The 57,324-nt window shown below is 67.7% G+C and carries 49 protein-coding genes, 2 tRNA genes and 2 pseudogenes (2 of these 53 only partly in view); 28 read left to right on the top strand and 25 right to left on the bottom strand.

Annotation, left to right across the window (positions count from 1 at the left end; all coding sequences use genetic code 11):
- Nucleotides 1-1,046: the 3' portion of a DHA2 family efflux MFS transporter permease subunit gene (locus tag BP05_RS00640; RefSeq protein WP_496359431.1), read on the top strand. 499 nt of this gene lie to the left of the window's left edge; 1,046 of the gene's 1,545 nt are visible here — the last part of the coding sequence; the start codon falls outside the window, past its left edge; its stop codon occupies nt 1,044-1,046.
- 79 nt (nt 1,047-1,125) lie between these two features.
- Nucleotides 1,126-1,974 (top strand): formyltetrahydrofolate deformylase, encoded by an 849-nt coding sequence (gene purU / locus BP05_RS00635; RefSeq protein ID WP_496359429.1) that lies wholly within the window; start codon nt 1,126-1,128, stop codon nt 1,972-1,974.
- Here the strand turns inward: purU and radA are convergent.
- The 7 genes from radA to murJ all read right to left on the bottom strand — a co-directional run bounded on the left by radA (nt 1,971) and on the right by murJ (nt 10,637).
- Nucleotides 1,971-3,362, bottom strand: coding sequence for a DNA repair protein RadA (gene radA, locus BP05_RS00630; protein ID WP_496359427.1), 1,392 nt, complete (start codon nt 3,360-3,362; stop codon nt 1,971-1,973). The genes purU and radA overlap by 4 nt on opposite strands.
- Before the next feature lie 116 nt (nt 3,363-3,478).
- Nucleotides 3,479-3,554: transfer RNA gene (locus BP05_RS00625), tRNA-Thr, on the bottom strand.
- A 38-nt stretch (nt 3,555-3,592) separates the two neighbouring features.
- Complete coding sequence (ispH, locus tag BP05_RS00620) at nt 3,593-4,543, bottom strand: 4-hydroxy-3-methylbut-2-enyl diphosphate reductase (protein WP_496359425.1); 951 nt, start codon at nt 4,541-4,543, stop codon at nt 3,593-3,595.
- Nucleotides 4,544-4,552: 9 nt separating this feature from the next.
- On the bottom strand, nt 4,553-5,068 hold the full coding sequence (gene lspA, locus BP05_RS00615) for a signal peptidase II (RefSeq protein ID WP_496359423.1): 516 nt from the start codon (nt 5,066-5,068) through the stop codon (nt 4,553-4,555).
- A gap of 38 nt (nt 5,069-5,106) precedes the next feature.
- Entirely contained in the window at nt 5,107-7,905 is a 2,799-nt protein-coding gene (gene ileS / locus BP05_RS00610; RefSeq protein WP_496360584.1) for an isoleucine--tRNA ligase, read from the bottom strand.
- A 73-nt stretch (nt 7,906-7,978) separates the two neighbouring features.
- A complete protein-coding gene (locus BP05_RS00605) occupies nt 7,979-8,935 on the bottom strand; it encodes a bifunctional riboflavin kinase/FAD synthetase (RefSeq protein ID WP_496359421.1) in 957 nt (318 codons plus the stop codon).
- Nucleotides 8,936-9,047: 112 nt separating this feature from the next.
- A complete protein-coding gene (gene murJ / locus BP05_RS00600) occupies nt 9,048-10,637 on the bottom strand; it encodes a murein biosynthesis integral membrane protein MurJ (RefSeq protein WP_496360582.1) in 1,590 nt (529 codons plus the stop codon).
- A gap of 152 nt (nt 10,638-10,789) precedes the next feature.
- Here murJ and rpsT point away from each other — a divergent pair, with 152 nt between their 5' ends.
- A complete protein-coding gene (gene rpsT, locus BP05_RS00595; protein WP_496359419.1) occupies nt 10,790-11,062 on the top strand; it encodes a 30S ribosomal protein S20 in 273 nt (90 codons plus the stop codon).
- Nucleotides 11,063-11,153: 91 nt separating this feature from the next.
- Here the strand turns inward: rpsT and cgtA are convergent, their stop codons facing one another.
- The 3 genes from cgtA to rplU all read right to left on the bottom strand — a co-directional run bounded on the left by cgtA (nt 11,154) and on the right by rplU (nt 12,953).
- The gene (gene cgtA / locus BP05_RS00590) at nt 11,154-12,251 is read right to left on the bottom strand and encodes an Obg family GTPase CgtA (RefSeq protein ID WP_496359417.1); all 1,098 of its coding nucleotides are present in this window, start codon (nt 12,249-12,251) and stop codon (nt 11,154-11,156) included.
- 114 nt (nt 12,252-12,365) lie between these two features.
- Nucleotides 12,366-12,626, bottom strand: a complete 261-nt coding sequence (gene rpmA / locus BP05_RS00585) for a 50S ribosomal protein L27 (protein ID WP_496359415.1) — start codon at nt 12,624-12,626, stop codon at nt 12,366-12,368.
- Nucleotides 12,627-12,641: 15 nt separating this feature from the next.
- Nucleotides 12,642-12,953, bottom strand: coding sequence for a 50S ribosomal protein L21 (gene rplU / locus BP05_RS00580; RefSeq protein WP_496359413.1), 312 nt, complete (start codon nt 12,951-12,953; stop codon nt 12,642-12,644).
- A 351-nt stretch (nt 12,954-13,304) separates the two neighbouring features.
- Here rplU and uvrA point away from each other — a divergent pair, with 351 nt between their 5' ends.
- Both uvrA and BP05_RS00570 read left to right on the top strand, forming a co-directional pair.
- Entirely contained in the window at nt 13,305-16,184 is a 2,880-nt protein-coding gene (uvrA, locus tag BP05_RS00575; protein ID WP_496359411.1) for an excinuclease ABC subunit UvrA, read from the top strand.
- Entirely contained in the window at nt 16,181-16,594 is a 414-nt protein-coding gene (locus BP05_RS00570; protein WP_496359409.1) for an acyl-CoA thioesterase, read from the top strand. Before uvrA ends, BP05_RS00570 begins: the two co-directional genes overlap by 4 nt.
- Before the next feature lie 36 nt (nt 16,595-16,630).
- Here the strand turns inward: BP05_RS00570 and BP05_RS00565 are convergent, their stop codons facing one another.
- A complete protein-coding gene (locus BP05_RS00565; protein WP_496359407.1) occupies nt 16,631-17,068 on the bottom strand; it encodes a copper chaperone PCu(A)C in 438 nt (145 codons plus the stop codon).
- 39 nt (nt 17,069-17,107) lie between these two features.
- Between BP05_RS00565 and BP05_RS00560 the strand changes: the two genes are divergently transcribed.
- A complete protein-coding gene (locus BP05_RS00560; RefSeq protein WP_496359405.1) occupies nt 17,108-17,881 on the top strand; it encodes an enoyl-CoA hydratase/isomerase family protein in 774 nt (257 codons plus the stop codon).
- A gap of 5 nt (nt 17,882-17,886) precedes the next feature.
- Here the strand turns inward: BP05_RS00560 and BP05_RS00555 are convergent, their stop codons facing one another.
- From BP05_RS00555 to BP05_RS00545, 3 genes and pseudogenes are all read right to left on the bottom strand, one after another.
- The gene (locus BP05_RS00555; protein WP_496359403.1) at nt 17,887-18,732 is read right to left on the bottom strand and encodes a sulfurtransferase; all 846 of its coding nucleotides are present in this window, start codon (nt 18,730-18,732) and stop codon (nt 17,887-17,889) included.
- A gap of 55 nt (nt 18,733-18,787) precedes the next feature.
- A pseudogene (locus BP05_RS00550) lies at nt 18,788-19,593 on the bottom strand (CoA pyrophosphatase).
- Nucleotides 19,594-19,684: 91 nt separating this feature from the next.
- Nucleotides 19,685-20,368: an FKBP-type peptidyl-prolyl cis-trans isomerase gene (locus BP05_RS00545; RefSeq protein ID WP_496359402.1), complete on the bottom strand. Its 684-nt coding sequence runs from the start codon at nt 20,366-20,368 to the stop codon at nt 19,685-19,687.
- Nucleotides 20,369-20,563: 195 nt separating this feature from the next.
- Between BP05_RS00545 and BP05_RS00540 the strand changes: the two genes are divergently transcribed.
- The 14 genes from BP05_RS00540 (at nt 20,564) to rnt (ending at nt 33,117) form a co-directional block, all read left to right on the top strand.
- Nucleotides 20,564-21,361: an enoyl-CoA hydratase/isomerase family protein gene (locus tag BP05_RS00540; RefSeq protein WP_496359400.1), complete on the top strand. Its 798-nt coding sequence runs from the start codon at nt 20,564-20,566 to the stop codon at nt 21,359-21,361.
- A 26-nt stretch (nt 21,362-21,387) separates the two neighbouring features.
- Nucleotides 21,388-21,765: a hypothetical protein gene (locus tag BP05_RS00535; RefSeq protein ID WP_496359398.1), complete on the top strand. Its 378-nt coding sequence runs from the start codon at nt 21,388-21,390 to the stop codon at nt 21,763-21,765.
- Nucleotides 21,762-22,502, top strand: coding sequence for an endonuclease III (nth, locus tag BP05_RS00530; RefSeq protein WP_496359396.1), 741 nt, complete (start codon nt 21,762-21,764; stop codon nt 22,500-22,502). The genes BP05_RS00535 and nth overlap by 4 nt, the downstream gene beginning before the upstream one ends.
- 139 nt (nt 22,503-22,641) lie before the next feature.
- A complete protein-coding gene (locus tag BP05_RS00525; RefSeq protein WP_496359395.1) occupies nt 22,642-23,940 on the top strand; it encodes an OprO/OprP family phosphate-selective porin in 1,299 nt (432 codons plus the stop codon).
- 169 nt (nt 23,941-24,109) lie between these two features.
- Complete coding sequence (gene pstS / locus BP05_RS00520; RefSeq protein WP_496359393.1) at nt 24,110-25,186, top strand: phosphate ABC transporter substrate-binding protein PstS; 1,077 nt, start codon at nt 24,110-24,112, stop codon at nt 25,184-25,186.
- A gap of 649 nt (nt 25,187-25,835) precedes the next feature.
- A complete protein-coding gene (gene pstC / locus BP05_RS00515; RefSeq protein ID WP_496359391.1) occupies nt 25,836-26,804 on the top strand; it encodes a phosphate ABC transporter permease subunit PstC in 969 nt (322 codons plus the stop codon).
- Nucleotides 26,804-27,667 carry a phosphate ABC transporter permease PstA gene (gene pstA / locus BP05_RS00510; protein ID WP_496359389.1) on the top strand — a complete coding sequence of 288 codons (864 nt, stop codon included), beginning with the start codon at nt 26,804-26,806 and terminating at the stop codon, nt 27,665-27,667. Before pstC ends, pstA begins: the two co-directional genes overlap by 1 nt.
- 76 nt (nt 27,668-27,743) lie before the next feature.
- Nucleotides 27,744-28,562, top strand: a complete 819-nt coding sequence (gene pstB / locus BP05_RS00505; RefSeq protein ID WP_496359387.1) for a phosphate ABC transporter ATP-binding protein PstB — start codon at nt 27,744-27,746, stop codon at nt 28,560-28,562.
- A gap of 162 nt (nt 28,563-28,724) precedes the next feature.
- Entirely contained in the window at nt 28,725-29,432 is a 708-nt protein-coding gene (phoU, locus tag BP05_RS00500) for a phosphate signaling complex protein PhoU (protein WP_496359385.1), read from the top strand.
- A 160-nt stretch (nt 29,433-29,592) separates the two neighbouring features.
- Nucleotides 29,593-30,108 (top strand): RNA polymerase sigma factor, encoded by a 516-nt coding sequence (locus BP05_RS00495; protein ID WP_496359383.1) that lies wholly within the window; start codon nt 29,593-29,595, stop codon nt 30,106-30,108.
- Nucleotides 30,109-30,200: 92 nt separating this feature from the next.
- Entirely contained in the window at nt 30,201-30,686 is a 486-nt protein-coding gene (locus BP05_RS00490) for an HvfA family oxazolone/thioamide-modified RiPP metallophore (RefSeq protein ID WP_496359381.1), read from the top strand.
- 58 nt (nt 30,687-30,744) lie between these two features.
- Complete coding sequence (locus BP05_RS00485) at nt 30,745-31,599, top strand: HvfB family MNIO-type RiPP peptide maturase (protein ID WP_496359379.1); 855 nt, start codon at nt 30,745-30,747, stop codon at nt 31,597-31,599.
- Nucleotides 31,586-32,377 (top strand): HvfC family RiPP maturation protein, encoded by a 792-nt coding sequence (locus tag BP05_RS00480; RefSeq protein ID WP_496359377.1) that lies wholly within the window; start codon nt 31,586-31,588, stop codon nt 32,375-32,377. Before BP05_RS00485 ends, BP05_RS00480 begins: the two co-directional genes overlap by 14 nt.
- A 62-nt stretch (nt 32,378-32,439) precedes the next feature.
- Nucleotides 32,440-33,117, top strand: a complete 678-nt coding sequence (gene rnt / locus BP05_RS00475; protein ID WP_496359375.1) for a ribonuclease T — start codon at nt 32,440-32,442, stop codon at nt 33,115-33,117.
- A 39-nt stretch (nt 33,118-33,156) separates the two neighbouring features.
- Here the strand turns inward: rnt and sugE are convergent, their stop codons facing one another.
- The 3 genes from sugE to rnr all read right to left on the bottom strand — a co-directional run bounded on the left by sugE (nt 33,157) and on the right by rnr (nt 36,924).
- Complete coding sequence (gene sugE, locus BP05_RS00470) at nt 33,157-33,474, bottom strand: quaternary ammonium compound efflux SMR transporter SugE (protein WP_496359373.1); 318 nt, start codon at nt 33,472-33,474, stop codon at nt 33,157-33,159.
- A 125-nt stretch (nt 33,475-33,599) separates the two neighbouring features.
- On the bottom strand, nt 33,600-34,358 hold the full coding sequence (gene rlmB, locus BP05_RS00465; protein ID WP_496359371.1) for a 23S rRNA (guanosine(2251)-2'-O)-methyltransferase RlmB: 759 nt from the start codon (nt 34,356-34,358) through the stop codon (nt 33,600-33,602).
- 88 nt (nt 34,359-34,446) lie between these two features.
- Nucleotides 34,447-36,924 (bottom strand): ribonuclease R, encoded by a 2,478-nt coding sequence (gene rnr, locus BP05_RS00460; protein WP_496359369.1) that lies wholly within the window; start codon nt 36,922-36,924, stop codon nt 34,447-34,449.
- Between the two features lie 147 nt (nt 36,925-37,071).
- Here rnr and BP05_RS00455 point away from each other — a divergent pair.
- From BP05_RS00455 to BP05_RS00440, 4 genes are all read left to right on the top strand, one after another.
- Nucleotides 37,072-37,156 (top strand) — tRNA-Leu (locus BP05_RS00455).
- A 199-nt stretch (nt 37,157-37,355) separates the two neighbouring features.
- A complete protein-coding gene (gene rnk, locus BP05_RS00450) occupies nt 37,356-37,781 on the top strand; it encodes a nucleoside diphosphate kinase regulator (protein ID WP_496359367.1) in 426 nt (141 codons plus the stop codon).
- A 79-nt stretch (nt 37,782-37,860) separates the two neighbouring features.
- Complete coding sequence (gene parC, locus BP05_RS00445) at nt 37,861-40,104, top strand: DNA topoisomerase IV subunit A (RefSeq protein ID WP_496359365.1); 2,244 nt, start codon at nt 37,861-37,863, stop codon at nt 40,102-40,104.
- A gap of 130 nt (nt 40,105-40,234) precedes the next feature.
- Nucleotides 40,235-40,891 (top strand): thiopurine S-methyltransferase, encoded by a 657-nt coding sequence (locus BP05_RS00440; protein ID WP_496359363.1) that lies wholly within the window; start codon nt 40,235-40,237, stop codon nt 40,889-40,891.
- A gap of 15 nt (nt 40,892-40,906) precedes the next feature.
- Here BP05_RS00440 and BP05_RS00435 read toward each other — a convergent pair whose 3' ends face one another.
- Both BP05_RS00435 and asnB read right to left on the bottom strand, forming a co-directional pair.
- A complete protein-coding gene (locus tag BP05_RS00435) occupies nt 40,907-43,885 on the bottom strand; it encodes an EAL domain-containing protein (protein ID WP_496359361.1) in 2,979 nt (992 codons plus the stop codon).
- A 59-nt stretch (nt 43,886-43,944) separates the two neighbouring features.
- Nucleotides 43,945-45,654 carry an asparagine synthase B gene (gene asnB / locus BP05_RS00430; RefSeq protein WP_496359359.1) on the bottom strand — a complete coding sequence of 570 codons (1,710 nt, stop codon included), beginning with the start codon at nt 45,652-45,654 and terminating at the stop codon, nt 43,945-43,947.
- A 362-nt stretch (nt 45,655-46,016) separates the two neighbouring features.
- Between asnB and BP05_RS00425 the strand changes: the two genes are divergently transcribed.
- The gene (locus BP05_RS00425) at nt 46,017-48,365 is read left to right on the top strand and encodes a penicillin acylase family protein (protein WP_496359357.1); all 2,349 of its coding nucleotides are present in this window, start codon (nt 46,017-46,019) and stop codon (nt 48,363-48,365) included.
- A gap of 93 nt (nt 48,366-48,458) precedes the next feature.
- Here BP05_RS00425 and dapE read toward each other — a convergent pair whose 3' ends face one another.
- From dapE to map, 5 genes are read right to left on the bottom strand one after another with little or no spacing between them, the layout of a single operon-like run.
- Nucleotides 48,459-49,586 carry a succinyl-diaminopimelate desuccinylase gene (dapE, locus tag BP05_RS00420; RefSeq protein ID WP_496359356.1) on the bottom strand — a complete coding sequence of 376 codons (1,128 nt, stop codon included), beginning with the start codon at nt 49,584-49,586 and terminating at the stop codon, nt 48,459-48,461.
- A gap of 8 nt (nt 49,587-49,594) precedes the next feature.
- Entirely contained in the window at nt 49,595-49,954 is a 360-nt protein-coding gene (locus tag BP05_RS00415; RefSeq protein WP_496359354.1) for a Spx/MgsR family RNA polymerase-binding regulatory protein, read from the bottom strand.
- A gap of 4 nt (nt 49,955-49,958) precedes the next feature.
- Nucleotides 49,959-50,849, bottom strand: a complete 891-nt coding sequence (gene dapD, locus BP05_RS00410; RefSeq protein ID WP_496359352.1) for a 2,3,4,5-tetrahydropyridine-2,6-dicarboxylate N-succinyltransferase — start codon at nt 50,847-50,849, stop codon at nt 49,959-49,961.
- The gene (gene glnD, locus BP05_RS00405; protein WP_496359350.1) at nt 50,846-53,461 is read right to left on the bottom strand and encodes a [protein-PII] uridylyltransferase; all 2,616 of its coding nucleotides are present in this window, start codon (nt 53,459-53,461) and stop codon (nt 50,846-50,848) included. The genes dapD and glnD overlap by 4 nt, the downstream gene beginning before the upstream one ends.
- Nucleotides 53,458-54,234 carry a type I methionyl aminopeptidase gene (gene map / locus BP05_RS00400; RefSeq protein WP_496359348.1) on the bottom strand — a complete coding sequence of 259 codons (777 nt, stop codon included), beginning with the start codon at nt 54,232-54,234 and terminating at the stop codon, nt 53,458-53,460. The genes glnD and map overlap by 4 nt, the downstream gene beginning before the upstream one ends.
- 377 nt (nt 54,235-54,611) lie before the next feature.
- Here map and rpsB point away from each other — a divergent pair, with 377 nt between their 5' ends.
- Both rpsB and tsf read left to right on the top strand, forming a co-directional pair.
- Nucleotides 54,612-55,421 (top strand): 30S ribosomal protein S2, encoded by an 810-nt coding sequence (gene rpsB / locus BP05_RS00395; RefSeq protein WP_496359346.1) that lies wholly within the window; start codon nt 54,612-54,614, stop codon nt 55,419-55,421.
- A gap of 122 nt (nt 55,422-55,543) precedes the next feature.
- Nucleotides 55,544-56,422, top strand: a complete 879-nt coding sequence (tsf, locus tag BP05_RS00390) for a translation elongation factor Ts (RefSeq protein WP_496359344.1) — start codon at nt 55,544-55,546, stop codon at nt 56,420-56,422.
- Nucleotides 56,423-56,501: 79 nt separating this feature from the next.
- Here tsf and BP05_RS00385 read toward each other — a convergent pair.
- Nucleotides 56,502-56,761 (bottom strand): annotated as a pseudogene (locus tag BP05_RS00385) (AIM24 family protein); the annotation flags it as partial.
- Nucleotides 56,762-56,952: 191 nt separating this feature from the next.
- Here BP05_RS00385 and pyrH point away from each other — a divergent pair.
- Nucleotides 56,953-57,324: the 5' portion of a UMP kinase gene (gene pyrH, locus BP05_RS00380; protein ID WP_496359342.1), read on the top strand. It continues 360 nt past the right edge of the window; only the first 372 of its 732 coding nucleotides appear in the window; its start codon is at nt 56,953-56,955; the stop codon falls past the right edge of the window.

Genomic DNA, 57,324 nt, shown 5'->3' with positions numbered 1-57,324 from the left:
ACTACAGCTGGGAATGGATCTTCTTCATCAACGTGCCGATCGGGCTGTTCGCCAGCTTCGTGGTCGGGCGGCAGCTGAAGGGGCGCCCGGAGCGGCTCGAGAAGCCGAAGATGGACTACGTCGGCCTGATCACTCTGGTGCTCGGCGTCGGCGCGCTGCAGGTCCTGCTGGATCTTGGCAATGACGAAGACTGGTTCCGCTCGCAGCTGATCGTGTGGCTGGCGATCATCTCGGCGATCTCGCTGGCGGTGTTCGTGATCTGGGAGATGACCGACAAGGACCCCATCGTCAACCTGCGCCTGTTCCGCCATCGCAATTTCAGCGCGGGCACCGCGGCGATGGTGGTCGCCTACGCCGCGTTCTTCAGCGTCGGCATCCTGGTGCCGCTGTGGCTGCAGCGCAACCTGGGCTTCACCCCGATCTGGGCCGGCTTCGCCACGGCGCCGATCGGCATCCTGCCGGTGATCCTGACCCCGTTCGTGGGCAAGTACGCGCACAAGTTCGACCTGCGCATGCTCGCGACGATCGCCTTCATCGCGATGTCGCTTACCAGCTTCGCGCGCTCGGGTTTCAACCTCGACGTCGACTTCCGCCACATCGCGCTGGTGCAGCTGTTCCAGGGCTTCGGCGTGGCGCTCTTCTTCATGCCGGTACTGCAGATCCTGCTATCCGACCTGCAACCGCACGAGATCGCCGCGGGTTCGGGCCTGGCCACGTTCATGCGAACGCTTGGCGGCAGCTTCGCCGCATCGCTCACCACCTATGCCTGGACCGAACGCGGCGCGGTGCACCACGCGCACCTGACCGAGAAGCTCGCGGCGACCGACCCGGGCGTGATCGACAGCGTCACCCAACTGGGCCGCGGCGACCTGCAACGCGGCGCGTTCGTGCTGGAACGGATGATCTCCAACCAGGCCGCGCAGATCGGCTTCAACGAGATCTTCCATCTGCTCGGCATCATCTTCCTGGTGGTGATCGCGTTCGTATGGGTCGCGAAGCCGCCGTTCGTGGCGAAGGCCGGGCCGGAGGCAGCGGGCGGGCACTGACCCGTCGACGGGCCGGGCGCTCCGGCCCCGTTTCGATGCAAATCGCGTTATATCCGGCGTGCTTCCCGGGAAGGTCGCGATGCCCGACTACGTAGTCACCTTGTCCTGCCCTGACCGTCCCGGGATCGTCAACGCCGTGAGCGGGCGCCTGCTGCACCACGGCGGCAACATCCTGGATTCGCAGCAGTACAACGACCTCGCCACCGATCGCTTCTTCATGCGCACCGTGTTCGCAGCGGATGCCGCACTTGCGGACCTGCAGGGAAGCTTCGGCGAACTGGCGTCCGGCTTCGGCATGGACTGGTCGCTGCGCGATCGCGCGCAGCCGCGCCGGGTGATGTTGCTGGCTTCGAAGTTCGACCACTGCCTGGCCGACCTGCTCTACCGCTGGCGGATCGGCGAGCTGCCGATGCAGGTCACCGCGGTGGTGTCGAATCACCCGCGCGACAGCTTCCGCCATCTCGCCCTGGAGGGCATCGACTTCCACCACCTGCCCGTCGCCGGGGACGGAAGGCACGAGCAGGAAGCGAAGCTCTGGTCGCTGATCGAAAGCACGCAAACCGAACTGGTCGTGCTCGCGCGCTACATGCAGGTCCTGTCGGATGACCTTGCCGCGAAACTGGCCGGACGCTGCATCAACATCCACCATTCGTTCCTGCCCGGGTTCAAGGGCGCGCGCCCCTACCACCAGGCCCACGAGCGTGGGGTCAAGCTGATCGGCGCCACCGCGCATTTCGTCACCGCCGAACTCGACGAGGGCCCGATCATCGATCAGGACACACAGCGCGTCGGCCACCACGACACGCCCGAGGACATGATCCGCATCGGCCGCGACATCGAACGCCGCGTGCTGGCGCAGGCGCTGCGCTACTGGCTGGACGACCGGATCCTGCTCAACGGCCGCCGCACGGTGGTGTTCGCGGTCTAGACGCCGGCGTCCAGGGCGTCGGCGAGGCGCTCGACGGCCACCACTTCCATGTCGCCGACGCGACCTCCTCGCGGCGCGTTGGCCTTGGGCACGATCGCCCGCTTGAATCCGTGGGTCGCCGCTTCCTTCAGGCGCTCCTCGCCGTTCGGTACCGGGCGGATCTCGCCCGACAGCCCCACTTCACCGAACGCGATCGTCTGCTCCGCCAACGGCCGATCGCGCAACGAGGACAGCACCGCCAGCAACACCGGCAGGTCGACCGCGGTCTCCTGCACGCGGATGCCGCCGACCACGTTCACGAACACGTCCTGGTCGCCCACCGCGATGCCGCCATGGCGATGCAGCACCGCCAGCAGCATCGCCATGCGATTGCCCTCCATGCCGACCGCGACGCGGCGCGGATTCGAGAGCGGCGAGGCATCCACCAGCGCCTGCACCTCGACCAGCAGCGGCCGGGTGCCCTCGCGCGTGACCATCACGCAACTGCCGGGCTGCGGCGTGCCGTTGCCGGACAGGAAGATCGCCGAAGGATTGGGCACCTCGCGCAGGCCCTTGTCACCCATCGCGAAGACGCCGAGTTCGTTGACCGCGCCGAAGCGGTTCTTGAAGGCGCGCAGCACGCGGAAACGGCTGCCGCTCTCGCCTTCGAAGTACAGCACCGCATCCACCATGTGTTCGAGCACGCGCGGACCGGCGATGCCGCCCTCCTTGGTGACGTGGCCGACGAGGAACACGGCGGTGCCGGTTTCCTTGGCGAAGCGCACCAGCCGCGCGGCCGATTCGCGCACCTGGCTCACCGAACCCGGCGCGGCGCTCAGCGATTCCGTCCACAGCGTCTGCACGGAGTCGGCGACGATGAGTTGCGGCCGCGTCGCGGTCGCATGCTCGAGGATGCGTTCGACGCAGGTTTCCGCCAGCGCATGCACGCCGTCCAGCGGCAGCCCCAGGCGCGCACCGCGCCCGGCCACCTGGGCCAGCGACTCCTCGCCCGTTACGTACAGCCCGGGCATGCTTGGTGCGAGTTTCGTCACCGCCTGCAGCAGCAGGGTCGACTTGCCGATGCCCGGATCGCCGCCGACCAGCACCACCGAGCCATGCACCAGGCCGCCACCGAGCACGCGGTCCAGCTCGCCGATGCCGGTGGAGGCGCGGGCGTCCTCGTGGTGGCGCACGTCCTTGAGCGCGGTGACCTTGGGCGCTTCGACGGCGCCGGCCCAGCCGCTGCGACGGCTGGCGGCAACCGCCTTGACCGCGCTCGCGGGTTCGAGCACGACCTCGCTCAACGTGTTCCACGCCCCGCATTCGCCGCACTGGCCCTGCCACTTGCTGAATTCGGCGCCACAGTCGTTGCAGACGTAGGCGGTCTTGCGGGTCGCGGTCTTGGCCATGTCGCCGGATGTTCTGATCGATGCGGCCACTCTACCCGGCGGCCGTCTCCGGGGGCGAGACGGAGCGCGGTCGAAAAACAAAAAGCCCGCGCGAGGCGGGCTTTTCGTCGAATCAATGGTGCCGGAAACAGGAGTCGAACCTGCGACCTACGCATTACGAATGCGCCGCTCTACCAACTGAGCTATTCCGGCGAAGGGGGCGCAATTGTAGGCGCCGGGCCGCGGCAGGGTCAATCGACCAGCTGGACCCGGAGCTCCTTGGGCAAGGCGAAAACCATGTCCTCGGGTTCGCCGGCGAGTTCGCCCACGTGTTCAGCGCCCAGCTCGCGCAGCCGGTCGATCACGCCACGCACCAGCACCTCGGGTGCCGATGCACCTGCGGTGATGCCCACGCGCTTGCGGCCCTGCACCCAGCGCGGGTCGATCTCGATCGCGCCGTCGATCAGGTAGGCCTGCACGCCCTCGCGCTCGGCCAATTCACGCAGGCGATTGGAATTGGAACTGTTGGGCGAACCGACCACCAGCACCAGGTCGCACTTGCCGGCCAGTTCGCGCACCGCATCCTGGCGGTTCTGGGTGGCGTAGCAGATGTCGTCGTTTTTGGGCCCCTGGATGGCCGGGAACCTGGCCTTCAGTGCCTCGATCACGGCGCGGGTGTCGTCGACCGACAGCGTGGTCTGCGTGGTGTAGGCGAGATTGTCCGGCTGGCCGACCTCCAGCGCCTCGACGTCCTCGATGTCCTCGACCAGGTAGATCTGGCCGGTGCCCGCTTCGCGCTTCCACTGGCCCATCGTGCCCTCGACTTCCGGGTGGCCGTCGTGGCCGATCAGCACGACATCGCGACCGGCGCGGCAATTGCGCGCGACTTCCAGGTGCACCTTGGTCACCAGCGGGCACGTGGCATCAAACACCTTGAGCCCGCGGCGCGCGGCTTCGTTGCGCACGGCCTGGGACACGCCGTGGGCGCTGAAGATGACCGTGGCGTTGTCGGGAACCTCGTCGAGTTCCTCGACGAAGATCGCGCCGCGGTGTTTCAGGTCATCGACGACGAAGCGGTTGTGCACGACTTCATGGCGCACGTAGATCGGCGCGCCCAGGGTTTCCAGGGCGCGCTTGACGATCTCGATGGCGCGGTCGACGCCGGCGCAGAAACCGCGGGGATTGGCGAGCAGGACATCCATTCGGCGATTTTACCCCCGTCGGCCGGCGTCGGCCTGGCGCTGCCGGCCACCGAGAAGGCCGAACAGCGCAATTCCGATGGCCCCGCCGACGATCGCCGAGTCGGCGACGTTGAAGGACGGCCAGTAGTGGTCGCGCCAGTACCACTGGATGAAGTCGATCACCTTGCCGTGGACGAGCCGGTCGATGACGTTGCCGAGCGCACCGCCGATCACCAGCGCATACGGCAGCGCCACGCGCCAGTCGCTGCGCGGGGTGCGGGCCAGCCAGACGCCGAGCATGGCGCTGATGCCGAAGGCGAGCACCGAGAACAGGTACTTCTGCCAGCCGCCAGCGTCGCTCAGGAAGCTGAAGGCCGCGCCCGTGTTGTAGGTGCGGTACCAGTTCCAGAAGCCGTCGATGACCGGCACGGCCTTGAACTCGGGCAGCGAGGTCAGCACCCAGTTCTTGCTCCACTGGTCGAGCGCGATTACGGCGACCGACAGGATCAGCCAGACGAGGGCATTGGGGCCTTTCAGTTTCTGCATTCTGTTTGCTCGTGATTGGGAAACGAAGGAACGCGCGGTCAGAACCAGCGTCGATCCTCGCCGGGGCCTTCCACGTTGTTGACGCAGCGGCCGCACAGCTCGGGGTGCCCGGCATTGGCGCCCACGTCGGCACGGCGGTGCCAGCAACGCACACACTTCTGCTTGGTGGTCGGCGTCGCCAGCACCGCGATGTCCTTGGCGGCATCGTCGGCCAGCACCTCCACGTCGCCACTGATGAACAGGAAGCGCAATTCATCGGCCATCGGCGCCAGCCAGTTCTGGTCGGCAACGCTGGCACGCAGGCCGATTTCAGCATCCAGCGCCGCGCCGATCTCGCCGGCGGCACGCATCGGCTCCAGGGTCTTGCTGACCTCCTCGCGCAGGGCCAGCAGCCGGTCGAAGTCGGCCGCCGACAGGGCGGCGTTTTCCGGCAGCGGCGCAAGGCCGTCGTACCAGGTGGTGAACAGGACGTTGTCATCCCGTTCGCCCGGCAGGTACCGCCACATCTCGTCAGCGGTAAAGCTCAGGATCGGAGCGATCCAGCGCACGAACGACTCGGCGATGCGGAACATCGCGCTCTGCGCCGAACGGCGTCCGCGCGAATCCTCGCGCATCGTATAGAGGCGGTCCTTGGTGACGTCGAGGTACAGCGAGCCGAGGTCGACGCTGCAGAAGTTGGACAGGGCCTGCACGATGGCGGCGAAATCGTAGTCCTCGTACGCCTGGGCAATCTGCTGCTGCAGCTCGAACGCGCGGTGCACGATCCAGCGATCGAGCGCGACCATCTCATCGAGCGGCAAAAGATGCTGCGCCGGCTCGAACCCATTGAGGTTCGCCAGCAGGAAGCGCGCGGTGTTGCGGATGCGGCGATAGGCATCGCCGCTGCGCTTGAGGATGTTGTCTGAAACCGACATCTCGTTGCGGTAGTCGGTCGAGGCGATCCACAGGCGCAGGACGTCGGCGCCCATGGCGTTGATCACCTTCTGCGGCTCCACCGTGTTGCCGATCGACTTGGACATCTTCTTGCCCTGCTCGTCGACGGTGAAGCCATGCGTCAGCACCTGGCGGTACGGCGCCACACCATCCATCGCCACCGCGGTCAGCAGCGAGCTGTGGAACCAGCCGCGATGCTGGTCCGAACCCTCCAGGTACAGCTCGGCCGGCTTGTGCAATCCGTCCTGCGGACGCTGCGCCAGCACGCATTCATGGGTCACGCCCGAATCAAACCAGACGTCGAGGATGTCGGTGACCTTGTCGTACCTGGCGGCCTCGTCGCCCAGCACCGCCGCAGGATCGAGCGAATACCACGCGTCGACGCCTTCGCGCTCGACCACGTCGGCAACCTGGCGCATCAATTCGGACGCGCGCGGGTGCGGCTCCTGGGTTTCGCGATCGACGAACAGCGCGATCGGCACGCCCCAGGTGCGCTGGCGGCTGATGCACCAGTCCGGGCGGCCTTCGATCATGCCGTAGATGCGGGCCTCGCCCCATTCGGGGATCCACTGCACCTTGCCGATCTCGCGCAGCGCGTCCTCGCGCAGGTGGGCCTGCTCCATCGAGATGAACCACTGCGGCGTGGCGCGGAACGCCACCGGCGTCTTGTGGCGCCAGCAGTGCGGATAGCTGTGCTCGAGCTTGAACTGCGCCAGCAGGTGGCCGCTGTTGCGCAGCACGTCGATGATGACGTCGTTCGCCTTCCAGATGTGCAGTCCGGCCAGCGTGACGCCGTCAGCCGGCGGGGTCGACAACAGGTAAAGGCCACGACCATCGACCGGATTCATCTGCGCCGCGGTGTACTTCTCCAGCAGGCCGTAGCGCTGGCCCACCACGAAGTCTTCCTGGCCGTGGCCGGGCGCGGTATGGACGACGCCGGTACCGTCGTCGGCGGTGACGTGTTCGCCCAGCAACACCGGGATGTCGCGGTCCGCGTAGAACGGATGCTGCAGCAGCTGGCCATCCAGATCGCTGCCGTTGACGTTGCCCAACACGACAACGTCGCTTACGCCGTAGCGCGCGAGCGCCTTGGTCGCCAGCGCTTCGGCAAGCACCAGCAGGCGCCTGCCGCCGTCCTTGCTCCTGGGGCCTTCGACCAGGACGTATTCGAGCTCCGGGCCGATACTCACGGCGAGGCTGGCGGGCAGCGTCCATGGCGTGGTGGTCCAGATCGGCATCGCGACATCGACGCCCTCTTCCACCGGCACACCGAACACAGCGGCCAGCCTGGAAGGGTTTCGCGCGCTGTAGGCGGCATCCACCGCCGGCGACACCTTGTCGGCGTATTCGATCTCGGCCTCGGCCAGCGCGGAACCGCAATCAAAGCACCAGTGGACGGGCTTCGCGCCGCGCACCAGATGGCCGCGCTCGATGATCTTCGCCAGCGAACGCATGATTCCCGCCTCGGTGGCGAAGTCCATGGTGCGGTACGGGTTCTCCCAGTCGCCGAGCACGCCCAGGCGCTTGAAGTCGCGGCGCTGCAGGTCGATCTGCTCGGCCGCGTATTCGCGGCACTTGGCGCGGAACGCGGCGGCGTCGAGCTTGTCGCCGACCTTGCCGAACTTCTTCTCCACCGCATGCTCGATCGGCAAACCATGGCAATCCCAGCCCGGCACGTATGGCGCATCGAAGCCGGCGAGCAGCTTCGACTTCACGATCACGTCCTTTAGCACCTTGTTGACGGCATGCCCGATATGGATCGCCCCGTTGGCGTAGGGCGGGCCATCGTGCAGGACGAAGCTCTTCTCGCGGCCGCCGGTCTTCGCGCGAATTCGCTGGTACAAGCCCTCGCCTTCCCAGCGCGCCAGCGTTTCCGGCTCGCGCTTGGGCAGGTCGCCGCGCATCGGGAACTCCGTGGCGGGCAGTTGCAGGGTGGACTTGTAGCGGCTGGCTTCTTGGTCGGTCACAGCGGGGTGCTCAGGCAAAGACTCGTTTGTTCGAAGTACCGGAAGACAGGATCGCGCGCGCCTGTTCGGCGTCGCGATGCATCTGCGCGGTGAGCGAGGAAAGATCCGGGAATTTCAATTCGTCGCGCAACTTGGCGACGAATTCGACTTCGATCCGGCAACCATAGATGTCGTCGGCGAAGTCGAACAGGTGGGCTTCCAGCAACGGCTCGATTCCGGCCACCGTCGGGCGCGTGCCCAGGCTGGAAACCGAGGCGCGCGGTGCGCTGCCGACGCCATGCACCCATGTGGCATAGATGCCCGACAGCGCCGGCGTTTTGCCGCCGAAGCGGAGGTTCGCGGTCGGGAAGCCCAGTTCCCGACCCAATTGCCTGCCGCGCACGACGTGCCCGGCGATGGCATATGCGCGCCCGAGCAACCGCGCGGCGGCGGCGAAATCGCCGGCCTGCAGCGCGTTGCGGATACGCGTGCTCGATACACGTTCGCCGTCCAACTCCACCGGAACAATCTCATGGGCGACAAACCCGAGGTCCGTGCCGACCTTGCGCAGCAGGGCAATATCACCCATGCGCGCCTTGCCGAAACGGAAGTCGGGTCCGACCCACACTTCGCGCGCCGAAAGACGTTGACCTAGCACGATCCGCGCGAACTCTTCGGCCGGCAGCCCGCTCAGCCGGCGGTCGAACCGCAACAGGCCAGCCTGGTCGACGCCGAGTTCCAGCAATCCTTCGACCTTGGCGCGCGGCAGCAGCAGGCGGGGCGGTGGTTCGCCCTGGGCGAAGAATTCGCGGGGCAGTGGCTCGAAGCTGAGCGCCACCGCAGGCACTCCCAGATCGCGCGCACGCTCAACGGTGCGGCGCACCAGCGCCTGATGCCCCAGATGCAGGCCGTCGAAGGCGCCAATGCAGACCACACTGCCGTGCGGGCACCGGGGCCCGCCTTCGACGTCGCGAAACAGCCTGCTCATGGAATCTCTGATGTGGCCCGGCCGAAGCGGCCGGGCAGTCAACCGAAGCCCGGCAGGGCCGGGCTTGCGCGGGAAAACCGCTCTACCGAAGTATAGCCGCGCCGGCCCGGTCTCAATGCTCGCGCAGATCGCGCGGGCGGAAGCCCAGCGCCAGCAGCGCCGCGAGGTAAACGACGCCGCCGCCACCGACCAGCGCCGCGAGGTAACCGACGCGCTGCCACTTGCTGATGGCAGTGAAGTCCGGGATCCAGTACAGCGCCAGCAGCAACGCGACCGCCATGGCCGCGCACGCCAGGCCCAGCCGGGTTAGATGGCGCGCCCACCCGGGCTGGCGCTGATACACCCCGGCCTTGCGCAGCCAGTGCCACAGCAGCATCAGGTTGATGTAACTCGCCAGGGCGCTCGCCAAACCGATCGCCAGATGCAGGCCGGGCGTGCTCGCCAGTCCGCGCATCAGGTTGCCCTGCTCCGAGGCCGGAACCCAGAGCAGGTAGAGGACGGCAAGGAACAGGACGTTCAGCACCATGTTGGACACCAGCGAAGCCACGCCGGCGCGCACCGGCGTGCGCGTGTCCTGGCGGGCATAGAAGGCGGGCAGCAGGATCTTCACCAGCGCGAAGGCCGGCAGCCCGAAGCTCAGCCCGAAGACGGACATCGCCGCCATCCTGGTGTCGAAGGCGGTGAACTGCTTGTGCTGGAACAAGGTGGCGACCAGCGGCTGGGAGAGCAACATCAAGCCCAGCATCGCGGGCAGCGCGATCAGCAGACTCGTGCGCAGGCCCCAGTCGAGCGCCTTGGAGAAGCCCTCGCGGTCGGTGTTGACATGGTGGCGCGAGAGGGTCGGCAGGATCACGGTGCCCAACGCGATGCCGAACACACCCAGCGGCAACTCGAGGAAGCGATCGGCCTGCGACAGCCAGGTCTGCGAGCCCGTGTACAGCAGCGCGGCGATCACCGTGTCGAACAACAGGTTGATCTGTGCGATCGAGGAACCGAACAGCGTCGGCACCATGAGCTTGACCACCTTGCGCACGTCGGGGTGGTTCCATCCCCACTTCGGCAGGGTTAACAGGTTGAGGCTGCGCAGTGCCGGCAGCTGGAACAGCAACTGCAGGACGCCGCCGACGAGGATCGCCCAGCCGAGCGCCGTGATCGGCACCTGCAGGTGCGGCGCCAGCCACAGCGCACCGGCGATCATGCACAGATTGAGGATCACCGGCGTCAGCGCCGGCATGCCGAACTTGTGGAAGCTGTTCAGTGCTCCGCCTGCAAGTGCGGTCAGCGACACGAACAGGATGAACGGGAACGTGAGGCGCAGCAGGTCGACGGTAAGTCCGAACTTCTCGGTATGGACGCCCCCGCCTAGATTGAACAGCCACGCCACCTGGGGCGTGAAGATCAGGCCGAGGGCCGTCACCACCAGCAGGATTCCGCCCAGGGTGCCCGAGACGCGGGCCATCAGCTCCTTGAGGTCGGCATGCGGGCGGGTTTCCTTGATCTCGGTGAAAACCGGAACGAACGCCGTGGAGAACGAACCCTCCGCAAACAGCCGGCGCATGAAGTTGGGAATGCGGAACGCGACCCAGAAGGCGTCGGTGGCCGCATTGGCGCCGAAGGTGGTCTGGATCGCGATGTCGCGGACCAGGCCCAGTATCCGCGAGACCATGGTCATGCTGCCGAACGACAGCACCCCACGCAGCATCCGGGGCTTGGTCATGCCACGCTCCCGGAGGCGACAGCGTTGGATCGAGGTCCGCCCGGCAGCGGGTTGTTGACGCAAGCTACTGAATCGCCCATACTTTCCTGTCTGATTTTCCCAAAACCCTTCAACACCCAGTTTCCAGGATTCCTGTCGTGGCCAATATCAAGTCCGCCAAGAAGCGCGCCAAGCAGACCGTCGTGCGCAATGCCCGCAACGCCGCTCAGCGTTCGATGCTCCGCACCGCCGTCAAGAAGGTCCTCAAGGCACTCGACGCCAACGACGCCGCCGGCGCCAAGGCTGCCTTCGACGTGGCGCAGCCGATTCTCGATCGTTTCAGCTCGCGTGGCCTCATCCACAAGAACAAGGCCGCTCGCCACAAGAGCCGTCTGACCGCGCGCATCAAGGCGCTGTCGGCTGCTGCCTAAGGCACGCGGCTCCATCGCCGGCGCCGCAAGCGCCGGCTGAAAAAGCCCCGCCATGAGCGGGGCTTTTTTGTTGCTCGCGAAAAGCGACAGCTCAGGCTTCATCGACGGAGCGATCCGCCTGGACCTGGGCACGGAAAGCGGCCTCATCGGCTGCTTCGTGCTCGGCTTCCTTGAGCTCGTCGAAAAAGCGCATCACGTCCAGCATGATTGGCCAGGTGTTCTCGCGGCCGATGGCAGAGACCAGATACCAGCGATCCTTCCAACCGAGTTCGTCGACGATGGCCTGGGCGGCGACCTGCTGCTCCTCTTCCAGCAGCAGGTCGGCTTTGTTCAGCACCAGCCAGCGAGGCTTCTGGAGCAACTCCGGATCATGCTTTTCCAGTTCGCGCTCGATGGCCCGGACCTGCTCGGCCGGGTTGACGCCTTCGACCCCACCTTCCATTGGCGCGATATCGACCAGATGCAGCAGCAGGCGCGTGCGCTGCAGGTGCTTGAGGAACTGCGTGCCAAGGCCCGCGCCGTCGGCGGCCCCTTCGATCAGGCCCGGAATATCGGCGATGACGAAGCTGCGGTGGTGTTCGATGCTGACCACACCGAGGTTCGGATAGAGCGTGGTGAACGGATAGTCCGCCACCTTCGGCGTTGCCGCCGACACCGCACGGATGAAGGTGCTCTTGCCGGCATTGGGGAATCCCAGTAGGCCAACGTCGGCCAGCAATTTCAGTTCGAGCTTGAGCGTCCGCTCCTCGCCCGGCAGGCCTGGCAGCGCTTTGCGCGGCGAGCGGTTGACCGAGCTCTTGAAGTGCATGTTGCCCAGGCCGCCCTTGCCGCCCTTGGCGACGAGCAGGCGTTCGCCATGAGTGGTTAGATCGCCGATGACCTCGTCGGTCTCTACGTTGGCAACCACGGTGCCGACGGGCACGGTAATGATCAGGTCGCCGCCGGCCTTGCCGTACATCTGCCGACCCATGCCATTTTCGCCGCGCTGCGCCTTGAACTTCGTCTGGTGGCGGAAATCCACCAGGGTATTGAGGTTCTCGTCCGCGACCAGCCAGACGCTGCCGCCGTCGCCGCCGTCGCCGCCATCGGGGCCGCCGAGCGGAATGAACTTCTCGCGACGGAAGCCAACGCAGCCGTTGCCGCCATCGCCCGCAATTACCTGGATTTCGGCTTCGTCGACGAGTTTCATGGGAGGAAATTAGATAGGAAGGCGGGCGGGTTCACAAACGGACGGAAACCGCTTGCCTGAAATGCGAAGCCCCGCCGGAGCGGGGCTTCGCCGGACTACGTCGCGATGCGCGGATTACTCCGCGGCGACGACGCTGACCGTGCGGCGCTTGTTCGGGCCCTTGGTCGAGAACTCGACCTTGCCGTCGACCAGCGCGAACAGGGTGTGGTCGCGGCCAAGGCCGACGCCCGAACCCGGGTGGAAGTTGGTTCCGCGCTGACGCACGATGATGTTGCCGGCCTCGATGGACTGGCCGCCGTAGATCTTGACGCCCAGATACTTCGGGTTGGAGTCGCGGCCGTTGCGCGAGGAACCTACGCCCTTTTTGTGTGCCATGGCTGCTTCTCCTGCTTAGCCGGCGATGCCGGTGATTTCGATTTCGGTGTAGTGCTGACGGTGACCCATCTGCTTGCGGTGGTGCTTGCGGCGACGGAACTTCACGATGCGCACCTTGTCGGCGCGGCCGTGGCCGATCACCTTGGCGCTGACGCTGGCGCCCTTGAGCGCGTCGCCGATCTTGATGGTTTCGCCATCGCCGATCATCAGCACATTGTCGAGCTTGATCTCGCTGCCGGCATCGGCTTCGAGCAGTTCGACGCGAAGGGTTTCGCCCTTCATCACGCGGTATTGCTTACCGCCGGTGAGTACAACTGCATACGACATGACCAGATTCCTCTGTAGTTATTTTGGTCGCCTGCCGCGCCCACACGGGCGGACAGAAGCGGAATTCTATAGGTTTCAGGGAGTTAGGGTCAACCCGCCTGGCAACCGGAAGCGGGGCGGCCAGCCCGACCGGTTCCAGGCCCCGCTTGAGGCCGGCCTTCCCCCTAAGCCGCCCGCTGGGCCGCCCCCCCCCCCCGGGGCCGAATTTCCGCAGCCGCCAGCCTGAATCGTTGCCGCCGCCCCTGTCGCAGGTGCTGCGACGGCGGTCGAGCAGACTGGCAAATGGGGTGATTTGCCCCCATTTCGTCCGCTCGCTACGCTCCCCTGTTCGCCCCCGGATCCCCACTCTCAATGGCGCTGGATTTCATCCGCATCCGCGGCGCGCGGACGCATAACCTCAAGAACATCGATCTCGACCTCCCGCGCGAGAAGCTGATCGTGATCACCGGGCTTTCGGGCTCGGGCAAGTCGTCGTTGGCGTTCGACACGATCTACGCCGAAGGCCAGCGTCGCTACGTCGAGTCCCTGTCGGCTTACGCCCGCCAGTTCCTCAGCGTGATGGAGAAGCCCGACGTCGACCACATCGAGGGCTTGTCCCCGGCGATCGCCATCGAGCAGAAGGCTACCTCGCACAACCCGCGCTCAACCGTCGGCACGATCACCGAGATCTACGACTACCTGCGCCTGCTCTACGCCCGCGTCGGCACGCCGCGCTGCCCGGACCACCATTACCCGCTGGAAGCACAGACGGTCAGCCAGATGGTCGACCAGGTCCTGACGCTCGACCCGGAGCAGCGCTACATGCTGCTTGCCCCGGTGGTGCGCGAGCGCAAGGGCGAGCATGCGCAGATCTTCGAACAGCTGCGCGCCCAGGGCTACGTGCGCGTGCGCGTCGACGGCCAACTGCATGAAATCGACGCCGTCCCGCCGTTGGCGCTGCGGCAGAAGCACACCATCGAGGCGGTGATCGACCGCTTCAAGCCGCGCGACGACATCAAGCAGCGCCTGGCGGAATCCTTCGAAACCGCGCTCAAGCTCGGCGACGGCATGGCAGCGGTGTATTCGATCGACAAGCCCGAGGCCGAACCGCAGCTGTTTTCCTCCAAGTACAGCTGCCCGGTCTGCGACTACTCGCTGCCCGAACTGGAACCCCGCCTGTTCTCGTTCAACTCGCCGGTCGGCGCCTGCCCGACCTGCGATGGCCTCGGGGTCGCGCAGTTCTTCGATCCGGCGCGCGTGGTCGTGCATCCCGAGCTGTCGCTGGCCGCCGGCGCGGTGCGCGGATGGGATCGCCGCAATGCCTACTACTTCGCCCTGATCCAGTCCCTGGCCAAGCACTACAAGTTCAGCGTCGACACACCATGGCAGTCATTGCCGGAAAAGGTGCGCAACGCAGTGCTGTTCGGCAGCGGCGACGAAACGGTCAACTTCACCTACACCAGCGAGAGCGGAACGCGGCACCAGCGCAAGCACCGCTTCGAGGGCATCGTTCCGAACCTCGAGCGGCGCTACAAGGAAACCGAATCGGCCGCGGTGCGCGAGGAGCTGGCCAAGTACATCAGCGAGCGCGCCTGCACCGAATGCCATGGTGCCCGCCTCAACCGCGCCGCGCGCAACGTGTTCGTCGCCGACCGGCCGTTGCCGCAACTGGTGGTGCTGCCGATCGACGAGGCGCTCTCCTTCTTCAAGGCGCTCAACCTGCCGGGCTGGCGCGGCGAAATCGCGATCAAGATCGTCAAGGAAATCACCGACCGCCTGCGCTTCCTGGTCGACGTCGGCCTCGATTACCTCACACTGGAACGCAAGGCCGACTCGCTGTCGGGCGGCGAGGCGCAGCGCATCCGCCTGGCTTCGCAGATCGGCGCCGGCCTGGTCGGCGTGATGTACGTGCTCGATGAACCGTCGATCGGCTTGCACCAGCGCGACAACGAGCGCCTGCTCGGCACTCTCACCCGCCTGCGCGACCTCGGCAACACGGTCATCGTCGTCGAGCACGATGAAGACGCGATCCGCCTCGCGGACCACGTAGTGGACATCGGGCCTGGCGCCGGCGTGCACGGCGGCGAAGTCGTGGCACAAGGCCAGCTCAGCGACGTGCTGAAGGCCCCGCGCTCGCTCACCGGCCAGTACCTCAGCGGCAAGAGGAAGATCGAAGTGCCGGCCAAGCGCCACAAGCCCGATCCCAAGACCACCTTCCACCTGCGCGGCGCGACCGGCAACAACCTCAAGGACGTCGACCTGGCAGTTCCCGCCAGCCTGTTCACCTGCATCACCGGTGTGTCCGGTTCGGGCAAGTCGACGCTGATCAACGACACGCTGTTCGCGATCGCGGCCAACGAACTCAATGGCGCCTCGCATACGCCGGCGCCGTTCCACTCGCATGAGAACCTGGACCTGTGGGACAAGGTCGTCGACATCGACCAGTCGCCGATCGGCCGCACGCCACGCTCGAACCCGGCGACGTATACCGGCCTGTTCACGCCGTTGCGCGAACTGTTCGCCCAGGTCCCCGAGGCGCGCGCCCGCGGCTACTCGCCCGGCCGCTTCAGCTTCAACGTGCGCGGCGGCCGCTGCGAGGCCTGCCAGGGCGACGGCCTGATCAAGGTGGAGATGCACTTCCTGCCGGATGTGTACGTTCCTTGCGACGTCTGCCATGGCAAGCGCTACAACCGCGAGACGCTGGAGATCCTCTACAAGGGCTACAACATCAACGACGTGCTCGAGATGACGGTGGAGGATGCGCTGAACCTGTTCGAGGCGATCCCGTCGATCTCGCGCAAGCTGGAAACGCTCATGGACGTCGGCCTGAGCTACATCAAGCTGGGCCAGAGCGCGACTACGCTTTCCGGCGGCGAGGCGCAGCGCGTGAAGCTGTCGAAGGAGCTTTCCCGCCGCGACACCGGCCGCACCCTGTACATCCTCGACGAGCCCACGACGGGCCTGCACTTCCACGACATCGAGCACCTGCTCAGCGTGCTGCATCGCCTGCGTGACGACGGCAACACGGTCGTGGTCATCGAACACAACCTGGATGTGATCAAGACGGCGGACTGGGTGATCGACCTCGGCCCGGAAGGCGGCCACCGTGGCGGCACCATCCTCGCCACCGGCACGCCCGAAGACATCGCGGGGCTACCGAACTCGCACACCGGTCGCTTCCTCGCGCCGTTGCTGGGCATCACCCCGGGTGAGACGGCGCGCAAGCCGGCGAAGCGGAAGTCCGCTGCATGAACATGGAATCCACGAACAAACCCGTGCTGTTCCGCATGCCCGTCGCGCTGCGCTGGCGCGACCTGGACGCGTTCAACCACGTCAACAATTCCAACTTCCTGACCTACCTCGAGGAAGCGCGCATACGCTGGTTCGCCAGTTGGGGCGGTGAGTGGGTCAGCGAGACCATGGCACCGCTGTTGGCTGCCGTGCAGTTGAACTACCGGATGCCGATCCCGTATCCGTCCGACGTGGTGGTCGAACTATTCACTGACCGCCTGGGAACCAGCAGCGTCACCATCGGCCACCGCATCATGTCGGAAGACGGCGCGACGCTGTACTGCGACGGCCACGTCGTCGTGGTCTGGATCGAGCGCGCCAGCGGTCGCCCGATTCCGCTTCCGCAAGCCGTGCGCACTGCAATGGCTTGATCGCGGCACGAACGCCTTCGCGGCGTTCGTTCCGCGTCACGGCGCGGGCTTGCGCACTTCCAGCTCGCCGCGCAGGACGCCGCCGCCCTTCAGCGCGAACTCGACGACGACGCGACTGCCCTCCTTCAGCGGCGCGCGCGGCTCCATCAGCATCATGTGCATGCCGCCGGGCTTCAACACCGCGGAGGCGTCGGGGGCGATGCGCAGCTCGGGCAGTGCGCGCATGCGGCTGACGCCCCCGACAACGCGGGTCTCGTGCAGCGACACATCGGCGAATGCCGGACTGCTGGCGCCCACGATCGTGACCGGCCTCGGGCAGCGGTTCTCGATGCGGCCGAAGCCGGCCATCATCGGCATCTTCACCGGCGTGAGGCGGATCCAGCCGTCGCGAACCTGCGGCGCGCATTCGCGCGCACAGGCTGGCAACGCGAGCAGCAGGCACAGCACCAACACGGAAGCTCGGGAGCGATTCATGCGCCTATGATAACGGCAGCCTCCCGGACGACTTCACGCATGGCCATCGAAACCTACCGCCACGACGGCGGCATCGTCGAAATCCGCCTCGCCCGCGCTCCAGTCAATGCGCTCGATCCCGAACTGTGCCGCGCGCTGGAGGGCGCCATCGCAGCAGCCGTGGCCCAAGGTGCGGCCGGCCTGGTGCTGTCCGGAAACCCCAAGGTGTTCTCCGCCGGGCTGGACGTGCCCTTCCTGCTCTCGCTTGGCGATGACCGCCGCGCGCTGCTCGCGGGTTGGGGAGCGTTCTTCGAGGCGGTCCGTGCCTTGGCCGCCGCTCCCGTGCCTGTCGTCGCCGCCCTCACCGGCCACGCCCCTGCGGGCGGGTGCGTGCTCGCACTGTGTTGCGACTATCGCGTGATGGGGCAGTCCGACGATCCGGCGCGCCCGTTCCGCATCGGACTGAACGAGACCCAGGTGGGACTCGTTGCGCCGGCGGGCATCCAGCGGCTGATGGAGCGAACCGTGGGCAAGCATCGCGCCGGCGTGCTGTTGGCCACGGGCGAACTGGTGGATGCCGAGCGCGCCCTTGCGATCGGCCTGGTGGACGAGGTCGTGCCCGGCGACCGGGTGGTTGCCCGTTCCGTGGCCTGGCTGCAGGCGCTGCTGATGTTGCCGCGGCAGCCCGTGCTGACGACGCGAGCCATCTCGCGCGCGGACCTGATCGCCGCCGTAGCCCCGGAGAACATCGAACTCGAACGCTTCATCGATGCGTGGACGGAGCCCGACACGCAGGCCGGATTGAAGGCGCTGGTGGCGCGCCTGGGCAAGTAGCCCGGTCAACCGGTCGCGATCGGACGCTCGGGATTCTCGATCCAACCGCTCCATGACCCCATGTACAGCTTTGCCCCGGGCATGCCCGCGCGCTGCATGGCCAGCAGGTTGTGGCAGGCAGTCACCCCGGAGCCGCACATCATGATCGCCTGCTCCGGTGGTCGACCGTCCAGCAGTTGGCGGAATGCCTCGGCCAACTGCACCGGATGCTTGAAGCGGCCTTCGTGTAGGTTCTCGGCATAGGGCCGGTTGGTCGCGCCGGGCACGTGGCCGTGCACGCGATCCATGAGGTCGTTCTCGCCGCGGAAGCGATCCGCCGGCCGTGCATCCAGCAGCAGATCGCCCGCCTCGACCCTGGCCTGCACCGCGGCGGCATCCAGCAACAACGACTCATCGAACTGCGCGGTGTACGTGGTCGGCCGGCGTCGCACCAGGTCGGAACTCAATGGCAGGCGCAGTCCGCTCCAGTGGGCAAAACCGCCGTCCAGCACCGCCACCTTCTCGTGGCCCAGGGCGCGCATCAGGAACCAGAAGCGCGATGCCATCGCACCATCGGCGTCGTCGTAGGCGACGACCTGGTGGTGCGGCAAGATGCCCCAGCGGCCGAGCTTGGCAGTGAAGGTCGCGGCGTCCGGCCATGGGTGGCGCCCGTTGCCGTTGCCGCGCTTGGACATGTCCGAAAGGTCGCGATCCAGGTGTGCGTAAACCGCGCCCGGTAGATGCGAGTGGTCGTAGGCGACTTCCCCCGCCCCCGGACTCACGGACGAATAACGGCAATCGACGATCACCAGGTCCGGGCGTTCAAGTGCGACCGCCAGGGTCTCCGCCTGCACCAGCGTGTTCCATCCCATCGCGCGCTCTCCCAATGCGTTTTGCAAGGATTGTAGGGGTTGGCCAGCCCCTCGATCACCCGCCGCCTGCAGCGAGGCGTTCGCGCAGGTTCAAGAGGATCGCAGCGGTCACGCCCCAGATGCGCTGGGTCGGGTAGGTGAACTCCCAGACCAGGCGCGGGCGGCCGCGATGTTCCAGCGAGAGGCTGCCGAGGTTTGCCGGATCGAGCAGGAAAGCCAGGGGCACTTCGAACACCTCTGCGACTTCGTTGGGATCCGGGCTCGCCACATAACCAACGTCGATGGTCGCCACGACCGGCAACACGCGAAAGCCGGTGATCGTGGTGAAAGCGTCGAGATACCCCAGCGGTTCGATCTGCGCTGGCGCGATGCCGACCTCCTCGAACGTCTCGCGCACGGCCGCTGCCACTGCATCCGCGTCCTCGTGTTCGAGGCGTCCGCCTGGAAAACTGACCTGCCCGGCATGGTGGCGCAAGGCGTCGGTGCGGCGTGTCAGCAGCACCTGCGTGCCTTCTTCGCGGGGAACCAGCCCGACCAGCACCGCCGCTTCGACCAGCGCATGCCCGTCGGGCAGCAGGTCGATGATCTCCGCGTGGTTCCAGCCGTCGCCGGTCGGCACGGCTGCCAGCGGATGCAGCGCGGCAACGATGCTCGGGAGCGGTACGGTCGGCCCGGTCACCCGCGACGCGACTCGCGCTCTGGCAGGACGGCCTCCATCAGGTGCAGGCGCTCGTCGTCGTTCATCTGCGACCAGCGCGCGATTTCACTAGTGGTGCGGTGGCAGCCATCGCACAGGCCGTCTTCACCGAGGGAACAGACGCCAACGCAGGGACTCAGGACGGCGCGGAAGTAGATCGTCATGGGGGCGAGTTTACGGGTTTTGTCCGGCCCGAAATGCATTGCGCCGGCTCGTGGCCGGCGCAATGCGTGAAACCAAAACCGGGACGCTGCGTTACTTCACGCTGACGAGCTTGATCTCGAACTGCACCGCGACGTTCGGCGGGAACCGGCTCTCCGGGTTGTTGCCCATGTACTTGTCGGCAGGCAGCGTGACTTCCCACTTCGAGCCGGCCGGCATCTGCTGCAGGACTTCGCGCATCGCGGCAACTTCGATCTCGCTGATCTTGATGCCCGGGACCTGGCCTGCCGGACGCGGCTGCGCCGGACGCTCGCCGAACGGATAGGGGCCCGCGACTTCCAACTGGACCGTGCTGGCCATGCTCGGCTTGGCGCCGGTGCCGGCCTCGATCACGCGGTACTGCACACCGCTCGGCAGCGCCTTCACGCCCGGCTTGGCCTTGTTGGCCGCAACGAAGCTGTCGCTCTTGGTCTTGTTGGCGGCGGCCGCCTTGTCCCACTCGGCCTTGGCCTTCTCCGCCTGGCGCTTCTGCATGTTCTGCACGGCGGTGCGGAGCTGGTCGACCGGCACCGACGGCTGCTTCTTGGAGTAGCCGTCCTGCAGGCCCTTGATGACGGTGTTGATGTCGACGGGCTCGCCGCTCTCGACCGCATTGCGGCCCAGGTCATAGCCCAGCGCATAGCTCAGCTTGCCCTTCTCCGTCGAAGTATCCTGCGCTGCAGCGTTGCCGGCGAGGAACAGAGCCGCAACGGCGGCAGCAATCAGACGCAACTTCATTCGTTGGAACCTCTTTATGAAAAGAAGGCGGCCTGTGCCGCCCGGCAAACTGATATGCCCCTTTTTGCCAACCAGACCGGTTGACCACGAGGGCGCGCTAGGATAACGGCGACAGGGCTTAACCGCCACTGACGCCTCCCCTGTGACCCCAAGGCCCGCATGGAGTTCCCTGCGGCCGGAAACTTCCCACACGCCATGTCCGAAACCACGAACTCCGCCGCCCCCGTCTCCACTACCGACCGCGGCGCGATCCGCATCGTCGCCGTCAACCGCCCCGACAAGCTGAACGCGCTCAACGCCGCCACGCTCGATGCCCTTCACGTCGCTTTCGATGCCGCCGCCGCGGATCCGGGCGTCCGCGTGGTCGTGCTCACCGGCACTGGGCCCAAGGCGTTCGTCGCCGGGGCCGACATCGCCGAGATGAACTCGCTGACGCCGGTACAGGGCAGAGACTTCTCGTTGCGCGGCACGCGCATGATGCGGCGCGTGGAGCGCATGCCCAAGCCGGTCATCGCGATGGTCAACGGCTTCGCCCTCGGCGGTGGCCTGGAACTGGCAATGTGCTGCCACCTGCGCATTGCCGCCGAATCGGCGAAGGTCGGCCAGCCGGAGATCAATCTCGGCCTCATTCCCGGCTTCGGCGGGACCCAGCGCCTGCTGCGGCTGGCAGGACGCGCCGCGACCCTGGAGCTGTGCCTGACCGGCGCGCCCATCGATGCGGCGCGCGCGCTGCAGCTGGGCATCGTCAATCGCGTGGTGCCGGCCGCGGACCTCGAAGCGGAAACGATGAAGCTGGCCGAACAGCTCGCCAACGCCGCGCCATTGGCACTGCGCGGGATGATCGATTGCATCAACATCGGCGGCGAGTGCGGGATCGAGGAAGGACTGGAATTCGAGTCGGCGCAGTTCGGCCTGATGTTCTCCACCGGGGACATGCGCGAAGGCACGTCGGCCTTCCTCGAGCGGCGCAAGCCGGAGTTCAAGGGCGCCTGATCCCCTAGCGCTCGAACTCACTGCCGATGACCGACATCGCTTGCCCCCTATGCGGATGCCACGCGCGATCGCCACAGCACGCGATCGTGGCGGCGCTGGCCGTGGACGACCTGGATGGCGCACTCGATGCGGGCCTGCTCGGCTGCGCACCGTGCGGGCAATGCAGTGCGGCCTGCGTGGAGACGATGACTGCCGCGCGCGACGCGCGGCAACGCGCCCTCGCCGCGCGCGAACGCTTCCGCGCGCGCCAGGCACGCCTGCAGCGCCGGGCCCAGGAACGCCTGGCCGCACGCGCGGCACCCGCTGCTGCAGCGAGCACGGACGACAAGCCCGCGCTGCCCACCGCGGCGGCGGCGGCGCTTGCGCGCGCCAAGGCCCGCGCCGCGGAACGCCACAAGCCATGAGCGTGGCGAAGAAGGCGGCGAAGAAGCCGCCGGTGCGAAAAACCGCGGCAAGGCCGCGCGCGCAACGCGGCGGAAAGCGCCTGTCTCCGGCCGAGGTCGAGGAGATGTTCGCGCGCCTTGCGGAGCTCAACCCGAAACCGACGACCGAACTCGAGTACGCCACGCCCTACGAATTGCTCGTCGCGGTCACGCTCTCGGCGCAGGCGACCGACGTCGGCGTGAACAAGGCGACGCGCAAGCTGTTCCCGGTAGCCAACACGCCGGCGAAGATCGCCGCGCTCGGCGTGGAAGGGCTGAAGCCCTACATCGCCACCATCGGGCTGTTCAATACCAAGGCGGCCAACGTGGTCGCGATGGCGCACCAGCTGCTCGAGCAGCACGGCGGTGAAGTGCCGCGTGACCGCGCAGCGCTCGAGGCGCTTCCGGGCGTCGGTCGCAAGACCGCGAACGTGGTGCTCAACACCGCCTTCGGCGAACCCACCATTGCGGTCGACACCCACATCTTCCGCGTCGCCAACCGCACCGGCCTGGCGCCGGGCAAGGATGTGCGCGCGGTCGAGGCCGGGCTGGAGCGCGTAGTGCCGCCGCACTACCTGCAGGACGCCCACCATTGGCTGATCCTGCACGGGCGCTACGTGTGCAAGGCACGCAGACCCGACTGCCCGCATTGCGCGATCCGGGACCTGTGCCGGTTCCCGGACAAGACCCCGGGCGAACCCGTACCCGCCACGCGCTGAACTGATCCGGACGCATCGCGTCGCCCGGCACGCCGTCATCGGACGGTCACCGTCGGGAAATAAGTCAGCGCTGTCACATTTACGCAATCTTCACTACTTAGCCTGCGCGGGTCCTCTCCACGCCCTAAGGGCTAATTCCATGAAACTGTCCCGCAACACCCTGTCCGTCGCCCTGCTGGCCGCGCTGGTGGCGCCGGCCGCTCACGCCGAAGTCGCGCTCGACGTGATCGGCGGTTCGGAAGTCTCCTTCGAAGGCCTGGTCCAGGCCGAAGGCAACTGGTACGACAACGACCTGGTCGACCTGAACTCGGCCGGCACCGGTGGCACCGCGGCCAGCGCCGGCGCGAACGGCAAGGACACGGAGTACGGCATCCGCCGCGCGGAAATCATCGTCAAGGGCAAGGGCCCGGGGAACTACGAGTGGGTCGTCGGCTACGACGCCAGCTCGCAGAAGTCGGTGACGGTCGCCAATCCGTCCAACAACGGCGCGACCAACCCGAGCACCGCGGTGGCCTCCAGCGGCAAGTGGCTCGACGTCAACGTCAAGTACAAGCTCGGCGGCGACGCCAACCACTACCTGCAGGTCGGCCAGTTCAAGCAGCCCAACAGCATGGAAGAGCTGTCGAGCACGCGCTTCAACGACTTCATCTCCAAGGCGGCGGTGACCAACACCTACGCCGTAGCGCGCCGCACCGGCGTCGCCTACAGCGTCGGCGACGTCAACTGGAGCGTCACGGGCAGCTACTTCGGCCGCGAACTGACCCGCAACCTCGCCCACGGCTCGGGCTACGGCGTGCGCGGCACCTGGGCGCCGATCAACGAGACCGGCAACATCCTGCACGTGGGCTTGGCCTACGTGGATTACGACACCGACGGCGATGCGTTCCGCCTGCGTTCGCGCCCGGACGCCGACCTGGCCACCCAGCGCCTGGTGGACAGCGGCAACCTGACCGACACCGACCGCACCGGCATCGTCAGCGCGGAAGGCCTGTGGGTGCACGGCCCGGTCAAGCTGCAGGGCGAGTACTACCAGTCCAACCTCAAGCGCTACGGCGCCGGCCACGGCGACTACAAGACCGACGGCGCCTACATCAGCGGCGTGTGGAACGTCACCGGCGAGACCTGGGGCTACAAGGCCGGCGTGCCGGTCACCAACCTGCCCGAGGATCCGGGCGCCGGCATGTGGCAGCTCGGCCTGCGCTACGACACGCTCGACCTCAACGACGGCAGCGGCAACCCGACCACGGGCGCCGTCACCGGCGTGCTCGGCGGCAAGCAGAACATCTGGACCGCCGGCGTGAACTGGTACTGGCGTTCCAACTTCAAGTTCGCGCTGAACTACGTGATGGTCGACTCCAGCAAGTGGTCCACGACCGCCCGCCGCGCCGTCGACGACAACCCGAACATCGTCGAAGGCCGCATCCAGTTCTACTGGTAAGCCTGCTTCCCTCTCTTCGGGAATCTGCGGGGCGCGGTGTTACCGCGCCCCTTTTTATTGCCCGCGCCGGGTGCCTTGCGGGCCGGGCGCCTGCCTGAACCGCAACCGGCAATCCTCGCCTTGTCACCCAACTGAAATATTTGTGACCTCCTGCTGTCATCGAACCGTTATGGAATGCGCAGGGAACGGGCCCGGCCCGTCGTTTCTCTCCAGGAGCCCATACGTGTTCAAGTCCTTCAAGTTCCGTCTCGCCGCGCTGGCGGTTGCAACCTCGTTCGTTGCCGCCAATGCATCCGCCGCCGACGTCACCGGCGCCGGCGCTTCCTTCGTCTATCCCATCATGTCGAAGTGGTCGGCGGAGTACGCCAAGTCCACCGGCAAGAAGGTCAACTACCAGTCGATCGGCTCGGGCGGCGGCATCGCCCAGATCAAGGCCGGCACCGTGGACTTCGGCTCGTCCGACGCCCCGATGAAGCCGGAAGAACTGGCCAAGTTCGGCCTCGCCCAGTTCCCGTCGGTGATCGGCGGCGTGGTGCCGGTGATCAACGTGCCGGGCGTGGCCTCGGGTGCGCTCAAGCTGGATGGCGCGACGCTGGCCGACATCTTCCTCGGCAAGATCACCAAGTGGAACGATCCGGCGATCGTCGCCCTCAACAGCGGCGTGCAGCTGCCGGACGCCAAGATCACCGTCGTGCATCGTTCGGATGGTTCGGGCACCACCTTCAACTTCGTCAATTTCCTGTCCAAGGTCAGCCCGGAGTGGAAGACCAGGGTTGGCGAAGGCACGGCGGTGAAGTGGCCGACTGGTATCGGCGGCAAGGGCAACGAGGGCGTCGCCGCCTACGTGAAGCAGATCAAGGGCGGCATCGGCTACGTCGAGCTGTCGTACGCGCTGCAGAACAAAATGGCCTACTCGCGCATGAAGAATGCCGCCGGCAACTTCGTGCTGCCGTCGGACGAGACTTTCCAGGCCGCTGCCGCGAACGCCGACTGGGCGAACGCCAAGGACTTCTACCTGGTGATGACCAACGCGCCGGGCGAGAAGTCCTGGCCGATCACCGCCACCAACTTCATCCTGATGTACAAGCAGCCGAAGAACGCCGCCGGCGCGAAGAACGCCAAGGACTTCTTCAGCTGGGCCTACGCCAATGGCGACGCCTCGGCCAAGGCGCTGGACTACGTGCCGCTGCCCGACGCGCTGGTGAAGCAGGTCGAGGCCTACTGGACCCAGAACATGAAGTTCTGAGCAACAGCTTCATCGCAACACCGGAAAGCGGGCCCCCGGGCCCGCTTTTCTTTTTGCGGGCGAACGCCGACCGCTCCGCGCACGAACCACGCCGGGTTCGCACACCAACCTCCACCCACCGCGCACGAAGCTCTTTGGCTGCGCGCACGAACCTCTTCGGCCCCACGCACGAACTTCTCCGGCCCACGTACGAACCCCTGCAGCCCCACGCGCGAGCCCTGCCAACCCCGCGCACGAACCCCTTCGGCACCGCGTACGAACCTTGGGGCCCCACGCACGAGCCTCTACGCGACCGCGCGCGAACCTGGCCAGCCCCTCGCACGAACCCTCCGCCCCCGCGCGCGAACCCCTCCAGCCTCGCGGACGGACCTTTCGGGCCCCGCGTTCGAACCTCTGCCGCCTCGCGCACGCACCTCCTCCAGCTCCGCGCACGCGCCCCGCGGCCCCGCGCGCGCCCATGCCGGGCTCGCGACCGGGGCGGATCACGTCGCTCGCGGCCGCCAGGCTCGCCATGACCGGTCCGTGACAGGCAGATGTCATTCCCCTGTAACAAAAACATCATTTCATAGCGCCAAGCCGGCCGAACCGCTCGGCATCCGGGCCGGCGCCCTGGCGCGACCCGTGCTCCTGCCCCCTCACGCGGACCCGAATGAACGCCACCGCCCTCCCCGCATCGACGTCCAGCCGCCGGGACGTGATCGACGCCCGCAACGACAAGCTGTTCCGCTGGGTGCTTACCGGTACGGCCCTGTTCGTACTGGTCGCCCTCGCCGGCGCGGCGCTGTCCATGCTCTGGGGCGGCCGCACCGCACTGCAGGTGCAGGGACTGAGCTTCTTCTTCTCCAGCGACTGGAATCCGGTCGAAGACAAGTACGGCGCTCTCGTGCCGATCTACGGCACGGTGGTCACCGCGATCATCGCCATGCTCATCGCGGTGCCGGTCAGCTTCGGCATCGCCTTCTTCCTGACTGAAGTGGCGCCGCGCTGGCTGCGCGGCCCGATCAGCTCGGCGATCGAGCTGCTCGCCGGCGTGCCCTCGATCATCTACGGCATGTGGGGTTTCTTCGTGCTGATGCCGGTGATGCGCGAGTCGATCGTGCCCTGGCTCAACGACCACGCCGGCACCTGGCCGCTGGTCGGCCCGCTGTTCCAGGGCCCGCCGATCGGTGCGGGCATGCTCACCTCGGGCATCGTGCTGTCGATCATGGTGACGCCCTTCATCTCCTCGGTGATGCGCGAGGTCTTCCTCACCGTGCCCACGCGCCTGAAGGAGTCGGCCTACGCGCTGGGCGCGACGAAGTGGGAAGTGAGCTGGGACATCGTCCTGCCCTACACCCGTTCGGCTGTCATCGGCGGCGTGTTCCTGGGCCTGGGCCGAGCGCTCGGCGAGACCATGGCGGTGGCCTTCGTGATCGGCAACAGCGTCGGCTTCACCAAGTCGCTGCTGGAGCCGAGCACGACCATCGCCGCGCTGATCGCCAACGACTTCGGCGAGGCGACGGAGACCTACCGTTCCGCCCTGCTGCTGCTCGGCTTCGTGCTCTTCATCGTGACCTTCGTCGTGCTCGCCATCGCCCGCCTGATGCTGATGCAGCTCGCTCGCAAGGAGGGCAACTGATGTCCGCCGTTTCCAACGCCCTCTACCTGCGGCGCCGGATCGCCAACGCCGTCGCCATCGCGCTCGCGACCGTCGCGGCGCTGGTAGGCCTGGCCCTGCTCGGCTGGATCCTGTGGACCCTGATTGCCAAGGGCATCGGCGGGGTGAACTGGGCGCTGTTCACCCAGGACCAGCCGCCGCCGCTGGAGGAAGGCGGGCTGAAGAACGCCTTCTTCGGCAGCCTCGTGATGTGCGGCCTGGGCATCCTGATCGGCACCCCGCTCGGCATCGCCGCGGGCACCTGGCTGGCGGAGTACGGCAACAGCCGCAAGCTCGGCACCGCGGTGCGCTTCGTCAACGACATCCTGCTGTCGGCGCCGTCCATCGTGCTGGGCCTGTTCGTCTACGCGGTGTTCGTGATGCAGACCGGCGGCCAGTTCTCCGCGCTCGCGGGCGCGCTGGCGCTGGCCTTCATCGTCCTGCCGGTGGTGGTGCGCACCACCGACGAAATGCTGCGGCTGGTGCCCGCGCAGATGCGCGAAGCCGCGCTGTCGCTGGGCGTGCCGCAGTGGAAGGTGATCGTGCAGGTGCTGTACCGCAGCGCCTCGGCCGGCATCGTCACCGGCATCCTGCTCGCCCTGGCGCGCATTTCCGGCGAGACCGCGCCGCTGCTGTTCACCGCGTTCGGCAACGAGTTCTGGAGCACGGACCTCACCGGCGCGATGGCCGCGGTTCCGCTGGTCATGTACAAGTTCGCCGGCAGCGGCTTCGCCAACTGGGAAGCGATCGCCTGGGCCGGGGCGCTGGTCCTGACGCTGTTCGTGCTCGCCGTCAGCCTGTTCGCGCGCACCTTCCTGCTGCGCAACAGGATCTCCCATGACTAAGCCATACCCGACCGGGGACGCCATGGACGGGCTTCCGCAAGCTCCCTCTCCCACTTCCTTCCGACACACCGCCGCCATGAACGATGCCCGCCTCAACGTAGCCATGCCCGACCGCAGCGGCGCCGCGGCGGCACCGGCTCCCGCCGTGAAGCTCGCCGCGCGCGGCCTGGACTTCTATTACGACAAGTTCCACGCGCTCAAGAACATCCACCTGGATATCCCGGAAAAGCGCGTCACCGCGCTGATCGGTCCTTCCGGCTGCGGCAAGTCCACGCTGCTGCGCGTGTTCAACCGCATCTACGCGCTGTATCCCAAGCTGCAGGCCAGGGGCAACGTGCTGCTGGACGGCGAGAACATCCTCGACCCGAAGTACCCGATGAACCGCCTGCGCAGCAAGGTGGGCATGGTGTTCCAGAAGCCGGTGCCGTTCCCGATGACCATCTTCGAGAACGTGGCCTATGGCATCCGCCACCACGAGCGGCTGTCGAAGTCGGAGATGAACGACCGCGTCGAGAACGCGCTGCGCCAGGGCGCGCTGTGGGACGAGGTGAAGGACAAGCTCGGCCAGAGCGCACTGGGACTTTCCGGCGGCCAGCAGCAGCGCTTGTGCATCGCGCGCGCGGTCGCGCTGAAGCCCGACGTGCTGCTGCTCGACGAGCCGACCTCGGCGCTGGACCCGATTTCCACCAGCCGCATCGAGCAGCTGGTCGAGGAACTGAAGAAGGACTACACGATCGCGATCGTGACCCACAACATGCAGCAGGCCGCGCGCGTGTCCGACTACACCGCCTTCATGTACCTGGGCGACCTGGTGGAGCACGGCCCGACCGAAACGATCTTCTCGCAGCCGACCAAGCAGCAGACCGAGGACTACATCACCGGCAGGTTTGGGTGAGCGACCGCGCTCAGCAGATGCCCTATCGGCATCCGCTGCGGTCGCGAACGCCCGGCCATGGATGGCCGGGCCGGACGATCCGAAGCCGGTGATGTCGCGCCACGGATGGCATCGAAATACCCACACGCTGCGGCAATCCGCCGCAGGGACAGAGATACGCACATGGGCACCAACATGCACGACCACATCGTCAAGAGCTACGACGACGAGCAGAAGCGCCTGCTCGCCGAAACCCTGCGCATGGGCGAGATGGCCGCCGCGCAGCTCGACGCCGCCCTCGACGTGGTCCAGCGCCGCGACGACAAGGCCGCCGAACGGATCATCGCCAACGACGAGGCGATCGACGCGCTCGAGCACGAAGTCAGCCACGACGTGATGAAGCTGGCGCTGCGCGGGCCGATGGCGCGCGACCTGCGCGAGATCCTCGCCGCGATCCGCATTGCCGCCGACATCGAACGCATCGGCGACCTGGCCGCGAACGTCGCCAAGCGTTCGCGCGCCCTCAACCTCGCCCCGCCCCTGCCGCACATCTCGGGCCTGCACGCCCTGGGCATCCTGGCGGTGCAGCAGGTCCGCGATGCGCTGACCGCGTATCGCGACAGCGACATCGAGCTCGCCCAGCGCGTGCGCGCCCGCGACGCGGAGATCGATGTCGCCTATACCGGACTGTTCCGCGAGCTGCTGACCTACATGATGGAGGATGCGCGCAGCATCACCGGCTGCACGCACCTGCTGTTCATGGCGAAGAACATGGAACGCGTCGGCGACCACGCCACCAACATCGCCGAGAACGTGTGGTTCCTGGTGAAGGGCGACGAGCCGCTGCCGCCGCGCGAGAAGCGGGACGAGTCCATCGCCCCTGGCGGCTGAGCAGGAATCGGGCCAAGGCCATGGCCCTCGCATAAATCTCGGCTGAACGCGGGCGTGAAGGCATCCTTCACGCCCGCACCTTTTTTGGTCTACCCCCACTCTTGGGATATGCAGGCGCCCGCTGCGGCGCGCATTCTCCGGACCCGCGAGGCACGACGACATGGAACTGGTACTGGCCAATGGCGATCTCGAGGCGGCCCGCACGGGCGACCGCCTGGCGCTGGAACGCGTGCTCGGCCAGTCGCGCCAGAACCTGCGCCGCTATGCCGAGTTCCACTGCATCGTCAACGACGTCGAGGATGCGGTGCAGGAGAGCCTGCTGCAGGTCTCGCGCAAGCTCGGCAGCCTGCGCGAACTCGAATGCTTCGCCTCCTGGCTGTTCCGCATCGTCAAGCGCGAATGCAACCGCCTCAAGCGCGGCCGCAAGCTGCTCACAGGCCAGGACATCCCCGAATGCCTGCTCCCGGTCGTCTACCCGGACCCGATCGAATGGCGCCAGGACGTCGCGGCGGCCCTCGAATCCCTGCCGCTGCATTACCGCGAAGTCATCCTGCTGCGCGACCTCGAAGGCCTGACGATCGAGGAGACCGCAGAGCAACTGGGGCTGAGCCGCGAGGCGGTGAAGTCGCGGCTGCACCGCGCGCGGGTCGTGGCACGCGAATTCTTGGCGTGCTGACGACACGCATCCATTTCCCCTGCCGTTCCGTACATACTCGGCCGGCCAAACCCGCGGGCATCGCCCACATCCACGCACCCCAGGAGCTCACCATGTCCACCAAGCAGACCAACAAACCGCTCGCCCTCGCTGTCGGCGCCGCCCTTGCGGGTGGCCTGGCGCTGTCGGGCTCGGCCTTCGCGATGACCGATCTCGCCAGCGGCTACATGGTGAGCGCGAGCCATGCCGCGGGCGAAGCCAAGACCGCCGACAAGAAGACCACCGAAGCCAAGTGTGGCGCCGACAAGATGTCCGCCGAGGGCAAGTGCGGTGAAGGCAAGTGCGGCATGGACAAGATGGACGCCGACAAGGACGGCAAGATCTCGTCCGCCGAATTCGCCGCCGCGCACGATGGCGACAGCAGCAAGTTCGGCGCGCATGACACCAACCACGACGGTTTCATCAGCTCCGACGAGATGAAGGCGCACATGGAAGGCAAGTGCGGCGAGGGCAAGTGCGGCGGCGACAAGAAGGCTGCCGACGAGAAGGCCAAGATGGAAGGCAAGTGCGGCGAAGGCAAGTGCGGCGGCATGGCCTGAAGTGATGCGAGGCGGAAGGGACGAACTTCGTCCCTTCCGTCGATTGGCGAGAACAACGATGTCCTCCCTCCTCCCGCACAGCGTCGGCCTGGGCCTGCGGCGAACCCTGCTTCAACCCTTGCAGTCCGCGCCGGCGGGCGACTTTGACTTCCTCGAGTGCGCGCCGGAGAACTGGATCGGCGTCGGCGGCAAGTTCGGCGACGCGCTGGACGCCCTGGCCGCACGGCATCCGCTCGTATGCCACGGCCTGTCGCTCTCGCTGGGTGGCTTCGCACCACTCGATGAAACCTTCCTGGGGCGGGTGCGCCGGTTCCTCGACCGCCACCACGTGCCGCTGTACAGCGAACACCTGAGCTACTGCGCCGACGACGGCCAACTCTACGACCTGCTGCCGATTCCATTTACCGAGGAAGCCGTCCACCACGTCGCGGCGCGCATCCGCCGGGTCCAAAACATTGTCGGCCGCCGCATCGCCGTGGAGAACGTCTCGTACTACGCCGCGCCGCACCAGGCGATGCCCGAGATCGACTTCATCAATGCCGTGCTGGCGGAAGCCGACTGCGACCTGCTGCTCGACGTCAACAACATCTACGTCAATGCGATCAATCACCACTACGACGCCCACGAATTCCTGTCGCGGTTGCCGGGCGAACGCGTGGCCTACATCCACGTCGCCGGCCACTATGACGAGGCCGAGGACCTCAAGGTCGACACCCATGGCGCGCCGGTGAAGGACGCGGTGTGGCAGCTTTTGGCAGCCGCCTACCAGCGCTTCGGCCCGCGTCCCACCCTGCTGGAACGCGACTTCAACATCCCGCCGTATGCGGAGCTGGCAACCGAACTGCGCACCATCCGTTCCGTCATGCACGAGCACGCGCCGGATGCGCGCGCGCACCGCCATGCCCGCACCTGACCACGCCCGCACCCAAGCGCATCCGGGGACGCCTGCGCGCCTGCGTGAGCAGCAGCTCGAGCTGACCCGCCACCTCCGCGACCCTGAGCATGTCGCGCCGCCGCCCGATCTCGAGGACCGGCGCCTGGCGATCTACCGCGAGCTGCTGTTCAACAATATCGAGAGCCTGCTGGCGGGCAACTTCCCGGTGATCCGCAAGCTGCTGGGCGACGCGCGCTGGAGATCGCTGGTGCGCGACTTCTATCGCGACCACCGCAGCCAGACCCCGCTGTTCCCGGAGATCGCGCGCGAGTTCCTGCGCTACCTCGAGGCGCTGCCGGCGCTCGACCCGCCGTTCCTGCGCGAGCTTGCGCACTACGAATGGGTGGAACTGGCGCTGCAGATTTCCGAAGCGCGCGTGGAGGATGCCGTCCACGATCCGGACGGCGACCTGCTCGAAGGCGCGCCGGTGGTGTCGCCGCTGGCCTGGGCGTTGGCGTACCGCTGGCCGGTGCACCGGCTGGGGCCGGATTACCAGCCGGACGAAGCGCCCGCGGCCCCTACCTTCGTGCTGCTGCGGCGCGAAGCCGACGGCGACGTGCGGTTCTCGGCATTGAGTCCCCTCGCATTCCGCCTGCTGGCACGCCTCGACGAGCATCCGCTCCTGACCGGGCGCGAACAACTGGAGGCGCTGGCGCAGGAAGCGGGCGTGGCCGCGGACGCGGCGTTCCTCGCGCAGGGCCGGCAGTTGCTGGAACAGATGCGCGGCAACGGCACGCTGCTGGGCACATCGCTGTAGCGGCCGTCCGATGTCTGATCAGTCTGCGCCGTGAAGGTGGCTCATCCGGCTAAACTGACCGGATGCAAGAAGCCGCGAAGAAATCCGCCTCCCCGCTCGCCACCCGCTTCCGTGGCTTCCTGCCCGTGGTGGTGGACGTGGAGACCGGCGGCTTCGACTGGAACCGGCACGCCCTGCTAGAGATCGCGGTCGCGCCGATCGATGTCGACGACAACGGCCAGCTCTTCGTCGGCGAGATCACCAGCAGCCACGTGGTGCCGGCGACCGGCATGGAGATCGATCCCAAGTCGCTGGAAGTGACGGGCATCATCCTCGACCACCCGTTCCGCGACGCCAAGCCCGAGCGCGCGGCGCTCGACCTGGTGTTCGCGCCGGTGCGCGAAGCGATGCGCAGGCACGGCTGCCAGCGCGCCATCCTGGTCGGGCACAACGCCCACTTCGACCTCAACTTCCTCAACGCCGCAATCGCGCGCTGCGGCCACAAGCGCAGTCCGTTCCATCCCTTCAGCGTGTTCGACACGGTGACCCTGGCGGGCGTGGCCTACGGGCAGACGGTGTTGTCGCGCGCGGTCCAGGCGGCCGGCCTGGACTGGCGCAACGAGGAGGCGCACTCGGCGGTGTACGACACCGAGCGCACCGCGCAGCTGTTCTGCCGGATCGTCAACGGCTGGCCGATGCTGAAGGCGCCCGGCGCGGTACCTCCGGGCGCGACCGACGAAGTGGATACGCACGCGGTCTGATCGGGCCACTTTGTCCCACGGAGCCAGTTGGACGCGCGTTCAAGGCGTCGCGAGCTTGAGCCCGACCAGTCCGGCCACGATCAACGCCACGCTGCCGATACGCAGCGCATTCATCGGCTCGTCGAACAGCACGATGCCGAGGATGACGGTGCCCACGGCGCCGACGCCCACCCACACCGCGTACGCGGTCCCCACCGGCAGCGATTTCATCGCGATGCCGAGCAGCCCAAGGCTGATCACCATCGCGGCGATCGTCGCCAGCGAGGGCCACAGGCGGGTGAAGCCTTCGGTGTATTTCAGGCCGATCGCCCAGCCGACTTCGAGCAGTCCGGCGAGCACGAGAATAATCCAGTGCATGCATGGTCTCCGATCACGTGGGGCCGTCCCCGGATGATGATCGAGAGGCGGGTCGTCCCGCTTCGGTGCAGTTGGAATGGTCGATTCCGCGGCGGCTGGGCTCCCGCCGACGCGGCTCGGACCGGCTACTTCGCGGCAGCCGCGCGCTGCCTGACGGCTTCGAACAGGGTCACGCCGCTTGCCACCGACACGTTTAGGCTTTCGACATCGCCGCCGCCCGGCATCGGGATCTTGACCAGCTGGTCGCAGTTCTCGCGCGTCAGCCGGCGCAGGCCATCGGATTCGCCGCCGAGCACCAGCGCGACATTGCCGCGCAGGTCGAGGGCCCAGAACGACGCGTCGGCTTCGCCGGCGAGGCCATAGATCCACACGCCCATCTGCTGCAGGTCGCGCAGGGTGCGCGAAAGATTGGTGGCGGGAATCACCGGGATGCTGTCGGCGGCGCCGGCCGAAGTCTTGCGCACGGTCGCATTGACCTGCACGGCCTTGTCCTTGGGGAAGATCACCGCGGTCGCGCCGGCCGCCGCGGCGCTGCGCAGGCAGGCGCCGAGGTTGTGCGGGTCCTGCACGCCGTCGAGCACCAGTACCAGCGCCTTGCCTTCGGCCGCCTCGACCAGGCCCTGCAGGTCGTTCTCGCTATAGGTCTTCGCCGCCGCATACCGGGCGACCACGCCCTGGTGGCGCAGGTTGCCGACCACGCCGTCCAGCGCCTGCGTGGCGACGCGGCGCACGTCGATGTCCTTGCGCCGCGCCTGCGCCTCGATCTCGACCAGGCGCGGGTTCTTCGCGCCGGCCTCGATCAGGACTTCGCGCACGTTGTCGGCGTCGTGCTCGACGGCGGCCGACACTGCATTGATGCCGGCGATCCACTGTTTAGTGCTCATGTGTGTTCCGTAGGACGGGCCCTGGCCCGCCATATGTGAGGCATACCGCGAGGCGGGCCAAGGCCCGTCCTGCGCACCGCCCATTATCTCAGTACTTCTGCTTGACCCGCTTCGCCGGCTTTCCCCGCGGCGGCGGGGGCTTCACCCCACGCTCCTCGACCAGGCGGAAGTCGATCTTCCGGTCCTCGACGCTGGCCTTGAGCACGACGATGTCGACGCGGTCGCCCAGGCGGAATTCGCGCCCGGTGCGCTCGCCCGCCAAGGTCTTGCGGATCGGATCGAAGTGGTAGAAGTCGCTGGGCAACTGGGTCACGTGGATCAGCCCGTTGACCTTGGAGTCGTCGAGTTCGACGAACAGCCCGAAGCTGGTGACGCCGCTGATGACGCCGGAGAACTGGCCGCCCACGTGCTGTTCCATCCATGCGGCACGGAAGCGTTCGTCGACCTCGCGCTCGGCCTCGTCGGCGCGGCGCTCGCGTTCGGAGCATTGCAGGGCCAGCGCGGCCATCGCGCTGGGCTGGTACTTGAACTGCTCGACGCGCGCCCCGCTCAGCGCGTGCTTGATCGCCCGGTGCACCAGCAGGTCGGGGTAGCGGCGGATCGGCGAGGTGAAGTGCGCATAGGCCTCCAACGCCAGGCCGAAATGCCCCACGTTGTCCGGCGAATACACCGCCAGCGACTGGCTGCGCAGCAGCACCGATTCCAGCAGGGTGGCATCGGCCCGCTCGCGGATCTTCTTCAGCAGCGCGGTGAAGTCGCGCGGCTGCACCTTCGCCCAAGGCGGCATGCGTAGGGCAAATTCCTTGAGGAACTCGAGCAGGTCGGCGTACTTGGCTTCCGGCGGCCGCTCGTGGATCCGGTACGGCGCCGGCACCTCGCGCGCCAGCAGGAACTTCGCGGCCTCGACATTGGCCGCGATCATGCATTCCTCGATCAGCTTGTGCGCATCGTTCCGCAGCAGCATGCCCGCCTGCACGACTTCGCCCTGCGGACCGAGGACGAATCGCACTTCGCTGGATTCGAACTCGATCGCGCCGCGGCGTTCGCGCGCCTTGGCGAGCACGCGGAACAGCTGGTGCAGGTGTTCGACGTGCGGCAGCAGCGAGCCGATCTGCGCATGCGCGTCGGCCCTGGCCTCTTCCGGGACGTCGCCGACCGCGTTCCAGACCAGGGTGTAGGTCAGCCGCGCGTGCGAATGCATCACCGCTTCGTAGAACTTCGAATGCGTGACCTCGCCGTCGCGATTCACCTGCATGTCGCAGACGAAGCACAGGCGATCGACCTTCGGCATCAGCGAACAGATGCCGTTGGACAGGGTCTCCGGCAGCATCGGCACGACGAAGCCCGGGAAATACACGGACGTGGCGCGCTTCTGCGCCTCATCATCCAGCGGCGTGCCGGGACGGACGTAGTTGGAAACGTCGGCGATCGCCACCACGAGGCGGAAGCCGTCGCGGTTGGGTTCGCAATACACGGCGTCGTCGAAATCCTTGGCGTCCTCGCCGTCGATGGTGACCAGCGGCAGCTGGCGCAGGTCGACGCGCGCGGCCGCGGTCGCCGCGTCGACGGTGAGCGGCACCGCCGCGGCTTCCGCCAGCACCGCCTGCGGGAACTCATGCGGCAGGTCGTGCCCGTGGATCGCCGCCTGCACCGCCAGCGATGCGGTCAGGCGCTCGCCCAGCACCGTGAGTACGCGGCCGATCGGCGGACGCCACGAATCCGGCGCCTGCGTGATCTCCGCCACGACCAGCTGGCCGTGCTTCGCGTCGCCGCGCGCGTCGGGCGGAATCTGCACGTTGCGCTGGATGCGGCGGTCGTCGGGCACGACATAGCTGATGCCCGATTCGATCTCGAAGCGGCCGATCAGGCGGGTCAGGCGCCGTTCCAGCACCTCGACGATCGCACCCTCGCGGCGGCCACGCCGGTCCATGCCGGTGACGCTGGCGAGCACGCGGTCGCCATGCATGGCCTTGCGCATCTCCAGCGGCGGCAGGAACAGGTCATCGCCGCCACCCGCCTCCGGGCGCAGGAAGCCAAAGCCGTCCGGGTTGGCAATGACCGTGCCGGCGATGAGATCGAGGCGTTCGGTCGGCGCGAATTCGCCGCGCCGGTTCAGCAGCAACTGGCCGTCGCGCAGCATCGCGGCGAGACGCTTGTTGAGCGCTTCGAAGCGATCGGGCGACGCCAGGTCCAGTCGTTGCGCAATCGCGTCGGCGGACATCGGGCCTTCGCCCAGCAGGCGCAGGATCAGTTCGCGGCTCGCAATCGGCTGTTCGTAGCGGCTCGCTTCGCGCTCGGCGTGCGGATCTTGGAACTCGCCGGCGCCGGTGCCCGCGGCCGGAATGCCGCCGCGCGCCGGCGGCCTGGCCATCTTCTTCGGGTTGAACCCGCGCGGCGGCGGTTCGGGCATCCACGCCGGGCGTGCCGTGCTGCTCGCGGGTCGCGCCGCGCCCTGCCTTTTTCCCTTCCCTGGTGCCTTGGGCGGAGCGCCCGATCCCGTGGAGCCCGAGGTGCGGCCGCTACCCTGGCCCGCGGTTTTTCGACCGCCCGTGGTCTTCTTTTTCATCCGCGCATGGTCGCATACCGTCATGAAGGCGCGGTCGGGAGCGCCCCGGGATGACCGGGGCGAACAAAGATGCACGGCGGTCGTTGACAAAGCGTGCCGCCGCACCGCAACATACGCGCCCTCGCAGCGGTGCAAGCCGCTCGCGATGCCCAGGTGGCGGAATTGGTAGACGCACTAGTTTCAGGTACTAGCGGGTAAAACCGTGGAGGTTCGAGTCCTCTCCTGGGCACCAACGAGTTCGCGATGAAGCCCCGCAGAAATGCGGGGCTTTTTCTTTGCCGCATCTGCCCTCGCCGCTGGCCGCAGGCGCCGATTGCCGGGCCTGCGGCCCACGAGGTTGCCGCCTCCACCCCTGCGGGCTAAGGTCGCTCCACAACCCAACCAGCGGGCGGCGCATCCGGTGCGCCGCCCGCTCTGCTTTTGGAGCCACCGTGAACCAAGAACGCCTGGAAGAACCCATCGCCCCCACCCTGCTGGTGTCGCGCCTCGACCGCGAGCGCATCGAGGCGCTGCTCGAGTCGACGGCGGCCCGGAACATCGACACCACCGCCCTGCGCGCGGAACTCGATCGCGCCGAGGCGGTGGAGCCCAGCAGGATGCCGTCCGACGTCATCACCATGAATTCCACCGCGCGCTTCGCCATGAACGACGGCAGCGAGCGCGAACTCACGCTGGTCTATCCGCGCGACGCCGATGGCAGCCCGGACCGCGTATCCATCCTCGCCCCGGTCGGCAGCGCCCTGCTCGGGCTGCGCATCGGCGATTCGATCCGGTGGCAGGCGCCGGGCGGCGCGGTCGACCTGCGCGTGCTTGCCATCGGTTACCAGCCCGAAGCCGCCGGCGAATTCCACCGCTGAGCAGCGGCGGCCGCCGCCGCCGCGCCGTTAGAATCCTTCCCTCAGCACCCGCCTCCATTCCGCAGGTTCCGTAGCTTCCATGAGCGACACCGTACGCCCGACCTTCCACGGCTTCGAACAGATTCCCCTGCGCGAATACGCCGAACGCGCCTACCTCGACTACTCGATGTACGTCGTGCTCGACCGCGCCCTGCCCTTCCTGGGCGACGGCCTCAAGCCGGTGCAGCGCCGGATCATCTATTCGATGAGCGAACTGGGGCTCAATGCCGGCGCCAAGCCGAAGAAGTCGGCGCGCACCGTCGGCGATGTGATCGGCAAGTACCACCCGCATGGCGACAGCGCCTGCTACGAGGCGATGGTGCTGATGGCGCAGCCGTTCTCGTACCGCTATCCGCTGATCGAGGGCCAGGGCAACTTCGGTTCCAGCGACGACCCCAAGTCGTTCGCGGCGATGCGCTACACCGAATCCAAGCTCACCCCGATCGCCGAAGTGCTGCTGGGCGAACTCGGCCAGGGCACGGTCGACTGGGACCCGAACTTCGACGGCACCCTGGAAGAGCCGACCTGGATGCCGGCGCGCCTGCCGCACCTGCTGCTCAACGGCACCACCGGCATCGCGGTCGGCATGGCCACCGACGTGCCGCCGCACAACCTCAATGAAGTCGTCAGCGCCTGCGTGCGCCTGCTCGACGATCCGGATGCGACCACGCGCGACCTGTGCGAGCACATCCTCGGCCCGGACTACCCGACCACCGCCGAGATCATCACGCCGCGCAGCGAGCTGATGGCGATGTACGAGACCGGCCTGGGCAGCGTGCGCGCCCGCGCGGTGTTCGAGAAGGACGGCGCCAACATCGTCGTCACCGCCCTGCCGTACCAGGCCTCGCCGAGCAAGGTGATCGAACAGATCGCGACGCAGATGCGCGCGAAGAAGCTGCCGTGGCTGGAGGACATCCGCGACGAGTCCGACCACGCCAACCCGACCCGCATCGTGCTGGTGCCGCGCAGCAACCGCGTCGACGCCGAGCAGCTGATGGGGCACCTGTTCGCCACGACCGACCTGGAGAAGAGCTTCCGGGTCAACTTCAACGTGATCGGCCTGGATGGCCGCCCCCAGGTCAAGGGGCTCAAGGCCTTCCTCGGCGAGTGGCTGCGCTTCCGGACCGACACCGTCACCCGCCGCCTCAAGCACCGCCTCGACAAGGTCGAGCGCCGCCTGCACCTGTTGGAAGGCCTGCTCATCGCCTTCCTCAACCTGGATGAAGTCATCCGCATCATCCGCAGCGAGGACGAGCCCAAGCCGGTGCTGATCGCGCGTTTCAAGCTCAGCGACGAACAGGCCGACTACATCCTCGAGACCAGGCTGCGCCAGCTGGCGCGCCTGGAGGAAATGAAGATCCGCGGCGAGGAAGCCGAACTCGACGCCGAGCGCGACCGCATCATCGCCACGCTCGACAGCAAGGCCAAGCTGAAGAAGCTGGTGAAGGACGAGCTGCTCGCCGACGCCAAGAAGTTCGGCGACGCCCGCCGCTCGCCGCTGATCGCACGCGAAGCCGCGCAGGCGCTGTCGGAGACCGAACTGGTAGCCAGCGAGCCGATGACGATCGTGCTCAGCGAGAAGGGCTGGATCCGCGCGGCCAAGGGCCACGAGGTCGATGCCGGCTCGCTCAGCTACCGCGAGGGCGACGGCCTGCTGGCCGCGGCCCGGGGCCGCAGCACGCAGCAGGTCGCGTTCCTCGACTCCACCGGTCGTTCCTACTCGACCGTGGCGCACACGCTACCGTCGGCGCGCGGCAACGGCGAGCCGCTCACGGGCCGCTTCTCGCCGGCACCGGGCGCGTCGTTCCAGGCGTTGGCCACCGGCGACAACGACACCCGCTTCGTGCTGGCCTCGTCGCACGGTTACGGCTTCGTCACCCGCTTCGAAAACCTCACCGGCCGCAACAAGGCGGGCAAGGCGATGCTGTCGCTGACGCCCAACGCCAAGGTGCTGCAGCCGGCGCAGGTCACGGCCGGCGAGAAGGACCGCGTCGTCGCCGTCACCAACGTCGGCCACCTGTTGGCCTTCCCCGTGTCCGAACTGCCGGAACTCGACAAGGGCAAGGGCAACAAGATCATCGAGATTCCCAAGGCCAAGCTCGGTACGGAACGCGTGGTCGCGGTCGCCGTGGTCCCGCAAGGCGGCACCCTGGTCGTCAGGTCCGGCACGCGCACGATGTCGCTGTCGTTCAAGGACCTCGACGAGTACGTCGGGGCGCGGGCTTCGCGGGGTGGCTTGCTGCCGCGCGGATGGCAGAAGGTGGAAGGGCTGGATGTCCAGTAGGCCCAGCCTCCCGGCGCGCTTCGGCGCGTCGGGCATCGCGCAACCGTTGCGGGATGATGTCCTCAGTTCGCACGTGCAGCGCGCCGCGGCGCGTTCAACATTCCAGTAACCCCCACTTCCTGGCGGCGCCATGCAACCCGACTTCTGGCTCCAACGCTGGCACGACAACCAGATCGGCTTCCACCAGAACAAGCCGACGCCGCTGCTGCTCAAGCACTGGCCCGCGATCGGGATGCCGGTGGGGGCGAAAGTATTTGTGCCCCTGGCCGGCAAGTCGCTGGACATGGTGTGGTTCGCCTCGGAAGGCTATCGGGTGCTGGGCGTGGAGATCTCGCCGCTCGCGATCAAGCAGTTCATCACCGAGCACGGCGTGGTGCCGGAAGTGCGCAACTCCAAGTACGGCGCGCGCTACCTGGCCGGCAGCGTCGAGATCATCCAGGGCGATGTGTTCGCCCTGGATGCTGCCGCCCTGGAGGACTGCAGCGTTGTCTTCGACCGCGCCGCCCTGATCGCGCTGCCGCCAGACCTGCGCCACCGCTACGTTCGCGACGTTTACTCGCTGCTGCCGCCGGGTTGCCGCGGCCTGCTGATCACGCTGGAATACCCGCAGGCCGAAAAGCAGGGCCCGCCCTTCAGCGTGACCGAGGCCGAAGTACGCGAACTGTACGAGCCCGACTGGTACGTCGAGGTGCTGGAGCGCCGCGACATCCTCGCCCAGCAGCCGGCCTTCATCGACGAAGGCGTGACCGCGCTGGATACCGTCGTGTACCGGCTAACCCGCCGCTGAGCGTTGCCCCGGCGCCTAGTGCCGGAGCTGGTTCGCCCATTCCGACGCCGGCCTTGCGCGCGAGAACAGGAACCCCTGCCCCAGCTCGCACCCCATCTCGAGCAGGCACTCGCGCTGCTCGTCGGTCTCCACGCCTTCGGCGATGACATCCATGCCGAGCGTGCGCGCCATCGCCAACACGGCCCGCACGACCGGCGTGCTGCCACCGCGCTCGTTGCGCTGCAACGCACTGACGAACGAACGGTCGATCTTGATCGAATGCAAAGGGAACCGATGGAGGTAGCTCAGCGAGGAGTAGCCGGTTCCGAAATCGTCCAGCGCGGCGAAGATGCCCGATTCGCGCAGGGCTTCCAGCGTGACCCGGACCTGTTCGGGATTGTCGAGCAGCGCGCCTTCGGTCACTTCCACGCGGATGCGGTCGTGGGCGAGCTGGTAGGTGTCGAACAGCTCCAGCATCTGCCCGGCCAGCGTCGGCGAACGGAAATGCCGCGGCGATACGTTCAGGGTGACGTATCCGCTGTCCTCGCCCAGCATGCCGATCTCCCGGCAGGTGCGTTCGAACAGCTGCCAGTCGATCTGTTCGACGCTGCCGTTCTCCTCGGCGACGTCGAGGAACTCGCCCGGCGCGACCAGGCCGCGGCGCGGGTGGCGCCAGCGCAGCAAGGCCTCGTAGCCGACCACGTGGCGGTCGGACAGGCGCACGATCGGCTGGAAGTGCGGTTCGAATTCGTAGCGCTGGATCGCCCGGCGCAGGTCGCTCTCCAGTTCGAGCAGCTGCAGCGCCTCGCGGTGCAGGCGTTCGTCGAAGATCTCGAAGCGCTGGCGTCCATGCGCCTTGGCGCGGTACATCGCCACGTCGGCGTCGCGTAGCAGTTCCTCCGCGCGGCGGTAGCGCGAGTGCCCCAGGGCGATGCCCACGCTGGCCGAGGTGAAGAGCTCCTTGCCGTCGATGTGCATCGGCTCGCTCAACGACTCGATCGCCCGCTGCGCGACGTGGCAGGCCTCTTCGGGAAGGTTGACGTCCTCGAGCAGGACCGCGAACTCGTCGCCGCCCAGGCGCGCGACCACGTCGAAGGGCCGCACGCAGGCGGCGAGCCTGGCCCCGGCCTGCTTGAGCATCTGGTCGCCGGCGAGGTGGCCGACGCTGTCGTTGATCACCTTGAAACGGTCGAGGTCGAGGAACAGCACGGCAAAGCGATGGCCGGGATTGCGCGACATCCGCGCCAGGGAACGCTCCAGGGCCTCGTACAGGAAGCTGCGGTTGGGCAGGCCCGTCAGCGAGTCGTGCATGGTTTCGTGCATCAACTGCTGCTCGGCCCGCTCGCGCTCGCGGATCTGCTCGCGAAGCTCGCCCACGACCTTGGCCAGCTCGCGCGTGCGGTCCATCACCCGGTGTTCGAGTTCCGACTGCGCCTGCTTGCGGTCGAGCGCGGTGAGGATGTGCTGCGCTACGTAGGCCAGGAGCGCCCGGTCTTCCTCGTCGTAGCGCTCGGCGACGTCGTAACTCTGGACCAGCACCGCGCCGCGCACGACGCCTTCCGACACCATGGGCACGCCCAGCACGTCCTCGGAGACGGCGCCGACGTACACGCCCTCGGGCAGGTCGAGCTGCTGGCTCACCTCGACCGGGTGGCCCATCACCGCGCGGCCGCTGCGGATGACGCCGAGCGTCATCGTGTCGCGCATCTCCGCCTCGGGAATGTCCACGCCGGTCGCGACCAGGCCCGGATCCTTTTCGTCGGCGTGGTAGATCACGCGCAGGGTTTCGTGCTCGCCGTCGTACATCGCGATGATCAGGTTGCGCGCGTACATCAGCTCCGCCACCACCAGGTGGATGCGCCGGAGCATCTCGTTCATGTCCAGGTCGCTGCTGGCCAGGTCGGCGATGCTGTACAGCGCGGCCTGCAGCTTCTCGCCGCGCTGGCGCTCCACCACCTCGGTCATCAGCGCGCGCGTGCGGTCCTCGACCCGGTGCTCCAGTTCCACCTGCGCCTGCTTGCGCTGCAGCGCGGTCAGGATGTGCTGGGCGATATAGCCGAGCTGGGCGCGATCGGCGTCGGTGTACTGGCGCGGCCGCTGGTAGCTCTGGACCACCATCGCGCCGTGCACCACGCCTTCCGACACCATCGGCACGCCCAGCCAGTCGGCGCTGTCCGGACCGAATTGACCCGCCGGTCCGAGCCCGAACTGACGACGCAACTGGTGCGAGGGCCCCATCGCCGGCAATCCGCTGCGGATCACCGCCAGGGTCAGGCTGTTGCGCAGGCGCTCGGCCGCAACTTCCTCGCCCACCTGGAAGCCATGCGTTCCCTTCTCGTCGGCGACATACATGAATCGCAGCGTGTCGCGCTCGGCGTCGTACAGCGCGATCAGGAAGTTCTCGGCGTACATCAGGCCCGCGACCACGGCGTGGGTCCGCCGCAGCATTTCCTCCATGTCCAGGTCGCTGCTGGCGAGGTCGGCGATCGAGTACAACGCGGTCTGCAGGTGCGCCGCCTTGCCCATCCGGCCGGTGGCGTGTTGCGCGGCCACGAGCTCGATCTCGGCGCGCATGCGCGCCGCCAGCAGCATCAGGAAATCCAGCAGCCCGTCCGGCGTGCCGCCCGGCTGCGCGCACTGCTCCGGCCAATCGGCCAGGAACACGGCGCGGGCGTAGTCCAACGCGTGGGCGATGCGCACCCAGCCGTCGCGGACCTTGGCACCGGCCACGCTGGCATGGCGCCCCAGGGCCTCGTCGATGAGCTGGGACTCCTCCTGCGTGAGCGGGGTGGTCGGCCACTGGTGCCGGCGCAGCTGGCCCTCGCTGGTGGTGCCCGAGACCCACACCAGGCGGGCATCGCGGCAACCGAATACGGTCTCCGCCAGGCGCAGCACCACCGCATCGATCTCCCCTGGCCGGGTAGGGGTCTGGGGAATCGCGACCCCTTCCAGCGCGCGCACGCCGGCAGGCTCGGAGCGCCCGGGCCCGCGCGGCGTGTTGAATGAGCTGGCCATACCAATTATCCAACGCTGCCGCGGGCCCGAAACGGCCGCGCGCCTGCGCGTGGCCCGGCTCAGGCCATCGCGGCCTCGTGCACGCCGGCGACCGCGCGCCCGGACGGGTCCGCCATGGCGGCGAACCTGGCGTCCCACGCGATCGCCGCCGGCGAGGAACACGCGATCGACTTGCCTCCCGGCACCGTCAGCGCGCAGGCCGCGCCCGGGAAGAACTGCTCGAAGACGTGCCGGTACAGGTAGGCCTCCTTGCTCTGCGGCGGATTCACGACGAAGCGGCTGGCCGCCGCAGCGAACACCCGGTCGCTCACCTGCGCTTCGGCGTGCGCCTTGAGGCCGTCGATCCAGCCGTAACCGACGCCGTCGCTGAACTGCTCCTTCTGCCGCCACAGGATCGATTCGGGCAGGTAGCCCTCGAACGCCTCGCGCAGGATCGCCTTCTCGATCGGCCGCGTTCCGCCCGGCCGCGGCGCCGCCATCTTGAACCGGGCATCCATGCGCATCGCGACGTCCAGGAACTCGACGTCGAGGAACGGCACGCGCGGCTCCACGCCCCAGGCCATCATCGACTTGTTCGCGCGCAGGCAGTCGTAGTTGTGCAGCGCGTCGAGCTTGCGGATGGTTTCCGCGTGGAATTCGCGCGCATCGGGCGCCTTGTGGAAGTACAGGTAGCCGCCGAACACCTCGTCGCTGCCCTCGCCCGACAACACCATCTTCACGCCCATCGCCTTGATCCGCCGCGCCAGCAGGAACATCGGGGTGGACGCGCCGATGGTGGTGACGTCGTAGGTCTCGACGTGGCGGATGACCTCGGGCAACGCATCCAGGCCCTCCTCGAAGGTGTAGGTAAAGCCGTGGTGCACCGTGCCGAGCGCTGCCGCCGCGACCTCGGCCGCGGCCAGGTCCGGCGACCCCGCCAGGCCGATGGCGAACGAATGCAGCCGCGGCCACCAGGCTTCGGCCTGGTCGTCCTCCTCGATGCGCCGGCGCGCGTAGCGTGCGGCCACCGCCGCCACCAACGAGGAATCCAGGCCGCCCGACAGCAGCACGCCGTAGGGCACGTCCGACATCAGCTGGCGATGCACCGCGCGTTCAAAGGCCTCGCGCAATTCCTGCCTGGCGACTTCCACGTCGCGTGTCGCCGCATGCTCGCGCCAGGGCTTCGCGTAGTAGCGCACCGGCTCGCCGCGCACGCTGTCGAAGTAGTGACCGGGCGGGAACTGGGCGACGTCCGCACAGGTATCGGCCAGGGCCTTCATCTCCGAGGCGACCCACAGGCGGCCGTCCGCATCGTGGCCCCAGTACAGCGGGCACACGCCGATCGGGTCGCGGGCGATGAGGTAGCGCTGCCGGGCACGATCCCATAGCGCGAACGCGAAGATGCCGTTGAGCGCGCCCAGCCACCGCGCGATGTCGCCATCGTCGCGGTACAGCGCATTGATCACCTCGCAATCCGAACCGGTCTGGAAGGCGTAGGGCTGCACCAGGCGCTGCTCGAGCTCGCGATGGTTGTAGATCTCGCCATTGACCGCCAGCACCAGCGCGCCGTCGCCGGAGCGCAGCGGCTGCGAACCGCCGGCGGGATCGACGATCGCGAGGCGTTCGTGGACCAGGATGGCCCCTTGGCCAGCGCCGCCATCGTCCTGGTACACGCCGCTCCAGTCGGGGCCGCGATGGCGCTGGCGCTGCGAGCGTTCGAGCGCGGCCCGGCGCAGGCCGTGGTGATCGTCGCCGGCCTGCAGGCCGAAGATGCCGAGGATGGAACACATGGGAAGACTCCTTCAGTGGTTCTTGCGGGGCTTGGTGGTTCAGGCGGGGGACACGCAAAACGACGAAGCCCGCGCTTTGCGGCGCGGGCTTCGTGAGCGATCGGGGCGTTGTTATCTAACGCGCACTAATCGCCGGCCCGCGGGAGGCTGGCGTTATTGCGGTTGTTATTGACCTGCCGGGCGAACATCGGAGCCGACGCGGGCATGCGGCCGCGCGGTGCGGCGGCGGTCATGCGGGCTGGAGTCCGGAAGCAGGTCATGGACCGATCCTGCGCGAGGTTGCGGCGACATTGCAAGCGAACGTTTCGACTGCAACGGCCGCAACGGCAGTTCGGCTAAGCTCCGGCGCGGAGGGAACACACATGCTGAAGTGGATCCGGCGCGGCCTTCTGGCCCTCGTGCTCTTGCTGGTCGTCCTGGTCCTGGCCGCCTGGTGGCTGCTGCGCGGGAGCCTGCCCCGACTGGATGGCGAGCTGTCCCTCGATGGCCTGTCCGCGCCGGTGACGGTGCAGCGCGACAAGCTCGGCGTGGTCACGATCGAGGCCGCCAGCCAGGCCGACGCCATGCGCGCGCTTGGCTACGTGCACGCGCAGGAGCGCTACTTCGAGATGGACCTGCTGCGGCGCACCGCGGCCGGCGAACTGGCGGGCCTGTTCGGCCCGATTGCGATCGACGTCGACAAGCAGCACCGCGTGCATCGCTTCCGTGCCCGCGTCGACGCCGACCTCGACGCCATCGTCGGCCCGCACCGGCCCGAGATGCAGGCCTACGTCGATGGCGTCAACGCCGGCCTGCACGACCTCAAGGTGCGCCCGTGGCCGTACCTGCTGCTGCGCACGCAGCCGGAGCCGTGGCAGCTGAGCGACTCGCCGCTGGTCGCCTATGCGATGTACTTCGACCTGCAGGACGGCGAGAACGCGCGCGAACTCGCACTGTGGAAGATGCGTCCGCACCTGCCGCCCGCGTTGTTCGCGCTGCTTACCCACGACGGCAGCCGCTGGGATGCGCCGCTCACCGGTCCGGCGCGCGGCGACGCGGTGCTGCCGACGGCGGACCAGGTCGACCTGCGCAAGCTGCCGCATCCGGACCGCGCGGGCGACGCCGAGCCGATGCCCCGCGTCATCGGCAGCAACAACTTCGCCGTATCCGGCGAACTCACCCGCGACGGCCGCGCCATCGTCGCCGACGACATGCACTTGGGCCTGCGCGCGCCCAATCTCTGGTTCCGCGCCCAGTTGCGCTACCCCGACGACCGCGCGCCCGGCGGTCGCGTCGACATCGGCGGCTTCACCCTGCCCGGCTTCCCCTTCACCGTGGTGGGCAGCAACGGCCACGTGGCCTGGGCGTTCACCAACAGCTATGTCGACACGCTCGACTGGGCGGTGCAGGACGTCTGCGGCGCGGACACGGCGCCGTCCTGCGTGCCCTCGGTTCATCACCGCGAAACCATCGCCGTGGCCGGGGCCAAGCCGGTCGAATACGACGTGGAGGAAACCGCGTGGGGGCCGGTGATGGCCCACGATGCACGCGGGCGCGCGCTCGCCCTGCGCTGGGTCGCGCACCTGCCCGGATCGTTGAACCTCAACCTGGTCGAGATGGCGCGTGCCCGCTCGCTCGCCGACGCGGTGGCGGTCACGCGCGCCTCCGCCATCCCCGCGCAGAACATGCTGATTGCCGACAGCCAGGGCGCCATCGGCTGGCGCTGGCTCGGACCGATTCCGGTGCGCGCCGCGACCTGCGACGCGACGCAACCGATCGAATCCATGGCGTCATGTCCGCCGTGGCCGATCAGCACGTCGCGCGCGCCGCTGCTGGTGCCGACGCACGGGCGGCTGTGGACCGCCAACAACCGCGTCGTCGGCGACGAGGTGCTGCGACTGGCGGGCGATGGCGGCAGCACGCTGGGCGCACGCGCGAAGCAGATCCGCGATGACCTGTTCGCCAGGCGACAACTGACCGAGCGCGACCTGCTGGCCGTCCAGCTCGACGATCGCGCCCTGTTCCTGCGCCCGTGGTGGCAGTTCCTGCGCGAGCAGGCGGCGCACAACCCGCACTCCGCGCTCGCCGAACTCGCCGCCGCCGCGACGACGTGGCAGGGCCATGCAAGCACCGACTCGGTCAGCTACCGCATCGTCCGTGCCTGGCGCCGTGCGGTCACCGATCGCGTGCTCGACGGCCTGACCGGCCCGGCGCAGGCAGCCCTGGGCAAGGATTTCGTGATGCCTGGCCTGCAGCAGCAGGAAGGTTTCGTGTGGCCGCTGGTGACGCAGCGCCCCGCGCACCTGCTGTCGCCGCGCTATGGCGACTGGAATGCGCTGTTCGAGGATGCCGCACGGGAAGTGCGCGACGACCTGGCCAAGCAGGGACCGCTCGCGCAACGCAGCTGGGGCGAACAGAACACGGCGCGGATCTGCCACCCGCTCGCGCGCGCGCTGCCCGGCTTCGCGCGCGGTGCGTTGTGCATGCCCTTCCAGCCGCTGCCGGGCGACGTGGCGATGCCGCGCGTGCAGGCGCCGGATTTCGGCGCTTCGGAACGGATGGTGGTGTCGCCCGGCCACGAAGCCGACGGCATCATCCACATGCCCGGCGGACAAAGCGGGCATCCGCTGTCGCCGTTCTGGGGGGCGGGCCACGCGGACTGGGTAGCCGGACGCCCGACGCCGTTCCTGCCCGGCGCCGCGGCGCACACGCTGCAGATGCGGCCGAATTGAGGAAAGAGACCTCCCTTCCCTCCGCGAGCTGATGGTGCCGCGGGACGGACGAGCGGCGAACGCCGCGACCGCCCGCCAACGTCGTGGCGCGATCTAGCGCAGCATCCGCTCGATCAGTTCGAGGTACAGGCCCGGCAACGCGTCGAGATCCGCGACGGCCACATGTTCATTGACCTTGTGGATGCTGGCGTTCACCGGCCCGATCTCGATGCACTGCGCGCCCAGCGGCGCGATGAAGCGCGCGTCGGACGTGCCGCCGCCGGTGCTTTCCTCCGGCGCGCTGCCGCTGAACTTCGCCAGCACGTCGCGGGCATTCGCGCGCAGCGGGCCTTCGCGGGTGTGGAACGGCTCGCCACCGCGGTGCCAGTGCACCTCGTACTCAAGGCCGTGTGCGCGCAACACCGCCTCGCACTCCTGCTCCAGCTGCGCCGCACGCCAGTTCGGGTTGTAGCGCAGGTTGAACAGCACGCGCAGTTCGCCGGGGATCACGTTGTTGGCGCCCGTGCCGGCATTGATGTTGCTGATCTGCAGGCTGGTGGGCGGGAAGGTCTCGTAACCGCCGTCCCAACGGCGCGCCGCGAGCTCGGCCAGCGCCGGCATCGCCTGGTGGATCGGGTTGCGGGCCTTTTCCGGGTAGGCCACGTGGCCCTGGATGCCGCGCACCGTCAGCGTCGCCGACAGTGTGCCGCGTCGTCCCACGCGCAGCAGGTCGCCGAGCCTATTCATCGAAGAGGGTTCGCCGGTGACGCACCAGTCGATCCGCTCGCCGCGTTCGCGGAACAGGTCGGCCACCTTGCGCACGCCGTCGATCGCATCGCCCTCCTCGTCCGAGGTCAGCAGCAGGCCGACACGGCCGGCGTGCTCGGGATGCGCGGCGACGTAGCGTTCCAGCGCGATCACGAACGCCGCGACGCTGCCCTTCATGTCCGCCGCGCCACGCCCGTAGAGCACGCCGTCGCGGATCTCCGGCACGAACGGGTCGCTGGCCCAGGCCTCGCGCGGCCCCGGCGGCACCACGTCGGTATGGCCGAGCAGCACCAGCGTGGGGCCACCATCGCCATGCGTGGCCCACAGGTTGTCGACCTCGCCGAAGCGCAGGTGCTCGCAGCGGAACCCCGCGCGCTGCAGCCGCTCGCCGATCAGTCGCTGGCAGCCCGCGTCGTCGGTGGTGACCGACGGCCGGGTGATGAGTTCCTTGGTGAGGTTGACGACCTCGCTCATGCCCGCGCTCACTTCGCAAGCCCGAAACGCTGCTTGAAGCCGTTGTCGCTGAAGCCCTGCGTGACCGCGCCGTCGTCGGTGACGACCAGCGGGCGCCGGATCAGCTGCGGATATTCCTTCAGCAGCAGCTTCCACTCCGCGTCCGACCCGGGCGTCCTGCGGTTCTCCGGCAACGTGCGCCAGGTCGTCGACGACTTGTTGATCATCGCGTCCCAGCCGCCGAGCTTGTCTTTCCATGCCACCAGCGTTTCCGGCGACTGGCGGTTGTCGCGGTAGTCGACGAAGGCGTGCGCGATGCCGAAGCGGTCGAGCCATTTGCGCGCCTTCTTGCAGGTGTCGCAGTTGTTGAGGCCGTAGAGCGTCGTCATGCGTTTATTCGGCCAGGCCGCGCAGCAGGTCGTTGATCGAGGTCTTCGAACGCGTCTTGGCGTCGACCTGCTTCACGATCACCGCGCAGTACAGGGAGTGCGAACCGTCCTTTGCCGGCAGCTGGCCGGACACGACGACGCTGTACGGCGGCACCGAGCCGTAGCTGATCTCGCCGGTCATGCGGTTGTAGACGCGGGTCGACTGGCCGAGGAACACGCCCATGCCGATCACGCTGTGGTGGCCGACGACGAAGCCTTCGACGACTTCCGAACGGGCGCCGATGAAGCAGTGGTCCTCGATGATCGTCGGCGAGGCCTGCAGCGGTTCCAGCACGCCGCCGATGCCCGCGCCGCCGGACAGGTGGCAATGCTTGCCGACCTGCGCGCACGAGCCCACCGTCGCCCAGGTATCGACCATGGTGCCCTCGCCGACGTAGGCGCCGATGTTGACGAAGCTCGGCATCAGCACCACGTCCTTGCCGATGTGCGCGCCGCGGCGGGCGATCGCGCCAGGCACGACGCGCGCACCGACCTTGCGGAACTCGCTTTCGCTGAAACCGGCGAATCGCGCGGGCACCTTGTCCCAGAACGGCGCCGGCTGCGCCTCGACCAGCTGCATCTCGTTGACGCGGAAGTACAGCAGGACCGCCTTCTTCAGCCACTCGTTGACCTTCCAGCCGCCCTTGCCGTCCGGCTCGGCGACGCGGAACTCACCTTTCTCCAGGCCTTCGATCACACGCTCGACGGTCGGTCGCGTCGAGCCGTCGATCTCGTCGATCGTCAGCATCGTGCGGCGCTCGAAGGCGCTTTCGACCATGAACTTCAGTTCGTCCACTCCCGGCCCCTTCGGCGCGGTCTTCTTCGCGACCTTGCGGGCCGGCTTCTTCTCGGTCATTGCTTCTCTCCATCGAGGCAGGCGAGCAGCGCGGTGCGCAGTGCCTGCTGTTGCGTTTCGTCCAGCGGCTGGTCGCGCTGGTCGGTGATCTGGAAAACGTCTTCCGCGCGCTCGCCGAACGTCGCGATGCGCGCGTCGTGCACGCGCAGCTGCTGCTGGCGCAGGACCTGGGCGACGTCTGCGAGCAGGCCCGGGCGGTCGTTGCAGACCAGGCTCAGCATCGTCCGGCCCGCCCTGCCGCCGGCGACGTTGTCGAAGCCGATCTGCGCCGCGATGCGGAAGTGCCTGAGATGGCGCGGCTGCGTGCGCCTCGTCGGCCGGATGCTGTCGAGCGAGCCTGCGAGCGCGGCGGACAGCCTGCGCTCGACGTCCTCGGCGCTGGGACTATGGCGCGTGTCCGCCGGTATGACCTCGAAGCTGTCGAAGATCATGCCGTGCGGGCCGTCCAGCACGCGCGCCTGCTGGATGGCGAGTCCGGCGCGGTCGAGCGTGGCCACGATCGCGGCGAACAATCCGTCGCGATCGGGTGAATGCACGAATACTTCCAGCGCACCCTCGTTGCCGCTCACCGGGCGGGCGCGCACGCAGCCCTCGCCGACGGCGACTTCGCGCAACGACGCAGCCTGCCAGGCGATCTGGTCGGGGCGGCTGCGTTCGAAGCCGATCTGCGGCATCCGGGCGAACAGTGCATCGACTTCGGCATCGTTGCTGCCGAATGCAGTCAACGTGGCGCGCGCGTCGGCGCGGGTCTCGTCGCGGCGTTCGTCGGCCGCGACGGGATTCTCCAGCCCGCGGCGCAGCGCGAGCCGCGTGGCCGTGTACAGGTCGGCCATCAGCCGATCCTTCCAGGCATTCCACAGCTTGGGCGAAGTGCCGGCGATGTCCGCGCAGGTCAACAGATACAGGTTGTCGAGGCGCTCGCGATCGGCGACCCGCGTGGCGAAGCGATGGATCACCTCGGGATCGGCGATGTCCTGCTTCTGCGCGGTAACCGACATCAGCAGGTGCTGCCGCACCAGCCATTCGACCAGCGCCGTGTCGCCTTCGGACAATTCATGCGCCTCGCAGAACTCGCGCGCATCGACCGCGCCGAGTTCGGAATGGTCGCCGCCACGGCCCTTGGCGATGTCGTGGAACAGGCCGGCCAGCAACAGCAATTCCGGCTTGCGCAGGCGCGGCCACACCTGGTGCGCGAGCGCGAAACGCTCGTCGGGCTCGCCCGAGGCGAACGAAGCGATGTTCTTCAGCACGGCCAGGGTGTGCTGGTCGACCGTGAACACGTGGAACAGGTCGAACTGCATGCGTCCCGAGACCTTGAAGAACGCGGGGATCCAGCGCCCGAGCACACCCAATCGGGCCATCCTGGACACCACGGCAACGGGCTTGGGGCCACGCAGCAGGCGCAAGAAACGCTGGCGCAATTCCGGTGTGGCCTCGAAGTAGGCGGGAATGCGCTCGAGCGCTTCGGCCATCGCGCGCGCGGTTCGCGAATGCAGGCCGCGGATCTCGTCATGGGCCGCCCAGGCGGCGAACAGCGCGAACAACTCGTCGATGTCGCGCGGCCAGTGCGGATCGCGCGCCGCGAGATAGCCGCGGCGCAGCTCGAACAGCTCGTCGAGTGGCTGCGGCTCGCCCTCGCCTTCCAACTGCTCCTCGAAGCGCTGCAGCAAACGGTCGCCGATGCGCAGCACGCGCGCGGCCGCGCGGTAGAAGCCCTGCATCATCTGTTCGACCGCGAGGTTGTCCGCGTTGTCGACGTGGCCCAGCCTTGCGGCCAACAGCTTCTGGTAATCGAAGCGCAGCCGTTCCTCGCGCTTGCCCGCGACCAGGTGCAGGCCGAAGCGCAGCCGCGCGAGCACCCGGCGCTCGCGTTCCAGCGTGGCGAACTCGTCGGCGCCGAGCTGACCTATCGCCATCAGCGAATCCGGGTCCCAGGTGCCGATGATCCGCAACGCGACCCAGCGCAAGGTGTGCAGGTCGCGCAGGCCCCCGGGGCCTTCCTTGATGTTCGGCTCGAGGTTGTCGGAGGTGTCGCCGAAACGGGCATGGCGGCCGCGCTGTTCCTCGCGCTTGGCGGCGAAGTACTCGCGCGGCGGCCAGATCAGGTTCGGCGAGATCGCATTGGCCAGTTGCGAAGCGGCGTCGAGGTCGGCGGCGAGAACGCGCGCTTCGAGCAGCGCGGTGAGCACGGTAATGTCTTCCAGGGCGGCGCGCGTGCATTCCTCGGCCGAACGCACCGCATGGCCGGTGGGCAATCCCGCATCCCACAACAACCGGAAGAAGCGCGCCAGCGCATCGGCGTGCGTGGCCTGGGCCCGGGCTTCGCCGACCACCAGCAGGTCGATGTCCGATTGCGGAAAGAGTTCGCCGCGGCCGTAGCCCCCGACCGCAAACAGGGAGAGCTCCGCATCCTGCGGCACGCAGTGCGACCACGCCTCGCGCACCACGGCGTCCACCTGCTGCGCGCGTGCCACGACCAGGCGGTCGATGTCGCCGTTGTCGTCGAAGCGCGCGGCCAGGGCGGCATCGCATTCGGCGATCGCGCTACGCGTCGCCGCGGCCCATTGCGCGTCGGCGACCGGGTCAGCGTGGTCGGTCGCCGCGGTGCTCACAGGTCGTTGTCGTCCCCGGGCAGCCGGGTGAGGATCTCGACGCCGGTGTCGGTCACCGCCACCGTGTGCTCCCACTGCGCCGACAACTTGCGGTCCTTGGTGACGACGGTCCAGCCATCCGGCAGCAGTTTGGTGTGGCGCTGGCCTTCATTGATCATCGGCTCGATCGTGAAGGTCATGCCCGGCTTCAGCACCAGGCCTTCGCCCGGCCGGCCGTAGTGCAGGACCTGCGGATCCTCGTGGTACACACGACCGATGCCATGGCCGCAGTACTCACGTACGACGCTGAAGCGTTCACCCTCGGCGAACTGCTGGATGGCATGCCCGATATCGCCCAGGGTCGCACCCGGGCGCACCGTGCGGATGCCACGGAACATGGCTTCGCGGGTCACGTCCACCAGCCGCTTGGCCATCACCGACGGGGTGCCGGCGAAATACATGCGGCTGGTATCGCCGTGCCAGCCGTCCTTGATGACGGTGACGTCGATGTTGACGATGTCGCCGTCCTTCAGGACCTTCGCCTCGCTGGGGATGCCATGGCAGATGACGTTGTTGACCGACGTGCAGATCGTCGCCGGGAAGCCCTTGTAGCCGACGTTGGCCGGGATCGCGTTCTGGACCTTGATGATGTGGTCGTTGCAGACGCGGTCGAGCTCGGCGGTGGTCACGCCTGGCTTCACGTAGGGCGCCACGACTTGCAGCACCTCGGCCGCCAGGCGGCCGGCGATGCGCATCTTCTCGATCTCGTCCGGGGTCTTGATGGTGATAGGCATCGGCAAATTATCGCCCAAGTGGGGTGGACCATGGCCGCCGGCCCGCAGAACGATGCGGCATGAACCGGCCGGGAGGCCCGATCGGCCGGCTTCAGCCCCCAACTGCCGCCCGAGGTTGCCCGGCCCCGCCCTTCCCGGCATAATCCCGCGGCTCTGCGGCCCGTCCGCAGGCCGTCACGCCGGACGACATCGGCGAATACACACCCGCTGCCACAGCCCGTGCCGGGGTGCTTCAAGTCCAACAGGACTGGAGTTCGGTCACGGAAGCAGCGGGGAGGACCAACCCCGGAACCCGCCTTCAGTGGCGAAGCCGTCCTTGGATGAGTCGCTCATTTCGAGCCCGTCGAAGGAGGCCGGTTCCCCATCGGAGTAATGCAATGCCCCAGATCACCATGCGCCAGATGCTGGAAGCCGGCGTCCATTTCGGCCACCAGACCCGCTACTGGAACCCCAAGATGGGTCCGTACATCTTCGGTGCCCGCGGCAAGATCCACATCATCAACCTCGAGAAGACCGTTCCGCTGTTCAACGACGCGATGAACTTCATCTCGGGCGTTGCGCAGAAGCGCGGCGTCATCCTGTTCGTCGGCACCAAGCGCTCCGCGCGCGACGCGATCAAGGAAGAAGCCGAGCGTTGCGGCCAGCCGTTCATGACCCAGCGCTGGCTGGGCGGCACCCTGACCAACTTCGCCACCGTGAAGAAGTCGGTCGCCCGCCTGAAGGAACTGGAAGCCGCTGAAACCGATGGCACCTTCCAGAAGCTGGTCAAGCACGAAGTGCTGACCCTGCGCCGCGAGCGCGAGAAGCTGGAAGCCTCGCTGGGCGGCATCAAGGAAATGAACCGCCTGCCCGACGCCCTGTTCGTGATCGACGTCGGCCACGAAGACATCGCCATCAAGGAAGCCAAGAAGCTCGGCATCCCGGTGATCGCGGTCGTCGACACCAACTACGATCCGGAACTGGTCGACTACGCGATCCCGGGCAACGACGACGCCATCCGCGCCGTGCAGCTGTACGCCCGCGCCGCCGCCGACTCGGTGCTGGAAGGCAAGGCCGCCGCCCCGCAGGCCGCTTCGGTCCGTGAGGAAGAGTTCGTCGAAGCCGCTGCCGAAGGCGAAGACAAGGCCCCGCGTGGCCGCGCCCCGGCCAAGAAGGCTCCGGCCAAGAAGGCCGACGCCGCCGAGTAAGACCTGCGTAACGCGGCCGCGCCACGCTGCGCGGCCGCTTGCTGCATTGCGTTGGCGGGTTGGTCCCGTCGCGCCGAACCGGCGGGCTCGAGCCCGCCCTACAAATTCCTGAGGTAACCCCCATGGCAGAAATCACCGCTTCCCTGGTCAAGGACCTGCGCGAGCGCACCGGCGCCGGCATGATGGAGTGCAAGAAGGCGCTCACCGAGAACAACGGCGACATCGACGCCGCGGCCGAGTGGCTGCGCAAGTCGGGTCTCGCCAAGGCCGACAAGAAGGCCAGCCGCGTCGCCGCCGAAGGCCGCATCGCCGTTGCCCAGAACGGCGGCAAGGCCGTGCTGGTCGAGATCAACTCCGAAACCGACTTCGTCGCCAAGGACGCCAACTTCGTCGCCTTCACCGACGCCGTCGCCCAGGCCGCCCTGGCCTCTGGCGCGAGCGACGTCGAAGCGCTGAAGGGCTTCAAGCTCGCCTCGGGCGAAACGGTCGAAGAAACCCGCGCCGCCGCCATCGCCAAGCTCGGCGAGAACATCCAGATCCGCCGCATGGTCAGCGTCGACAGCACCAACAACGTCGCCGCGTACGTCCACGGCGGCAAGATCGGCGTGCTGGTCGAGGTCAAGGGCGGCGACGCCGACCTGGCCCGCGGCATCGCGATGCACGTCGCCGCGATGAACCCGCCGTACAACAAGGCCGCCGATGTCCCGGCCGAGTTCGTGGCGAAGGAAAAGGAAATCGAACTGGCCAAGATGTCCGAGAAGGACAAGTCCAAGCCGGCGGAGATCCTCGAGAAGATCATCAGCGGCAAGATCGCCAAGATCGTCAACGAGGTCACGCTGTACGGCCAGCCGTACGTGCTCAACAGCGACCAGTCCGTCGAGCAGGCGGTGAAGGCCGCCGGCGCCGACGTGGTCGGCTTCCAGCGCCTGGTGGTCGGCGAAGGCATCGAGAAGGTCCAGGAGGATTACCTGGCCGAAGTGCAGAAGGCGATGCAGGTCTGATCCTGCGCTGCTCGAAGCCACGAAAAAGCCGCGGATATCCGCGGCTTTTTCTTTGCGCGCGATCCTGTGCGCGGCCGGTTCAGCGCGCCCTCGACTGGAAGTAGACCTCCCCGTACGGCTGAACGACGACCCACCCCGAACCGGCGAACTTCAGCTGGTTGCCTGCGCCGGAGCCGAGGCCCAGCAGCGTATCCAACGATATGTTGGCCACTTCCGGCCTCGGCGTGCCGACCAGGCAACGGTCGCATCGGGATCGGTGATCACCGGCTGCTCCGGCGTCACCGCAAGCGCCAGCGGATCGTAGTGCGAGGTGATCGCCACCACGCCATCGCCTGCCAAGCATGATGCCTCCACGAACTCGCGCAAATTCCTGATCGCTACGCATTTCTCCCCGTGGTTGGCCGCACCCGCCTGCGGCGGAGCGGCAATCACAGGAGATGGGTACGACGCCGTGACCCGCCCCGGAGCAAGGCCCGCATCGGCTACAATCCCGGCGCTTTCGCGCTTCACCGCCCACCCCCGAGGTCGCCATGTCCCAGCTCGCCTATCGCCGTGTCCTGCTGAAACTGTCCGGCGAGGCGTTGATGGGGAACGAGGATTACGGCATCGACCCGGCCGTGCTGAACCGCCTGGCGCGCGAGGTGATCGAGGTCCAGCAGGCCGGCGCCGAGATCGCGCTGGTGATCGGCGGGGGCAACATCTTCCGTGGTGCCGGCCTGGCGGCAGGCGGCATGGACCGGGTCACGGGCGACCAGATGGGCATGCTTGCCACCGTCATCAACGCGCTGGCGATGCAGGATGCACTGGAGAAACTCGGTGCGAAGTGCCGGGTGATGAGCGCGATCAAGATCAACGACGTGTGCGAGGACTACATCCGCCGCCGCGCCGTGCGCCACCTCGAG

Source organism: Lysobacter oryzae DSM 21044, from assembly GCF_059568595.1.
The sequence above is the reverse complement of the archived record's forward strand: the minus strand, read 5'-3'. Positions and strand labels throughout refer to the sequence as shown.

Bases quoted from the DNA above. Each gene is read 5' to 3' on its own strand.
- purU (WP_496359429.1), top strand. From the start codon at position 1,126: ATGCCCGACTACGTAGTCACCTTGTCCTGCCCTGACCGTCCCGGGATC.
- radA (WP_496359427.1), bottom strand. From the start codon at position 3,362: ATGGCCAAGACCGCGACCCGCAAGACCGCCTACGTCTGCAACGACTGT.
- ispH (WP_496359425.1), bottom strand. From the start codon at position 4,543: ATGGATGTCCTGCTCGCCAATCCCCGCGGTTTCTGCGCCGGCGTCGAC.
- lspA (WP_496359423.1), bottom strand. From the start codon at position 5,068: ATGCAGAAACTGAAAGGCCCCAATGCCCTCGTCTGGCTGATCCTGTCG.
- ileS (WP_496360584.1), bottom strand. From the start codon at position 7,905: ATGCGCGGCGACCTGCCCAAGCGCGAGCCGGAAACGCTGGCGCGCTGG.
- BP05_RS00605 (WP_496359421.1), bottom strand. From the start codon at position 8,935: ATGAGCAGGCTGTTTCGCGACGTCGAAGGCGGGCCCCGGTGCCCGCAC.
- murJ (WP_496360582.1), bottom strand. From the start codon at position 10,637: ATGCTGCGTGGGGTGCTGTCGTTCGGCAGCATGACCATGGTCTCGCGG.
- cgtA (WP_496359417.1), bottom strand. From the start codon at position 12,251: ATGAAACTCGTCGACGAAGCCGAAATCCAGGTAATTGCGGGCGATGGC.
- rpmA (WP_496359415.1), bottom strand. From the start codon at position 12,626: ATGGCACACAAAAAGGGCGTAGGTTCCTCGCGCAACGGCCGCGACTCC.
- rplU (WP_496359413.1), bottom strand. From the start codon at position 12,953: ATGTCGTATGCAGTTGTACTCACCGGCGGTAAGCAATACCGCGTGATG.
- uvrA (WP_496359411.1), top strand. From the start codon at position 13,305: ATGGCGCTGGATTTCATCCGCATCCGCGGCGCGCGGACGCATAACCTC.
- BP05_RS00570 (WP_496359409.1), top strand. From the start codon at position 16,181: ATGAACATGGAATCCACGAACAAACCCGTGCTGTTCCGCATGCCCGTC.
- BP05_RS00565 (WP_496359407.1), bottom strand. From the start codon at position 17,068: ATGAATCGCTCCCGAGCTTCCGTGTTGGTGCTGTGCCTGCTGCTCGCG.
- BP05_RS00560 (WP_496359405.1), top strand. From the start codon at position 17,108: ATGGCCATCGAAACCTACCGCCACGACGGCGGCATCGTCGAAATCCGC.
- BP05_RS00555 (WP_496359403.1), bottom strand. From the start codon at position 18,732: ATGGGATGGAACACGCTGGTGCAGGCGGAGACCCTGGCGGTCGCACTT.
- BP05_RS00545 (WP_496359402.1), bottom strand. From the start codon at position 20,368: ATGAAGTTGCGTCTGATTGCTGCCGCCGTTGCGGCTCTGTTCCTCGCC.
- BP05_RS00540 (WP_496359400.1), top strand. From the start codon at position 20,564: ATGTCCGAAACCACGAACTCCGCCGCCCCCGTCTCCACTACCGACCGC.
- BP05_RS00535 (WP_496359398.1), top strand. From the start codon at position 21,388: ATGACCGACATCGCTTGCCCCCTATGCGGATGCCACGCGCGATCGCCA.
- nth (WP_496359396.1), top strand. From the start codon at position 21,762: ATGAGCGTGGCGAAGAAGGCGGCGAAGAAGCCGCCGGTGCGAAAAACC.
- BP05_RS00525 (WP_496359395.1), top strand. From the start codon at position 22,642: ATGAAACTGTCCCGCAACACCCTGTCCGTCGCCCTGCTGGCCGCGCTG.
- pstS (WP_496359393.1), top strand. From the start codon at position 24,110: ATGGAATGCGCAGGGAACGGGCCCGGCCCGTCGTTTCTCTCCAGGAGC.
- pstC (WP_496359391.1), top strand. From the start codon at position 25,836: ATGAACGCCACCGCCCTCCCCGCATCGACGTCCAGCCGCCGGGACGTG.
- pstA (WP_496359389.1), top strand. From the start codon at position 26,804: ATGTCCGCCGTTTCCAACGCCCTCTACCTGCGGCGCCGGATCGCCAAC.
- pstB (WP_496359387.1), top strand. From the start codon at position 27,744: ATGAACGATGCCCGCCTCAACGTAGCCATGCCCGACCGCAGCGGCGCC.
- phoU (WP_496359385.1), top strand. From the start codon at position 28,725: ATGGGCACCAACATGCACGACCACATCGTCAAGAGCTACGACGACGAG.
- BP05_RS00495 (WP_496359383.1), top strand. From the start codon at position 29,593: ATGGAACTGGTACTGGCCAATGGCGATCTCGAGGCGGCCCGCACGGGC.
- BP05_RS00490 (WP_496359381.1), top strand. From the start codon at position 30,201: ATGTCCACCAAGCAGACCAACAAACCGCTCGCCCTCGCTGTCGGCGCC.
- BP05_RS00485 (WP_496359379.1), top strand. From the start codon at position 30,745: ATGTCCTCCCTCCTCCCGCACAGCGTCGGCCTGGGCCTGCGGCGAACC.
- BP05_RS00480 (WP_496359377.1), top strand. From the start codon at position 31,586: ATGCCCGCACCTGACCACGCCCGCACCCAAGCGCATCCGGGGACGCCT.
- rnt (WP_496359375.1), top strand. From the start codon at position 32,440: ATGCAAGAAGCCGCGAAGAAATCCGCCTCCCCGCTCGCCACCCGCTTC.
- sugE (WP_496359373.1), bottom strand. From the start codon at position 33,474: ATGCACTGGATTATTCTCGTGCTCGCCGGACTGCTCGAAGTCGGCTGG.
- rlmB (WP_496359371.1), bottom strand. From the start codon at position 34,358: ATGAGCACTAAACAGTGGATCGCCGGCATCAATGCAGTGTCGGCCGCC.
- rnr (WP_496359369.1), bottom strand. From the start codon at position 36,924: ATGAAAAAGAAGACCACGGGCGGTCGAAAAACCGCGGGCCAGGGTAGC.
- parC (WP_496359365.1), top strand. From the start codon at position 37,861: ATGAGCGACACCGTACGCCCGACCTTCCACGGCTTCGAACAGATTCCC.
- BP05_RS00440 (WP_496359363.1), top strand. From the start codon at position 40,235: ATGCAACCCGACTTCTGGCTCCAACGCTGGCACGACAACCAGATCGGC.
- BP05_RS00435 (WP_496359361.1), bottom strand. From the start codon at position 43,885: ATGGCCAGCTCATTCAACACGCCGCGCGGGCCCGGGCGCTCCGAGCCT.
- asnB (WP_496359359.1), bottom strand. From the start codon at position 45,654: ATGTGTTCCATCCTCGGCATCTTCGGCCTGCAGGCCGGCGACGATCAC.
- BP05_RS00425 (WP_496359357.1), top strand. From the start codon at position 46,017: ATGCTGAAGTGGATCCGGCGCGGCCTTCTGGCCCTCGTGCTCTTGCTG.
- dapE (WP_496359356.1), bottom strand. From the start codon at position 49,586: ATGAGCGAGGTCGTCAACCTCACCAAGGAACTCATCACCCGGCCGTCG.
- BP05_RS00415 (WP_496359354.1), bottom strand. From the start codon at position 49,954: ATGACGACGCTCTACGGCCTCAACAACTGCGACACCTGCAAGAAGGCG.
- dapD (WP_496359352.1), bottom strand. From the start codon at position 50,849: ATGACCGAGAAGAAGCCGGCCCGCAAGGTCGCGAAGAAGACCGCGCCG.
- map (WP_496359348.1), bottom strand. From the start codon at position 54,234: ATGCCTATCACCATCAAGACCCCGGACGAGATCGAGAAGATGCGCATC.
- rpsB (WP_496359346.1), top strand. From the start codon at position 54,612: ATGCCCCAGATCACCATGCGCCAGATGCTGGAAGCCGGCGTCCATTTC.
- tsf (WP_496359344.1), top strand. From the start codon at position 55,544: ATGGCAGAAATCACCGCTTCCCTGGTCAAGGACCTGCGCGAGCGCACC.